Here is a 57,671-nt window from a genome sequence, read left to right as displayed (position 1 = left end):
CCCCGAGGTGCACGCGGAGCGCCTGGCCGCAAACGCCGCGCTTCGCGACGAGATCCGCGCGTTCGCCGGCCGTGGGGGCCCGATCTACGCCGAGTGCGGCGGGCTCATGTACCTGGCCGAGGCGATCCGCACGCTGGACGGGCGCGCGCACCCCATGGTCGGGCTCGTGCCCGCGGAGGCCGCGATGTGCGAGAAGCTGCAGGCGCTCGGGTACGTGGAGGTCGAGACGCAGGCGCGCACGATCCTGGGCGGCGCGGGGCTCCGCTTCCGCGGGCACCAGTTCCGCTACTCCGAGCTCCGCCCGTCGCAGCGCGCTGTGCCGGCGCCGGCCGAGCCGGCCGCGGCGCCAGCCGAGCCGCCGCCCGCGCAGGCGCCGCCGCCTGCCGAGCACGCGCCCTTGCCGATCGAGCACGCCTACTCCGTTCGGCGCCGGCGCGGCGGCCAGGTCGCGCGCGAGGGGTACCGGGCGGGGAGCGTCCTCGCCTCGTACGTGCACGCGCACTGGGCCTCGAACCCGCTCGTCCCCGAGGGGCTCGTCGCGAGCGCCGCCGCGCACCGGAAGGAGCGCGCGCGATGAGCGGCCCGGGCACGGCGCCGCGCCGGGTCGCCCTCATCGGCGGCGGCGTGCGCTCCGGCAAGAGCGCGTTCGCGCTCTCCCTCGCGCGCTCGCTCGGCGAGCGCCGCGCCTTCATCGCGACCGCCGAGCCGTTCGACGACGAGATGCGGACGCGCATCGACGCGCACGTCCGCGAGCGAGGCAGCGCGTTCCTCACCGTGGAAGAGCCGATCGCGCTCCCCGAGCGCATCACCTCGCTCTCCGGCGTCGACGTCGTCGTCGTCGACTGCCTCACGCTCTGGCTGTCGAACCTGCTGCTCCGCGACGAGACCGAGGGCCGCGCGCTCGGGCCCATCGAGGAGCGCATCGAGGCGCTCGCTGCGGCGGTCGAGTCGGCGGCGCCGCACGTCGTCCTCGTCTCGAACGAGGTCGGCATGGGCGTGGTCCCGGAGAGCCGGCTCGGCCGGGCGTTCCGCGACCTCGCGGGGCGCGCGCACCAGCGGCTCGGCCGCTCGGCCAGCGAGCTCTACGTGGCCGTGATGGGCGCGATCCTGCGCCTGCGCCCCGGCCCGGTCGCGCTCGTCGTCGGCGGCGAGGACGCGCGATGACGGCCGCCGCCGCGCTGCTCGTCGCTGTCGCGTTCGACCTCGCCTGCGGCGAGCCCCCCGCCGCCTTCCACCCCGTCGTGTGGATGGGCTCCGCGATCCAGGCCCTGAAGCGCGCCGCGCCCACGGGCGGCCGCGCCGCGGAGCTCCTCTGGGGCGCGCTCATGGCCCTCGCCGTCCCCTGCCTCTTCGCCGCGCTCGGCGCCGGCGTCGCGGCGCTGCTCGCCCCGCACCCCGTCATCGCGCTCGCTTTGTCAGGTCTCTTTCTGAAGCCCACCTTCGCGCTCCGCGCGCTCCGCGACGCGGCCTTCGGCGTGCGCGACGCCCTCGCGGCGGGCGATCTCCCCGCGGCCCGCGGCGCGCTGCGGAGCCTCTGCAGCCGCGACCCGTCGGAGCTCGACGAGCCCGCGCTGGTCGCCGCGTCGGTCGAGTCGGTCGCGGAGAACGCGTCGGACAGCTTCGTCGCGCCGCTCTTCTACTTCGCCCTCTTCGGGCTCCCGGGCGCGCTCTTCTACCGCGCGGTGAACACGCTCGACGCGATGGTCGGCTACCACGGCCGCTACGAGTACCTCGGCAAGGCCTCGGCGCGGCTCGACGACGCGCTGAACTTCGTGCCGGCGCGGCTCACCGCGCTCCTCCTGCTCGCCGCCGGGTGGCTCCGCGGCGCCGACGCGCGCCGCGGCCTCGCCGTGCTCCTGCGCGACGGCGGCCTCACCGAGAGCCCGAACGCCGGCCGGCCCATGGCGGCGATGGCCGGGCTGCTCCGGGTCGAGCTCGAGAAGCGCGGCCACTACCGCCTCGGCGACCCCGTGGAGCCGCTCCGGCGGGGGCTCATCGACGAGGCCTGCCGGATCGTGCTGCTCGCGGCGCTGCTCTTCGCCGGGCTCGCGGCGGCCCTCCTGGCGGCGGCGTCCTTTGGACAGGAGCTCTTCCGATGACGGCGCTCACGGTGATGGTCCAGGGCACGGCGTCCTCGGTCGGCAAGAGCCTCCTCTGCACGGCGCTCTGCCGCATCTTCCAGCGGCGGGGCCTCCGGGTCGCGCCGTTCAAGTCGCAGAACATGGCGCTGAACTCGTTCGCGACCCTGGACGGCGGCGAGATCGGAAGGGCGCAGGCGGTGCAGGCCGAGGCGGCGCGCGTCGCGCCGACGGTCGACATGAACCCGGTGCTGCTCAAGCCCGAGGGCGACTCCCGCTCCCAGGTGATCGTGCTCGGCAAGCCGATCGGCAGCCTGCACGCGCGCGACTATTTCGCGTACCGGGGAGAGCTGAAGGACATCATCGCCCGCTCGCTCGGGCGGCTGCGCGAGGCGCACGACGTCGTGGTGATCGAGGGGGCGGGCAGCCCCGCGGAGATCAACCTGAAGGACCGCGACATCGTGAACATGCACGTCGCGCGCGTCGCCGACGCGCCGGTGCTGCTCGCCGGCGACATCGACCGAGGCGGCGTGTTCGCCGCGCTGGTCGGCACGATGGCGCTGCTCGAGCCCGACGAGCGCGCGCGCGTGGCCGCGTTCGTGATCAACAAGTTCCGCGGCGACCTCAAGCTGCTGGAGCCGGGGCTCGACATGCTGACGGCGCGGACGGGCGTCCCTGTGCTCGGCGTGGTGCCTTACCTGAAGCAGCTGCGCATCGCGGACGAGGACTCGGTGTCGCTGGAGGGCCGGCGGCGCCGGGCGCCGGCGGGCCCGGGGCAGCTCGACATCGCGGTGGTCCGGCTGCCGCGGATATCGAATTACGACGACGTGGAGCCGCTGGAGCACGAGCCCGGCGTGGTGGTGCGGTTCATCGAGCGGCCGGACGAGATCGGGAATGCGGACCTCGTGCTGCTCCCCGGGACGAAGAGCACGATGGCCGATCTCGCGTGGCTGCGCGCGAGCGGCCTCGCGGAGGCGGTCGCGGCGCGCGCCCGGCAGGGCGGCTGGACGCTCGGGATCTGCGGCGGCTGCCAGATGCTCGGCGGGGCGATCGAGGATCCGGAAGGCGTCGAGTCGGCCGAGCCGGCGGCGCGGGGCCTCGGGTTGCTCGATGTGTGGACGCGGTTCGAGCGGACCAAGACGGTGGCGCAGGTGCGGGCGCGGCTCGCGGGCTGCTCGTTCCTGGGCGCGGCGGGCGCGGCGAGCATTGGAGAGGCCGAGAGCGAGGGCGCGGGAGAGCTGACCGGCTACGAGATCCACATGGGCCGCGTGGAGCGGGTGGGCGGCGCGGCCGCGGCGTTCGCGATCGGGTCGAGGGGCGGCAAGGCCGAGCCGGCGCTCGACGGGGCCGTGTCGGCGGACGGCGCCGTGGTGGGCACGATGATCCACGGGATCCTCGACAACGACGGGCTCCGGCGGTCACTCCTCGCGGCGCTGCGCGAGCGGAGAGGGCTCCCCAGGGCCGCGGGCGAGCCGGCGATACCGAGCCGGCACGAGGAGTACGACCGGCTCGCCACGGCGGTCGAGGCGAGCCTCGACCGGGCGCTGCTCGACCGCATCGTGGGGCTCGACCGGCGCTGAGCGGCGCCCCGACGACCGGGCTCGCCGCGGCTCACTCCTTCGTGAACCTCATGTAGTGCTTGATGGGCCCCGAGGCGTCCGCTCCCGCCGATACCGGGAAGCCTCTCGTGAACGAGGATCCCTGCGCGCAGAACGGGTTCTCCTCGGGCTCCTCGCCCTCGGACTCGACGGCCAAGAGGGAGCCGGAGACCGACCAGGTGCCCATCGACGTCGTCGTGATCCGCCCCAAGACAAACGTACACGCGCAGTCGGCGCCCGCATGAGCACACTCCGCCGAGGTGAAGGGCGACTCCTTCCCAGCCGCGGCCCGCTGCATTTTCACGCTGAGCTGCGCGCACGTGATCGGGATGTCCTCGGCCGCGAGGCACGCCGCAGGGTACACCACCTTGATCGGCCCTTGCTGCGTGACGGTCGTGACATGGGTGTTATCGGCCCGGAATTCGGCGCGTCCGCTCACCACCATGCCGCTGATGTCGATCTCCGCGTCACACCCCTCGTCGAGGTCCTCGAACATCGAGGGATCCAGGCACGCCTCATCCATCGTCCACGTCCCTGTCGGGTCGCCGCCGCACGCCGCGACCAGCCCGCAGGAGGGGCCCTCTTCCTTGCTGTTTCCCTCGTCGTCGACGCTGCCGCCGCACGCGGACAGCGCCAGCAGGGTCGTCACGATCACGGCCGAGAACACGCCAGAAACGGATTTCATCCCATCCTCTATTCGCAGGGATTCTCTATTGGAAGTAAATTCCACGCCAGCAGAGCCACACATCCGTTCATTCCGCGCCTGCGCTGGAACGCATGAGCTGTATCAAAATTCTTCCTTCTCGCCGCCGTCGTTTCGCCCCATCGTGCTCCGCGAGCATGAACACGACACGGGCGATCCACGGTCGCCGGGCGCGGCGCTTTTCCCTCGCGATCGCGGCGCTGGTCGCCGTCCTCGCGGGCTGCGGGGACCGGCCGCGACAGCCGGGCGGACCTACCAGCGACGGCGGGCCCGCCGCCCCGCAGCCGCCGCCCGACGCGGCGGCGTCCTCGTCGGCGCCCGTGCCGGCACAGGCCGCCTCCTCGTTCGCCGCCGCCTCCGCGCACCCGGCCGTGCCGACCGCCGTCCCGAGCGCGTCGAGCGACGTGGTCGCGGGCGCGTCGCAGCGGTATGAGTCAGGGCCCTCGGTGATCGCGTCGGACAGCATCGACGGCGCCGCCCTCAGGAAGCGGCACGTCGAGCGCATCAAGGCCGACGACTCGCCCGTCACCGTGCTCCGCGGCCAGGGTCCCCTCGAGCTCGGCAAGCGCATCTGCGAGGCGGTGGTGCCGAGGCGCCCCGCGGCGACTCCCGTGCTCCTCAAACCCAACATCTGCGGGTTCGACAGCGTGAAGGACCCTGCAAAGTCGAAGGGCGACGACGGCGTGACCGGCCGGATCACCCAGCCGGAGTTCGTTCGAGGCGTCGTCCAGTGCCTCAAGGCGCGCGGACACACGAAGATCACGATCGCCGAGGGCTGCGGCCACTCGCACAAGTTCTGGAAGGACATCGCGCAGCGCACCGGCTATGAGGCGATGGCCGCGGAGGAGGGCGCCGCGCTCGTCGCGATGGACGACGACGGGGTCTACGACGTCGCCGGGGACAGGCCCGGAAAGCCCCTCGCCGTCCGTGGCATCCAGACGACCCACGTCCCGACGCTGCTCGTGCCGAAGGTGCTGGCAGAGCACCTCGACCACGGGCTCTTCCTGTCGCTCCCCCGGCTCAAGATGCACCGGTACTCGGTCATCTCCGTCGGCATCAAGGGCATGCAGGGCACGGTCATGCTGTCGGACAGCGCGCCTGCCTACAAGCAGAAGTGGAGGATGCACAGGGAGCTCAAGGCGTACCTGGACACGAAGTCCGCTGGCCAGGAGGATAGAGCTCTTTACTTATCGTCGCTCCGCGTCTTCGCCGAGCGCATGGTCGACGTGCTCGAGATATCCGCGCCGGACGCGGTGCTCGGCGACGGCGCGCCGGCGATGGGCGGAGACGGCTTCCAGGTCCTCCACCCCACGGCGGAGATGGTGGCCATCGGCGGCACGAACCCGGTGCGGGTCGACCGCGTGGCGGCGGAGCTCCTCGGCGTCTGGAACAGCCCCGCGCTCGCGCGCGAGCTCGGCGGCCACCGGACCTCGCCACTCATCGACGCCGCGGCGAAGCGCTTCGGGCTGGATCTCAAGGCGACGGCGATCACGGGAGACGGGGCAGATCTCCTGAAGAGCCCGAGGCCCGTGCATTACAAGGCGATGGCGCCCTTCCGGCTCGACTGGGAGCCCGGACAGGCGCCCTTGCCCGGCGGGCCCGCGAAGGGGCTCGATCCCGCGCCGCCGGCCTCGAAGGCGCCCGAGGGGAAGCAGGGCGAAGGGCCGGGCGGAGTCCCCGCGAAGCCGGAGGCGCACGCGTCGCCTCTTCCGCCGGGAGAGCAGGTCGTGCTCGACGGGAAGGCCGACGACGCGGCCTGGAGCCACGCGAAGGCCGTGCAGTGGGACACCGACTATGCCGGCAAGCCCACCGGGCTCCCCACGCGGGCGCGCTTCCTCTGGTCGAAACAGGGGCTCCACGCGCTCTTCGAGCTCTCGAGCGCGGGGCTCAACACGGATCGCTCGAAGCCCGTCGGCACGGAGCGAAAGGGGCTTTATAAAGAGGATTGCATCGAGCTCTTCCTGACGCCGGCCCCTGGCTCGCCAAGGCAGTATTTCGAGGTGGAGATCGGGCCGTTCGGCCATTTCTTCGATATCGCCATCGACCGCGACGCGCGCCTGGAAGACACGGCGTGGTCGAGCGGCGCGACGATCGCGACGAGCCAGGACGCGCAGGCGCGCACGGCCGTCATCGAGGCGCTGCTGGCGGCGCCGGGGATCGTGGGCGCGCTCGCCCCGAACGCGCGGCTGCCCATGAACCTGTACCGGATGGAGGGCAAGGACCCACGGCATTACCTCGCGTGGAGCCCGCCCCGCACGAGCAAGCCGAACTTCCATGTCCCCGAGGCGTTTGGCGTGCTCGTGCTCGATCCGTGAGACAAGGCAGCGGGCGCCCCGCCGCGGCCGGGAGCAGGCGGGGTGAGCTGGCGCTTGCGGTCCGCGCGGGGTGCGCCATCGTCCCTCGTGCATGCCGATCATCACGGGAATCGCCCCCTCGCCTGACAAGCCTGGCCACGTCGTCATCCTGGTGGATGGGGTCCCCTTCGCCACGGTGCCCGAGCAGGCCGCCGCCGGCCTGACCCCCGGCCAGGAGAGCCCCGGGGCCGCGGCAGAGCCGCCGCGAAAGGCCGGCGAGGCCGCGCAGAAGACCTACGAGCGGGCGCTGCGGCTCCTGTCGTTCCGTGCGCGATCGGCCAGGGAGCTGGAGAAGCGCCTGATCGAGAAGGGCGAGCCCAGGGAGCACGTGACGACCGCGATCGAGCGCCTCACCTCGAGCGGGCTGCTCGACGACGCGCGCTTCGCGGAGGCCAAGGCGCGCTCCGGCATCGTGGGCAAGCCCCGGTCGCGCCGCAGGATCGAGCAGGACCTCGCCCGCAAAGGCGTCTCGCGCGACGTGGCGGACGCGGCCATACGGCAGGTCATGGCCGAGGAGGGAACGGACGAGTCCGCCGTGGCCGAGCGGGCGGCGCGCAAGAAGCTCCGCTCGCTCTCGGGGCTCGCTCCGGCGGAGCAACGGCAGAAGCTCTATGCTTTCCTCGCGCGCCAGGGCTATTCGCCCGACGTGGCGCGCCGGGCGCTGCGCGCGGTGCTCGACGCGCCGCCGTGAGCGGCGCCGGCGCGCCGGCCCCTCCGCGGTGTACGGGCTCCCCTGAGCAGCCGAAACGCCCTGTTTTCTGCCCTTCTCCCGCCACCCACCGCACGCTACAAAGGGCCCATGTCGCTCGAGCTGGATGGCCTGCCGCCGGATCGCGCGGACGCTCGCGCGGTCCTCGCCGGCGGAGGCGAGATGGGCGCGCGCATGCGCGCGATCGACTGGTCGAAGACGCCGCTCGGGCCGGTCTCGTCGTGGCCGCAGAGCCTCAAGACGTGCGTGCGCATCGTCCTGACGTCGCGCCAGCCGATGTTCGTCTGGTGGGGCGACTCGCTCATCAATCTGTACAACGACGCCTACAAGTCGATCGTCGGCGGCAAGCACCCCGAGGCGCTCGGGCAGCCCGCGTCCGTCGTGTGGCGCGAGATCTGGGGCCAGGTCGGGCCGCGCGCCGCGTCCGCGATGCGCCGCGACGAGAGCACCTACGACGAGGCGCTCCTCCTCATCATGGAGCGGAACGGCTACCAGGAGGAGACGTATTACACGTTCTCCTACAGCCCTGTGCCGAACGATCAGGGCGGCACGGGCGGCATCCTCTGCGCCAATACCGACGACACGCGGCGAATCCTCGGAGAGCGGCAGCTCTCGCTCCTCCGCGACCTCGCGGCGCGGACCGCGCACGGGCGCTCGTGGGAAGAAGTGTGCGCGCGCAGCGCGAGCTCGCTCGCGACCAACGCGAAGGATCTCCCGTTCGCGCTCCTCTACGTCGTCGACCCGGACCGGCGGCGCGTGCAGCTCGCGGGCAGCACCGGGTTCGAGCGGGAGCACGCCGCGGCCCCCGAGACGATCGCGCTCACGGACGAGTCGCCGTGGCCGCTCGCCGCGGTGCTGCGAGAGCACGAGTCCTGCCGCGTCGTCGAGATACCGACTCACCTCCGGGGTCTCCCCACCGGCGCATGGCAAAGGCCGCCGACGCGGGCGGCCGCGCTCGCGATCTCCCCTTCGGGCGAGACGGGGCGCGCCGGGGTCCTGATCGTCGGGCTGAATCCATTCCGCCTCTTCGACGACGATTACCGCGGCTTCCTCCACCTCGTCGCCGGCCAGATCTCGGCCAGCATCGCGAACGCGCAGGCGTACGAGGAGGAGAAGCGGCGGGCGGAGGCCCTCGCCGAGCTCGATCGCGCGAAGACCACGTTCTTCAGCAACGTGAGCCACGAGTTCCGCACGCCCCTCACGCTGATGCTCGGGCCGCTCGAGGACGCCCTCGCGTCGGCGGAGCGGAGCCTGTCGGGCGCGGATCTCGAGACCGCGCACCGCAACGCGGTCCGGCTCCTCAAGCTGGTCAACGCGCTGCTCGACTTCTCGCGCATCGAGGCGGGCCGGATCCAGGCGTCGTATGAGCCGACCGATCTCTCCGCGCTCACCGCGGATCTCGCGAGCGCCTTCCGCTCGGCGATGGAGCGCGCGGGGCTCGCCTTCGAGGTCGATTGCCCGCCGCTGCCCGAGCCCATCTACGTCGATCACGACATGTGGGAGAAGATCGTTCTCAATCTCCTCTCGAATGCGCTCAAGTTCACGTTCGAGGGGACGGTCTCGATCGCGCTCCGCGCGCACGGCGATCGCGCCGACCTCACCGTGCGGGACACCGGGACGGGCATCCCGGATCGCGAGCTCTCGCACCTGTTCAAGCGGTTCCATCGGGTCCAGGGCGCGCGATCCCGCACGCACGAGGGGTCCGGGATCGGGCTCGCGCTCGTCCACGAGCTCGTCCGCCTCCACGGCGGGACCATCCACGTCACGAGCGAGCTCTCCGTGGGGACGTCGTTCACTGTCTCCCTGCCTCGCGGGGCCGGGCACCTGCCGAAGGACCGCGTGAACGCCGCGCGGACGCTGGCGTCGACGACGACGGGCGCAGCGCCTTATGTGCAGGAGGCGCTCCGCTGGCTGCCCCGCGCAGAGGGCGACTCGCCCCCCGGCGCAGAGGGTGACTCGCCCCCCGGCGCAGAGGGTGACTCGCCCCCCGGCGCAAAGGGTGACTCGCCCCCCGGCGCAAAGGGTGACTCGCCCCCCGGCGCAGAGGGTGACTCGCCCCCCGGCGCAGAGGGTGATAACGCCGTCGAGCACCTCGCCCCGGCGGCGTGGACATCGTCCGACGGCGCCGCGATCGCGGCCGGGCCGTCGGGGCGCGTCCTGCTCGCGGACGACAACGCCGATATGCGCGAGTACGTCGGGCGGGTGCTGCGCGAGCGCTGGACGGTCGAGGCCGTCGCCGACGGCGCCGAGGCGCTCGCGTCGGCGCGCCGCAGCCCGCCGGATCTCGTGCTCACCGACGTGATGATGCCGAACCTCGATGGCTTCGGCCTGCTCCGCGCGCTGCGCGCGGACGAGCGCACGAGGGGTGTCCCGGTCGTCATGCTCTCCGCGCGCGCCGGGGAGGAGTCGCGCGTCGAGGGGCTCGAGGCGGGCGCGGACGACTACCTCCCCAAGCCGTTCTCCGCGCGCGAGCTCGTCGCCCGCGTCGCCACGCACCTCCAGCTCGCCCGATTGCGGGCAGCGGCCGAGCGCGAGCGCGAGCGGCTGTACGACCTCTTCATGCAGGCGCCGGTCCCCATCGCGGTGTTCGCCGGCCCCGAGCACCGCTACGAGGTCGCGAACCCGCCGTACTGCGAGATGGTCGGCCGGCGGGACCTCGTCGGGAAGAGCGTGCGCGAGGCGTTCCCGGAGCTCGGCGAGCACGAGGCGATCGCGATGCTGGACCGCGCGCTCAAGGCCGGCCAGCCGCTGCGCATGACCGAGCTGACCATCCCCGTCCGGCGCGGCGGCGCGGTGGACGAGGCCGTCTTCAACTACGTCGCTCAGCCCATCCGCGACCCCTCCGGCGCCGTCTCGGGCGTCATGGTGGTCGCCTTCGAGATCACCGATCAGGTGCTCGCGCGGCGCCGCATCGAGCAGCTGAGCCAGCACCGAGAGGAGCTCATCGCAGCGCTCGCGAAGACGAACCAGGAGCTCGACCAGTTCGCTTACGTCGCCTCGCACGACCTCAAGGCGCCCCTCCGGGGGATCGCGAACCTGTCCGAGTGGATCGAGGAGTCGCTTGCGGGGAAGCTGGACGGCGAGACGCAGGAGTACATCCACCTCCTGCGCGGGCGCGTGCGCCGCCTCGAGGCGCTCATCGACGGGATCCTCCATTACTCGCGGGCAGGGCGCCTGCGCGGCGACGTGGTCAGCGTCGACACCGGCCATCTGCTCGCGGAGGTCGTCGAGCTGCTCTCGCCGCCCGAGGGGGCCCGGGTCGACATCGCGCCCGGGATGCCGACGATCGCCGCGGAGCGCGTCCCGATGCAGCAGGTGTTCCAGAACCTCATCAGCAACGCCCTGAAGCACGCGCGCCGCAGCGACGCGCGCGTCGAGGTGACGTGGGAGGACGCCGGTGCCTACGTCGAGTTCGCCGTGAGCGACAACGGGCCCGGCATCGCGCCCGAGTACCACGAGCGCATCTGGGATCTCTTTCATACGCTCGAGTCGCGCGACAAGGTGGAAGGCACCGGGATAGGGCTCTCCGTCGTGAAGAAGATCGTGCAGAGCCGCGGAGGGAGCGTGTCCGTCTCGTCGCGCCCCGGCGCAGGAGCCACCTTCATCGTGCGCTGGCCCAAGCGGGTGAAGGACGAGGCCTGACGAATCCGGCGCGTCCCGCGAGCTGCCCCGGGTTGACGCAGGCCCCGCGACGGCCGAAGGTGCGAGCATGCATGCGCGCCGAGAGTCGTTGGAGCCGTGGCTTCGGAGCTTCGTCGCCGACAACGGGGGTATCGCTGGCACGGTGCACCTCGTCGAGGGCGATGCGCTCGCGCTGGCCGCCGCCGTGAACATCCCCGAGAAGGTGCAGGAGATCACGCGCCGCGTCCCGCGGGGCAAGGGGATGGCCGGGCTCGCCTGGGAGCGCGACCAGCCCGTGCAGACGTGCAACCTGCAGACGGACACGTCCGGCGACGTGCGGCCCGGGGCCAGGGCGGTCGCGGCGCAGGCGGCGGTGGCGCTGCCCGTGCGCGACGCCTCCGCGAGCGTGCGCGCCGTCGTGGGGATCGCGTTCGCCGGCGAGCGCGAGCTCGGTCAGGACGAGCTCGATCGGCTCGCGCAGGGCGCTGGCGCGCTGCCGGCCTGACAAGAGCGCTCCTGCGCCGGCCCACCTCGCTGCCCGCCGCAGCGCCGCTGCTCGCCACAGCGCCGCTGTCCTACCGCGCCGCTGCCCGCCGCAGCGCCGCTGCCCAGCTGTACCGCCACGCCACCGCACCACAAGGCCCTTGTTTTTCGCGGCTGCGATGCTAGCGATGCCCGCTCTCCCATGGAGACGAACGGACGCAGCGCCCCGAAAGCCGCGATCGACGCTCCGCTCGACGCGCGCGATCTGGACGCCCGCCCGCACGTCCGCGTGGAGGACCTCGTGCGCGGCGCCGCGAACGAGCCCGCGTGCGAGCGCGCCGCGGCCGGGCCTGGCGAGGGCGGCGCCATGGGCGAGCCCCTCACGGCGAAGCTCGCCCGCCGCACCGTGCCGGGCGCGCTCTACGAGCCCGGTCCCGAGGAGGGGTATCTCCGGTGCACCGCGTGCGCGCACCGCTGCGTCCTCGCGCCGGGGCGCGCGGGCGCGTGCGGGATCCGCTTCGAGAAGGACGGCGAGCTGCGCGTCCCGTTCGGCTACGTCGCGCGCCATTACGTGCGCTCGGTCGAGACGAACACGATCTTCCATGTGCGCCCCGGCGCGAGGTCCCTCACCTTCGGGATGTTCGGGTGCGACCTGCGCTGTCCTTATTGCCAGAACTGGAAGGTCTCCCAGGCCCTCCGCGAGCCGGAGGGCGACGGCGAGCCCATCGACATCAGCGCCGCGGATCTCGTCGAGGTGGCCGTCGCGGCGGGCTGCGGGGTGCTCGCGAGCGCCTACAACGAGCCGATGATCACCGCCGAGTGGGCGCGCGCCGTCTTCGCCGAGGCGCAGCGGCGGGGGCTCGTCACGGCGCTCATCTCGGATGGCAACACGACGCCCGAGGCGCTCGCGTACATGCGCCCGGTCGCCGACGTGTTCCGCGTCGACCTGAAGGGGTGGAGCGCGGATCAATACCGGACGCTCGGCGGCCGCGTCGAGCCGGTGCTCGCGGCGATCGGCGAGGCCCGGCGCCTCGGCTACTGGGTCGAGGTCGTGACGCTCGTCGTCCCCGGCTTCAACGACAAGGCGGCCGGCCTCCGCGCCCTCGGCGCCGAGATCGCCGGGGTCGACCCCGACATCCCCTGGCACCTCAACGCCTTCTACCCGCGTTACAAGATGCGCGATCGCATGACGACCGACCCGGCGTTCCTCGTGGACGTGGCGGGCGTCGCCTACGCGCGGGGGATGAAGTACGTCTACGTCAGCAACGTGGCCGACCGCGTCCGTGAGCTCTCGCATACACGCTGCCCCGCCTGCCACGAGGTCGTTGTGCGGCGGTTCAACTACGAGACGCAGGAGGTCCTCCTCTCCGGCGGCGCGTGCCCTTCCTGCGGGACGCGCGTGCCCGGGCTGTGGGGACCGGCAGCGCCGTAGCGCCGCACAGGCGGACGCCCGGCTCCTGCCGAGCCCGCGAGCGCATCGCCGCCCGGGAGCCGACTGGGCCTGTTGCTGAGAGGTTTCTGCCTCATTTCACCAGACGCCCTGTCCGGTGCTCCGCGCATCCCGGTAGAGCCATATTGCGTCCCTACCGAACTCCCCCGATCGCAGGAGCATAGCTGACCCTCTGGCCGCACAGGCCGGCTGGAACAGGCTCCGCCCGCTGATCGGACTGGCCTGCTGGCCGGCCAGTCGATTGGCCGGCCAGCAGGCCACTTCAGCCGGCCAATCCGATCACAGAGCTCCCACATGGAGGCTTGCCGCGGCGACGCATGTGGTAAATTTCCAGCATGTCGTCGCCGTCCGAACGTCTCGCGCAGATCCTTGCGGAAGGCCGAGTCATCGCGACGCGCGAGCTCGGTGAAGCGTGTGCGGCGGAGCTCCACACGCACGCCAAGCAGCGGTATCTCGCGCTGGAGGCGACGATGCCGCAGTTCCGGAGCAGCACGAATCGCAAGCTCTTCGAGCTCGGCCCGCCGGTGCTCGCGATCTACGAGGCGCTCCTGCACGACCTCGGCGTGGATCGGGAGCCGGCCCTGCGCATCGCCGAGGACATGCTGCTGGCCTTCTACCGCAAGCAGCTGAACCGGAGCCCGCTCCTCGGCGCCGCCATGGATGTGATGTTCCGGCTGAAACCAGCGCGGAGCCTGCTCATGATGAGCCTGCGCGCGGACGAGCCGGAGGGCATCCGCTTCGACGAGGCCAGCGGCACCGGCGCGCTCCTGGCCTTCGACGTGCGCGCGTGCCCGATCGTGGCGTTCGCGCGGCGGCACGGCGCGCCGGAGATCGTCCCCATGATCTGCCGCCTCGACGACCTCAAGGTGAAAGAGCTCCACGGCATCGAGCTCCGCCGCACGGGCACACTCGGCACGGGCGCCGAGCGGTGCGACTTCCGGTACGTGACGGCGAAGAAGTAGCGTCGCGCTCCGCGGCCGGCGCAGAACGCACATGGGCTCACCACCCGTCGCTCGGGTGCGCCGGTGGGCTGCGCGCGTCGCCATTCAATGCTTGCCTCATGACGCGCTGCACCCCTGAAAAGGGTCATGATCGTGAGGCGGTGTACGACGTGCGCCGCGCGCATTTCAACATTGAAACATAAATGCTCTTTCCTGGATCCCCAAAGAGCGTGTCCGTGTTAGTTGTTGAATGATCACTCGATCCCCGATCGCCTGAAGTCGCTTTCTCGAGGAGGTCATATGAAGTCATCGTTCGCCCTGCGAAGGGTCGCTGGCGGCCTTTTGTCCGCCGCGGCGTCGTCTCTTGTCCTCGCGGCCAGCGCCCCCGCCCTGGCCGAGCCGTCAACCACGCTCTTCGAGAGCGGGCAGGTGCGCCCGCTCGCGCTCTCTCCCAGCGGAAACCTGCTCTTTGCGCTCAACACGCCGGATGGCCGCCTCGAGGTCTTCCGCGTCCATCACGGCACGCTGGTCCACCGGAGCTCGATACCGGTCGGGCTGGATCCGGTCGCCGTGGCGGCGCGGAGCGACACCGAGGTGTGGGTCGTGAACCACCTGTCCGACAGCGTCAGCGTCGTCGAGCTGTCCCCTGGCGGATACGGCGGCCGCGTCGAGCGCACGCTGCTCGTGGGCGATGAGCCGAGAGACATCGTATTTGCGGGCCCCGGGCGGCGCCGCGCGTTCATCACGGCGGCGCACCGCGGCCAGAACAACCCGAACGATCCCGAGCTCACCACGCCGGGCGTGGGCCGGGCCGACGTCTGGGTGTTCGACGCGAACCACCTGGGCTCGTCGCTCGGCGGCGAGCCGCTCGTGATCCTCACCCTCTTCACCGACACGCCGCGCGCGCTCGCCGCCACGCCCGACGGCGCGCGCGTCTACGCCGCCGGCTTCCACTCGGGCAACCGGAGCACCGTCGTCACCGAGCTGCTCGTGCCCGACGGCGGCGCGGCGAACGGCGGCTCGCCGGGCCCGATGACCAACGCGTTCGGCGACCCGGCGCCCGAGGTCAGCCTCATCGTGAAGTTCGACGGCGCGCACTGGGTCGACGAGCTCGGCCGCACCTGGGACGACACGGTGCGGCTCTCGCTGCCCGACAAGGACGTGTTCGCCATCAACGCCATGGCGAACCCCCCGCGGCCGATCGCCGGGCCCTCGGGCCATTTCACCGGCGTCGGGACGATCCTCTTCAACATGGTCGTCAACCCGGTGAACGGGAAGGTCTACGTCTCCAACACCGACGCGCGGAACGAGCAGCGGTTCGAGGGCCCCGGCGTCTTCGCGGGGCAGAGCCTGCGGGGCCACCTCCACGAGAGCCGGATCACGGTGCTCCGCCCCGGCAACGCCCCCCCGCGCGTCGCGCCGCGGCACCTCAACAAACACATCGATTACTCGGCCTGCTGCGCCCCCACGCCGAACGCCGAGAGCGAGGCGAGCCTGGCCCAGCCGGTCGACATGGCCGTCACCAGCGACGGCGCGACGCTCTACGTGGCCGCGCTCGGGTCGAGCAAGGTCGGCGTTCTCGGCACGGCCGCGCTCGAGAGCGACACGTTCGTGCCCGACGCTTCCGACCACATCGAGGTGAGCGGCGGCGGCCCGTCGGGGCTCGCGCTCGACGAGGCGCGAGGCCAGCTGTTCGTGCTGACCCGCTTCGACAACTCCATCTCGATCGTCGACACCGCGACCCGGGCCGAGACAGCGCACGTCGCGATGTACAGCCCCGAGCCGCCGAGCGTCGCGCTCGGGCGGAGCTTCCTCTACGACGCGCGCACGAGCTCGGCGCACGGCGACTCCTCGTGCGCGAGCTGCCATATCTTCGGCGACTTCGACAGCCTCGGGTGGGATCTCGGCAATCCGGACGAGCCGGTCACGACCAACCCGGGCCCCTTCGTCGGCCCGCTGCTCAACCTCTTCACGCAGCAGCCGATGCCCCGGGAGTTCCACCCGATGAAGGGCCCGACCACGACCCAGAGCCTGCGCGGCATGGCCAACCACGGCCCCATGCACTGGCGCGGCGATCGCACCGGCGGCAACGACGCGCCCACCGCGCAGCCGGACAGCGGCTCGTTCGACGAGCGCGCCGCGTTCATGAAGTTCCAGGCCGGCTTCACCGACCTCCTCGGCCGGAGCGGCCCGATCCCGGCCGCCTCCATGGAGGCGTTCGCGGACTTCATCCTGCAGGTGACCTATCCGCCCAACCCGATCCGCCGCCTGGACAACTCGCTCACGCCGGATCAGCAGGCCGGGCGCGACACCTTCGTGAGCGGCAACCTGGACGGCACCGCCATCTGCAATGGCTGTCACGTCCTCGATCCGGAGGGCAATCCCGGCGTCGACAAGCCGGGATTCTTCGGAGCGAACGGCAACATGACGTTCGACTTCCAGCCGCAGCTCATCAAGACGCCGCACCTGCGCAACATGTACCAGAAGGTCGGGATGTTCGGGATGGCCGCCCCGCTGTTCGGCATCCTGCCCGGCGACAACGATCCCAAGGGCGACCAGGTGCGGGGGTTCGGCTTCCTGCACGACGGCAGCTTCGACACGCTGTTCCGGTTCTTCCGCGGGATGGGCTTCTCGCCGTTCACCGGCTTCACCAACCAGTTCGGCACGTTCCCGGACAACCCGAACGGCCTGCCGGACTCGCCGGCGGGCGACGCGGTCCGCCGGCAGCTCGAGTCGTTCCTGCTCGCCTTCGACTCGAACGTCGCCCCGATCGTCGGCCAGCAGGTCACGCTCACGCCCGGCAACCAGGCCGCCGCCGATCCGCGCGTCGATCTCCTGATCGCCAGGGCGGACGCCGGCGAGTGTGATCTCGTGGCGAAGAGCCACCTGACCTTGCAGGAGATCGGCTTCCTTCACACCGGAGCAGGGCAGTTCGTCGCCGACCGGATGGCGCTGCCGCCGATCCCGGACGCGGTGCTCCGCCAGATCGCCCTCGCGACGGGGCGACCCCTGACCTACACGTGCACGCCGCCGGGCTCCGGCTACCGCATCGGCCTCGATCGCGACGAGGACGGCTTCCTCGACGGCGACGAGCGGAGCGCCGGCAGCGACCCGGCGGACCCGGCCGACACGCCCTGAGCTCCGCCTCGCGGCGCGGCGCGCGGCCGGCGCTCGCTGGCCCTCACCTGTCCCGTCATCGCACCTGCACGCCGGCGCGGAGCGCGCAGTCCGGGTCGGCCGGGAACGCGCAGGCGAGGGCGCACACCCCATCTTGGCCGCAGTGGAGATCGGCGCAATCGGGGTCGACGATCTCGGGCCCGACGTCACACGCCGCCTCGCAGAGGCCGTCCGCGCGGCACGGGTTGTCCGCCTCGAACTCGTCGATCGTCGGCTGGATGAACTGATATATCTGGTCGAGATCGGTGCGCGCCTGCACCCCGTCCAGCGTGCAGGGGTCGTCGCCGAACGAGGTCACGCCGGCGTGGCGCTCGACGCCCCCGCGCACGAGGAACGCCGGACCTCCGGAGTCGCCGGCGCACGTGTTCATGTCGGGGACCTGGTAATAGAACTGGGTCGCGTCGATCGTCCCCGGCGTCCCGCCGACCTGGGCGGGGCCGACGGCCACGATAGGGAACGTCACGGCGCGGCGCATGCCGAACCCCGTCCCCGCGACGCCGTCGGAGACACCGTAACCGACAAAGGTGTAGTCCGGCCCGACGTACCAGGTGGTATTCTCCATCGATTCGCGCAGGAGGGGCGCGGGCTGCACGGGCGCGTCGCTCTCCAGCTCGAGGAGGGTGAGGTCGTTCTGGAGGCTTGCGGGATCGAAGGCGGGGTGCCTCCGCGACGTCTCGATCCGCACGCTCTCCGACCGCCGCCCGAGGGTCGGGCCGAAGAAGACGCGCGTGAGCGCGCCGTGGCAGTGTCCCGCGGTGATCACGGTGCGCCGCGAGATGACGGTCCCGCTGCAGTACGCCCGGTTCCGATTGCCCACGCCCACGACATAGGCGTGCGTCGTGTCCACAGCGCCTCCAACGATGCGCTGCCGGGACGTGAGCAATGGCTGCTCGCCGTCGCCCGCGGGAGGTGCGTCCGCGCAGCCGAGCCCTCCGAGGCACAGGATCGCGATCGGGATGGCATTCTTCATACTGCAACCTTTCCGTCCAGAAATGGTGTCCAGAGCGGCGGATTGCGGAGGCGCCCGCGGTTCGGCGCCGCTCGGACCCGCGGGCGCGCGGGGGGCATAACAAGCGCAGTGCCAGCGCCATGCTCGGCGAGCGCGCGAGTCGGCCGCGGGGCGCGGCGGGGAGTCCTGGAATGGCGCGCGAGCGGGGGGATCTCGTCGGGGCGAGCACGGCAGGAGGGACGGCGCGGACGTTCGCTCCGCTCCGGAGAGGGCATGGCGCCGCGGTCGCGGCCCTCGCGCGCTCTCCGATGCCACGATAGCGGAGGGCCGGGGGCGGGGCAGCGGCCGCCACCAAGCTCCCCCGCTCGTCGATCCGCGGCCGGCGTGCCGCCTTCGTCACGCGCCCGCTCGCCCAGGGGCGCCTCGCCGCCGTGCTCGCGATGCCGGCGCGTGACGAAGGCGGCGCGCCGGCGAGCGCCCACGCACACGCCAGGACGAGCTACGTTACACCTCGACCGCGGCGGCGCCGGCGCTGACCGCTTTCGCTCTCTGAGAGGAGACCATGGAGACCGCCAGAGCAGAAGTCGCCCCTTCAGCGGGCATGCGCGATCTATCGACGCTCCCGGGACCCCGGAGGCTGCCGCTGCTCGGCAACCTCCTCGAGATCCGGCCGACCCAGTTCCACCTCACGCTCGAGGGCTGGAACCGCAGGTATGGCGATCTCTACACCTTCTGGCTCGGCCGCGCGCCGGTCGTCGTCGTCGGCAGCGCCGAGCTCGTCCAGCGCATCCTGCGCGAGAGGCCGAAGGAGTTCCGCCGCTGGAGCCCGCTGCAGGAGCTCATCGACGAGATGGGCTTCGGCGGCGTCTTCTCGGCCGAGGGCGACCAGTGGACGCGGCAGCGGCGGCTCGTGATGAGCGCGTTCACCGCCGGACAGCTGCGCGAGAGCCACGGCACGCTCTCCACGATCACCCGCCGGCTCCGGGAGCGATGGCGCGCCTCGGCCGCGCGGGGGGCGCCGGTCGACGCGCGGCGAGACCTCGCCCGTTACACGGTGGATGTCACCACCGCGGTGGCGTTCGGCCTCGACATGAACCTCATCGAGCGCGGCACCGACCCCCTGTCGCACCAGCTCGAGACGGTCTTCGCGGCGCTCAACCGCCGCGTCTTCGCGCCATTCCCGTACTGGCGGCACGTCAAGCTGCCCGCCGATCGGGCCCTCGATCAGGCGCTCTCGGAGGTGCGCACGCGGATGCTGGGCATCCTCCGGACGACGCGCGCGGAGCTCGACAGGGATCCGGCGCGGGCTGCGGCGCCTCGCTCGCTGCTGGAGGCATTGCTCGTGGCGCGCGACGCCGACGACCCGAAGGCGCGGCTGTCGGAGCAGGAGGTGCTCGGCAACGTGCTCACGCTGCTGCTCGCCGGGGAGGACACGACGGCCGACACGATGGCCTGGATGCTCCACTTCATGGCCCTGCGCCCGGACGTGCAAGCACGGATGCGGGCCGAGGTCGACGCCGAGCTCGGCGACGCGGACCTGCCCGAGAGCCCGGAGCACGCGCAGCGGCTGCGCTATCTCGGCGCGGTGGCGCAGGAGACGCTGCGCCTGAAGTCCGCGGCGCCGATCCTGTTCATGGAGGCGTGCGCGGACACGGTGGTCGGCTCGCTGCGGCTCGCGGCGGGGGCGCGGATGATCCTGCTGACGCGGCAGATCGCCCTGAAGGAGGAGCACTTCCACGACGCGGCCTCGTTCATGCCCGAGCGCTGGCTGACGCCGCGGCCGGCGGGCGCCGGCAAGCACGACCCGCGCGCCGCCCTCGCCTTCGGCAGCGGCCCGCGGGTCTGCCCCGGGCGCGCGCTCTCGATGGTCGAGAGCGCCATGGTGGGCGCCATGGTCGCGCGCGACTTCGATGTATCGCTGGTCGACCCGGCGCGGCCCGTGAAGGAGCTCCTCGGGTTCACGATGAAGCCTGAAGGGCTGTTCGTCCGGTTCACCCCCCGCCGCCGCTGACGTCCCATCGAGCCTCGTTCCGGGGCCATGCTGGGGTTGATCCCACCGAGACAGACGCCCTGAGCCCATCGGGACACGACGTGCATATCTCCTTCCAATCCGCAAAGCTGCGCTACCTCCTGGTCCTCGGTGTCGCCGTCGTTTTCTTTGCGCTCGGATGGTTTCTCAGGCCATCCGTCCGCGTCGCTGGCTTCCCGGAGATAGGGGAGCTGCAGCCGTTCACGAAGCGGGGCTGCACCAAGGTGGGAGTGCCGTTAACGGAGCTCGGGGCGTTCTCGGAGGCCTCGCTCCGCTACTCGCCCGGCGACAGCGCGCGGCTCCAGGTGGTGGTCTTCCGCCGCGCGGGCCCGGACGCGGAGCTGCTGCAGCTCGACGCGGGCGAATACGATGACGAGTTCGACGCCAGCGGGGAGGTGTTCAAGCTCCGCTGGGATGCCGCCAAGGGGTGGCAGGTCGACGACTGTCACGTGGTCGTCAGGTATTGGCCTGGAAGGCCCTGAGCCGGGCGTCGTGCTCATCCCGCCCAGCCGAGCGGGAGTCTCACGCGACCGACAACGATTTGCACACGACTGGCTGTCCCTACCGGTAAGTGCATGTTCTTTCCTGCCGCATTACGTGCACAGCTCTACTTTCGCAGCGTAAGTCGCGGCCCTCCGGTTCGTGCCGAACAAGGCTGGACATGCCGCGCTGATGAATTAGAGTCGCGCGCAAATGCACAACCGCTCCGACCAGTTCACCAAGAGCTTGTTGCGGGACGGGCTGAGCCTCGTCTCAGCGGCCGAGACCGAGGTCGAGGTGCTGGCGGCGACACAGAAGATCGATGTCTACAGCGTGCCTGATCCCGCGCGGGAGTCCGAACGCGCCGCCATGGGACTGCTCGGCGAGCTCTCGGCGGAGCCGAGCCTGTTCGAACCGTTCCACGGCACGCCGAGCCTGCGTCAGGTCCGGCACTGCCTGCGCAAGCAGCTCACATGGCATCACGAGCTCGAGCGCCGCGCCCGCTCTGCAGCGCGCTCCGTCGCGCCGGACGAGGACACGGACACGCCACCGCAACCGACGGTCGCCTTCCCTGCGCTGGTCGTCATCAGCCCGGGGCGTCCTGAAACGGTGCTCGACGCCTACCGGTGCGATCCGGTGCAAGCCGGCGTCTACCACGCCGTACCGGGCCTGGTGATGCGCGTGGTGGTGCTCGCGGAGCTGCCCCGGACGCGTACAACGCTGCGGCTGCTCGGCTCGGGCCGCCGCTTGCGCGAGGCGCTGACGGATCTGGCGGCACTGCCAGACGATACCTGGGAGAAGAGCGTCGCCACGCCGCTGCTGGTACACTTCCGGCACGGAATCCAGGAGCCGACGACCGACGAGGAGGACGATGTGAGCGCAGAGATCCGGGCGTGGTTCAAGGAGTACGAGCAGAAGCTCCGCGCCGAGGAGCGGAAGGAAGGTCGTGACGAGGGGCGCGCTGAGGAGGCAGCGCGTGCCGTGCTGACCGCGCTCCGGGTCCGCGGCATCGCCGTGCCGGACGCCGCGCGTGAGCGCATCCTGGCCGAGAAGGATCCTGAGATCCTGGAACGGTGGCATGAACGGGCCATCGTCGCGGCATCGATCGCCGATGTGCTCCCGGAGCTGAGCTGAGCGATGGCAGCCGGCCGCAGACTGCCCAGCTGCTAGTCCCCCTTACCCCTTTCGGGGCCGTCCACCGAATCTCCATCGGCCTCCGCCGCCTCCCGAGCCACCCCGTGTCCCACGCCGTCATCACCTCCCCCAGCGCCGCCGCTCGCCTCGATCGGGCCGTGGGCTGGCTGCGCCGCCGGCGCCCCGCCGAGCGCGTGCTCCTCGTCGGCGCCTCGGTCGAGGCCGTGAGCGAGCTCGCCCGCGCATCGATCCGCGGCCGCCGCGCCACCTTCGGCTGGCACCGGCTGACCCTGGGGCGCCTCGCCGCCGCGCTCGCGATGCCGGCGCTCGCCGAGCGCGGCCTCGTCCCGGCCAGCCCGCTCGCCATCGAGGCCCTCTGCGCGCGCACCCTCGACGGGCTCGCGCAGGACGGGCTGCTCGGCCGCTTCGCCCGCGTCGCGGATCGACCCGGGTTGCCGCGCGCCGTCGCGCGGACGCTCGACGAGGCGCGGCTCTCCGGCGTCGCGCCGGACGCGCTCGCGCCGGCCGATCTCGACCGCATCGCCCACGCGTTCGACGCCACCCTGGACGACGCGGGGCTCGCCGATCGCGCGATCGTCCTGCGCCTCGCGGCCGAGCGCGCCCGGGCCGCGGACGACGGCGACCCCCGCTCGCGCCACCCGCTGCTCGGGCTGCCGATGCTCCTTCTCGACCTGCCCGTGCGGTTCGCGCTGGAGCGCGAGCTCCTCGAGGCCGTCGCCGCGCGCTCGCCGGACGCGCTCGCCACCGTTCCGGCCGGCGACGCCGCGTCGCTGCGCCACCTGCAGGCGGCGCTCCGATCGCCGCCGCGGCGGGTCTCGCTGACCGCGGTCTCCGCCGCGCACGACGGCGCCGGCGCGGGCAATGGCGTGGACGACGGCGCCGACGACGGCGCGGGCGACGAGCCGCCGCCGGTCGCGCCCAGCACCTCGCTCGCCCGCCTGCAGGAGCACCTGTTCGACCCGCTGACCGACGAGGCCCCCGGGCTCGGCGACGAGGTCGAGATCCTCTCCGCGCCCGGCGAGAGCCGGGAGTGCGTGGAGCTCGCGCGCATCGCGCTGCGCGAGGCCGCCCGCGGCGTGCCGTTCGAGCGGATGGCGATCCTCCTGCGCGCGCCCGAGCAGTACCGCGCGCACCTCGTCGAGGCGCTGCGCCGGGCCGGGATCCCTGCGCACTTCGCGCAGGGCTCGGTGCAGCCCGACCCGGCGGGCCGCGCGCTGCTCGCGCTGCTCGCGTGCGCCGCCGAGCACCTGTCGGCGTCGCGCTTCGCGGAGTACCTCTCGCTCGGGCAGGTCCCCGACGCGACGCCCGCGGGCGAGCCGCCGCCGGCCCCGCCCGAGGCCGACCGCTGGGTGCCGCCGGACGACGACCTCTTCCCCGAGCTCCTGCGCGGCGGCTTCGACGAGGCGCCTCCGGACGACGACATGGCGGGGGAAGATCTCGGGTTCGATCCGCCAGGGAAAAGCTTCAGTCCGGCCGCCCAGAACCCCAATCGGACAGCCCCCAACCCCGATCGGACAACCCCAAACCCCGATCGGACAGCCCCGAGCCCCGATCGGACAAACCCAAACCCCGGTCGGACAGCCCCGAGCCCCGATCGGACAAACCCAAACCCCGGTCGGACAGTCCAGAGCCCCGATCCGACAGCCCCAAACACCGATCCGACAACCCCGAACGCCGATCGGACAAACCCAAATCCCGATCCGACAGCCCAAACCCCGGATCCGACAGTCGAGAGCCCCGATCCGACAGCCCAGGGCCCCGACGCGCCCGTGCACGACGGCACCCTGCGCGCCCCGCGGCGCTGGGAGCGCATCCTCGTCGACGCGGCGGTGATCGGCGGGCTCGATCGGTGGGAGGCGCGGCTCTCGGGCTTCGAGCGGGAGCTCCGGCTTTCGCTCTCCCGCGCCCCCGAGGACCGCGACGCCGCGCGCATCGCGCGGACGCTCGCCGACCTCTCGGCCCTCCGCGCCTTCGCGCTGCCGCTGCTCGCGGCGCTGCCCGGCCCGGGCGAGCGCGCGACCTTCGGCGAGTGGCAGCGCCGCCTCTCGGCCCTCGCGACGCGCGCGCTCCGGCGGCCCGAGCGCGTGCTCGCCGTGCTCGCCGAGCTCGCGCCGATGGCCCACGTCGGCCCGGTGGACCTCGGCGAGATCCGCCTCTGCCTCGCGCGCCGCCTCACCGACCTCGTGCTGCCCCCGGCCGCCCGCCGCGACGGGCGCCTCTTCGTCTCGCCCATCGAGGGCGCCCGCGGGCGCTCGTTCGACGTGGTCTTCGTCCCCGGGCTCGCCGAGCGGATCTTCCCGCAGAAGGTCACCGAGGACCCGATCCTCCGCGACGCCCTCCGCCGGACGATCGCCGGGGGCGACTCGGGCCTCGACACGAGCGACGACCGCGTGGCGCGCGAGCGCCTCGCGCTCCGGCTCGCGGTCGGCGCGGCCCGCCAGCGGCTCGTCGTGTCGTACCCGCGCGTGGACATGGATCAGTCCCGGCCTCGGGTGCCTTCGTTCTACGGCCTCGAGCTCCTGCGTGCGGCCGAGGGCAGGCTGCCCGGCTTCGGGGAGCTCGAGCGCCGCGCCGAGCAGGGCGGCGCCGCGCGCATCGGCTGGCCCGCGCCCGCGCGGCCCGAGGACGCCATCGACGCGGCCGAGCACGACCTCGCGCTCCTCGAGACGCTCTTCAGCCTGCCGGAGGCGCAGACGGTCGGCACCGCGCGCTACCTGCTCAACGCCAACCCCCACCTCGCGCGGGCGCTCCGGTTCCGCGCGCGGCGCTGGATCCCGGGCTGGACGAGCGCCGACGGGCTGTTCAAGCCGATCGCGGAGGCGCGCGAGGCGCTCGCGAAGCACGCGTTCGGGCGCAGGTCGTTCTCGCCGACCGCCCTCCAGCACTTCGCCGCGTGCCCTTACCGCTTCTTCCTCTACGCGGTGCACAGGCTCGCCCCGCGCCCGGCGCCCGAGGCGATCGAGGAGCTCGACCCGCTCCAGCGCGGTCGGCTCGTGCACGACGTGCTCTACGAGGTGCTGGTCGCCCTGCGCGACGCGGGCAAGCTGCCGCTCGGCCTGCCAGGGCTCGACGAGGCCCGGGCCGAGCTCGATCGGGCGCTCGACCGCGTCGCCGCGCGCTACGCGGACGAGCTCGCGCCGGCGATCCGGCGCGTCTGGGACGACGGCATCGCGTCGGTGCGGGCCGACCTCCGGGAGTGGCTGCGGCGCGCCGCGGAGGACCGCGACTGGGAGCCGATCCATTTCGAGCTGTCGTTCGGGCTGCCGCGCCGCCTCGCCACCCGCGATCCGGGGAGCTCGGACGCGCCCGTGGAGCTCGACTGCGGCGTCCGGCTCCGGGGCTCGATCGACCTTGTCGAGCGGAGCGTGTGGGGCGCGATGCGGGCGACCGACTACAAGACGGGCAAGGCGCGGGCGCCGCGCGACGCGGTCGTGAGCGGCGGCGGCACGCTCCAGCCGGTCCTCTACGCGCTCGCGCTGGAGAAGCTCATGCCTCCGGGCACGCAGGTCGAGTCCGGGCGGCTCTATTACTGCACCTCCGCCGGCGGGTTCACGGAGGTGCCGATCTACCTGGACGCGCGGGCGCGCGACGCGGCCGCCCAGGTGGCGGGGATCATCGGAGACGCGATCGACAAGGCGGCCCTCCTGCCGATGCCGGCGGAGGGGGCGTGCGCGCAGTGCGATTACCGGCCGGTGTGCGGGCCCTACGAGGAGCTCAGGACCGGGAAGATCAAGCGGCGCGACATCGAGCCGCGGCGGCGGCTGGAGCAGCTCCGCCGGCTCGCGTGAGCGCGGGTGTCGCACGGAAGCGTCGCCCCTGGACAGTGGCCCGCGATCGCCGGGGGCGTGGCCGGGGATGTATACACTCCATCATGCACAGCAAGATCGCTTTGCCCTGCGCCCTCCTCGCGCTCGCGGCGACGGGCACCGGTTGCAATCTCATTTTCGGCATCGAGCCTGGCACGGAGGGGCCTTCCTCCGCTTCCTCGACGACGACGAGCACCGGACCTGGTGACGGAGGCTCTGCCCAGACGACGTCGGGCGGCGGCGACGGCGGCGACGGCGGCGATGGCACCGGCGGCAACGGTGGCGATGGCGCCGGCGGCACGCCCTCGTGCCCCCCGTCGAACTGCGCCGCGGGGGAGTGCCCCGTCACGCAGATGCCAGGGGAGCTCGGGTCCAACGCGAAGGGCATGGCGGTCACCCGGGATCTCGTGCTCATGGCCAACAACCAGGCCATCGTCGCCATCCCGAAGGACGGCGGGGCCGCACGTACGCTCCCGGGCACCCTCGGCTTCGGGGATACCGCCTGGATCACCTACTCGGGCGGGCAGCTCTCGTGGACCAACTGGAGCAACGGCGACGTGCTGGGGATCTCCATCGAGCCGCCGAGCTCCAGCCCGATCCAGATCGCGCAGGTCCCCCTGCAGGAGAACGGCGATCCGGCGGTCACGGCCTTCAGCCGGATCACCTCCTTCGGCGACAGCGTCTACTGGGCGACGCAGACGCCCCCGGCGGTCTGGCGGGCCAAGGCCGACGGCAGCCAGCCCGTCGCCGAGCTGGTCGCCTCCGACGACCACCCGATCGGCGTCGCCGTCGACGCGACCCACGTCTACTGGTCCAACTACTGGTCGCGCCAGATCCTGCGCAAGACGAGGGATCCGCTCGGCGAGACAGCCGAGGTCTTCGCGGAGACGAACGGCAACCCGACCGTGCTCGTCCTCGCCAACGGCGTCGTGCACTGGGTGACCGACACCAACGGCGCGGTCCAGTCCAAGGCGACGAGCGCGGCGCCTAGCGCCCCGCCCTTCACCACCACGGTCGACGCTCAGGCCGTCGCCAAGTCGCTCGCGGTGGACGACGAGTTCGTCTACTGGACCGTTTACATGAACAGCGAGGGGAAAGGCGAGGTGCGGAGGGCGCACCTCGGCATGGGGGACACGGTCACCCTCGCGACCGGGCAGCCGTACTTCTTCGAGATCGCCGTCGACTGCGGGTCCATCTACTGGAACATCAACAACGTGGAAGCCGAAGAGGAAGCCGTGGTGTTCCAGATGCCGAAGCCCTCGAACTGAGCACCTCGTCCCCCGACGCCGTCGCTGGAAGCGCGCTCCCGGGCAGCTCGGCGGGCGCGACCGCTACGCGGCGCCCTCCGCCTCTTCCCTCCTGGGCCACGTGAACCGGAACGTCGCGCCGCTCTTGCCGTCCGACTCGACCCACGCCCGCCCGCCGCGGCTCTCCACGATCTTTCGCACGATGGCGAGGCCGATCCCCGTGCTCTCCACCTTGTCCCTCGCCTGCAGCGTCTGGAACATCCCCCACACCTTCTCCTGGAACGCAGGCGCGATCCCAGGCCCGTTGTCGGACACGGAGACCTCGACCCTGTCGCCCTGCTCCCGGGCGGACACGGAGACCGCCGCGTCCTCGCGGCCCGCGTGCTTGAGGCCGTTCGTGATGAGGTTCATGAGCACCTGTTGCAAGGGCACCCTGTAGGTCCGCAGGGTCGCCGGCGGCACGTCGAGCGTCACCCGCGCGGGCGGCCTCGGGGCGATGAGCTCGACCACCTCCCTCGCCAGCCTCTCGAGGTCGACGCTCTCCGGCTTCTGGCGGAACCTCGTCGCGCGGGAGTAGGCCAGGATCCCCTCGATCAAGGCCTCCATGCGGCGCACGCGCCCGCGCAGGAGCTCCATCTGATGGCGCGTGTCCGCGGTGAGCTTGTCCGAGAGGTCCTCCTCGATCCACTGGGCGAGGCTCGCGATGCCCCGGAGGGGCGCCTTCAGATCGTGGCTTGTCACGTAAGCGAACTGGTCGAGCTCGGCGTTGGTCCGCTCCAGCGCGCGGATGAGCGATTGCGCCTCCTGGAACCGCCTCGCGTTGTCGATCAGCAGGGCGACGCGGCTCCCGAGCTCCTCGGCGAGCGCGACGTCCGCCTGGCTGAAGCGGCGGCCCGACTCCGCGTGGACCAGCGTCAGCGCGCCGATGGTCCGGTCGCGCCCCCGGAGCGGGACGACGACATACGATCTCAGCCCGAGCGACCGGATCAGGCGCAGGTGCTCGGGGCTCAGCGCGGCGGACTCGATGGCGGCGTCCGGGATGTCGGCCATCCACTCGGAGCGACCGGCGCGGAGCACGGCGGACACGCCCGCCGGGGCGTCGGGCCGGGGCGGGGACATCGCCCGGAGGCGCTCGGCGAGCTCGATCTTCGCGGGGTCGCAGTGGTGGACGGCCACGCGCTCGATGGAATCGCCGTTCAGCATGTCGACAGCGCACCAGTCGGCCAGGGTGGGGACCGCCAGGTGGGTCAGGTGCGTGAGCCGCGACGCGACGTCGAGCGAGCCGGAGAGCGCGGCGCCCGCCTCGCTCAGGAGGCGGAGCGTCGCCTGCTGCCGCTCGAGCTCCGCCGCGAGCATCTCCGCGCGCGCCCGGGCCTCGCGCTCCCGCTCGAGGAGGCGCGCCCTGTCCAGCGCCGACGCGCACTGCGCCGCCACGCTGAGCAGGAACTCGCGCTCTTCGGGGCTCCACGCCCGATCGTTCGCGAAGGAGAACGCGAGGCCGCCGAGCAGCGCCGCGTGGGCGACGATCGGCAGGACGGCGAGCGCCTTCACGTCGTCGCGGACAGGCCGCAGGGCCGCGAGCTCGGGGTACGCGGCGTGCAGGCTTTGCCTCGTGTCCACCCAGATGGGGCGGCGCTCCCGGAGCGCGTCCGAGAGCGGCAGTCGGGCGTCGAGGGGCACCCTCGCATAAGGGCTCGTGCGCTGCTCCTCGAGCCCCGAGTGGCCGACGAGCGCCGCGACGCCGGCCGCCTCGTCCGCCGTGTACATCATCGTCGTCGAGGCGCCGAGCACCCGGTGGATGTCGCTCACGACGGCGGCGGACACCTGCTCGACCGTCACGGCGCCGCTCAGCGCGGTGCTGACCGCGAGCAGCGCCTGGGTGAGCCGGGCGCGGCGATCGAGCTCCTCGACCCGCTTCGTGAGCTGCGCGGCGAGCTCGCCGCGCTCGGCCTCGACCTGCTTGAGGCGCGAGATGTCGGCGAACACCGAGATCCCGCCCTCGAGCTCGCCGCCAGGTCCGATGATGGGCGCGGCGCTCCCGAGGACCATGCCATACGTCCCGTCGAAGCGCTGAATCCGGGTCTCCTCGCTCTCGATGACCTGCCGTTCGGACATCGCGCGGGCCATGGCCCAGTCCTTCGCCTCGTACGGGCGGCCGTCCTCGTGGAAGGCGCGATACAGCGTCCAGTCGTTGATCGATTCGGTCGAGGCGCTGCCGGCCCAGATGCGCTCCGCCGCCCGGTTGTGCAGGACGAGCTTCCCGGACGCGTCGCAGAGGATGACGCCGTGCGGGCTGTGCTCGAGCACGGCGTCGAGCCACCCGCGATCCCGGGACCCGACGGCGCGGAGCCGCTCGAGCTCACGCTTCAGGGCCTCGATGTCCGTCGTATCGACGCGGGCGGCGGGCCCGGGAGACGGGCCGTTGTGCGCGGAGGTTCTCATAGGATGACGGCGACCGGCGCCTCGGCAGAGGGCCGAGGCGGCGCTCGGTCGGACGTCGCCGGAGCTTACGCGCATCGATGACGCGGCGGAAGGCGGCGCGACCCGGCCGAGCGGGTTCCTCGGCGCGCGGCGCGCGCATGCCCGGCTGCCTGGCGGCGATCCGGCCGCCTGGCAGCTTGTCCGGCGCCGCGCAGGCGCGGGCGGACGGCGCCGGCGGCGGCGCGCCGTCGCGCCGTCGCGCGGGCGAGTGCCCGAGCGGGTCCTTGGGATCAAGGTCGAGCGCCGGGCCGGCCGCTGCGCACCGGCTGGGTCTGGGTCAACGCCGAGCGGGACTGCGACTCTCGGCGTGATCGCGCAGGGGGCGCAGGGGCGCTCGGGGAAATGACGATGCAGGCTTAGGGCTCCACCTCGCTCACCATCCTCGCTTCCCGAACCCAGATGTTCGGGGCCGATAACCGGCAGGTGAGCGCGACAGCGCGCCGGTGTCGGCCAAGGAGCAAGCAATGATGGGCAATCGTTCAGGTCGCCTCATGGCGATCATGTTCGCTGGGAGCTTTGTCCTCGCGGGGGCCGGCGGCTGCATGGGCAGCGACGATGACGCCGAGGCGAATCGCGATGGAACGGATGGGCAAGAGCGGACCGGCACGGGCCCCGACGGCAGGAGCCACGGACAGACGGGCCGAGACGGCGCGCGAGGCGCCGGGAGGGGCGGTGGAGCGCAGGCCGGCGGCAGGCAGGGAGGCCGCGAGCAGCCCGGTCATCAAGGCGGCAGACAGGGCGGCGAACGGGCCGGCGGCCAGCGCGCGGGCGACAGGCAGATGTGCGGCGAGCAGGCCGGCCATCAAGGCGGCAGGCAAGGGGGCCGCGGGCAGATCGGCAGTCAGGGCGACAGGCAGGGAGGCCGCGGAGAGCGCAGCGCGACGCAGCAGCCGTCGGACGCTGAGCTCACGATGCTGATCTCGTTCATCCACCAGAAGGAGGTGGATCTGTCGCAGATCGCCTTGGACAAGGCCGAGTCCCCGGACGTGAAGCGCTACGCCGAGCAGATCGTCGAGGAGCACTCCCAGTCCGAGCAGCTCGGCGCGGGCTCGAGGGGTTCAGGTATCAGGATGGAGTCGTGCTCGCGCTGCCGGGAGCTCGACGAGAGCTCGACCGAGGTGAGCGGAGCGCTGGAAGAGGAGGAAGGCGCCGAGTTCGACACGGCCTTCATCTGGGCTCAGATCTCCTTCCATCGCCGCGCCCTCGAGCTCCTCGACGTGCCGGGCGTCGCGAACGCGGAGAACGCCAGGATACGAACCAGCGTGAAGGCGATGCGAGCGGACGTCGAGCAGCACCTGACGGAGGCCGAGCAGCTGTTCTGCTTGCTGCTCCACGAGCAGCAGGCAGGCGGCCAGCAGCAACGCGGACAGCAGGAAGGCACCCAGTCTGGCCAGCAGCAACGCGGACAGTTCGGCTGGGCGCAAACCGGCCAGCAGCAGGGCATCCAGGTCGGACAGCAGCAGGGCATCCAGGTCGGCCAGCAGCAGCAGGGCATCCAGGTCGGCCAGCAGCAACGCGGACAGGTCAGCCAGATGCAGCCCGGCCAGCGGCAGGGCGCCCAGCTCGGACAGCAGCAACGCGGACAGCAGCAACGCGGACAGGTCAGCCAGATGCAGCCCGGCCAGCGGCAGGGCGCCCAGCTCGGACAGCAGCAACGCGGACAGCAGCAACGCGGACAGGTCAGCCAGATGCAGCCCGGCCAGCGGCAGGGCGCCCAGCTCGGCCAGCAGCAACGCGGACAGCAGCAACGCAGCCAGCAGCAAGGCCCCCAGGCCTACGCGCAGCGGCAAGGGGAATCGCAGAAGTCCCAGTAACAGGGCTTCATGTCCCGCAGGGCGGCGGCGACGGCGCCTGCTCGCGGCCTTCGCGAGCGCCGAGCTCCCCGAGCGCCACCCCGCCTATCCGATCCAATGACGGCGCCCATGGTCTCGTGACCGCGATCGCGGGCGAGTAGGCGCGTGCGCGCGGTCGCTCAGGCGAGCCGCGCGCGTCATGAGTCGATCCACGTCCACGGGAAATCGACCTCCACAAGCGTCTCGGCGCCGTCGAGCACGTCCACGCTCTCGACGCGCACGATGTCGCTCATCGCGTCTCCGTCGAAATCCACGAGCCAGACATCGACGTCATAGTACCCCTCGGAGAGGCCGTCGATGGTGAGGCCGAGATCATCGCAGTCCCCCACCGCGTCGAGGACGAGGAAGCCATCCTCGTCCTCGACGCTGACCGCGACCCCGCTCACGTCGTGATCGAAGCACGCCCACGGGTCGTCGCTGCCGTCGATGGTCAGGGCGACGGTGAGCGAGCCGCGCGTGAGGTGATCGTGGTCATCGTCATGATCGACGACGATGCACCCCGTGAGCGAGGCAGTGGCGAGGACGCAGCCAGCGAGACCGGTGAGCACCTTCGAAAGTTTCATGGGGATCGTCTTCCTTTATCCAAGTCTGGCGCTGTCGCGCCGATGCGCGGCACGGCAGCAAGCGCTATACCAGCGAGCGGCGCCCTGCGGTGCCACGCGGCGGCGCTCCGCCTTCGCCGGGTGGCACCGCAGTTGCTCCTGTGAACCCCCATGGAGATGAACGTGCCAGTCCTCGATGTTTCCTCCCCCAGAGCTGCGGCGCGCGCTCAGCAGCGCAGCAGCAGGCTCGCCGTGCTGGCCGCGCTCGTTGCGCTCGCGCTCCTCGGCGCGACCGGGTGCGCGGCAGAAGTCCACACCAGGGCCGCTGCGCCGGCGCATGCGACCGTCACGTACCAGGAGTTCGCGGTGTACGAGGAGCCGGTCGTTCACATCGCAGCGGCGCCGGTCCACGTCGAGACCTACCCGCGCGTGTACTACCGCGGGACCTACGTCTACTATGTGGACGGCCGCTGGTACTACCCGTCGCACCACGGCTGGGTCTACTACCGCGACGAGCCGCGCGCCCTGGTCCGCTACCGCGTCGGCTTCGAGCGACACGGCCACCATCACCATCACCATCACCACGTGCACCGCACAACCACGGTCAGGCCGGCAGCGACGGTCCGGGCGGGGGCCTCGGTCCGGGCGGGGGCCTCGGTCCGGGCGGGGGCCTCGGTCAGGCCGGCAACCTCGGTCAGGCCGTCAACCTCGGTGAGGGCAGGGGCTACGGTGAAGGCGGGGGCCTCGGTCAGGCCGGCGACTCCGGCGAAGCCGGCGAAGAAGCATCGCGTGGAGCGTCGACGGCACCACGTCGAGGAGAGGCGCCCCGAGCGCTGACTGCCGCCTCGGCATTGGCACAAACGTTGCGCTTGCACCTGCGACGAGGCGGCGACGCGGGTCGCGGCATGACCGCGCTCCCTTCGGGGCCGCCTCGGCCCGCGCGCGGGCCCAGCCTCCCCCGATCCCCTGGCCCGCCCTCCCGCTACCCGCCCTTCGCGGCATCGGCGAAGGCCTTCCAGGTCGCCTCGGCCGCGCCCACGCAGGCGCGCGTCCCGTCGCGCACGATGGGCGTGCGGAGCAGGAGCGGATCGTCGACGAGGAGCTCCGCGATCCGCGCATCGCTCGGGCCGAGGTGCTGGAGGCCACGCTCCTTCACCCGCGCGCTCTCCGCGTCGTAAAGCACGCGCACGCCGCCCACCGCGCGCGCTACGCTCGCGAGCTCCCCCTTGGAGAGGCCCTTCTCGCGCAGATCGACGAGCTGCACCTTGATGCCCCGGTCAGCGAAGAACCGCTGCGCCGCCCGCGTCGCCTTGCACTTGGCCGTGCCGAAGATCTGGATCATGCGCGTCGCTCCTCGGTGGAATGGCTACTGCGCGCTCCGGAGGGCAGCGCGGGCGTGGAGCATAGCAACCGCTGCCCGGACGGCGCAGGGCCAGCGGCGCGCAGGACGCTCCGCGTCGTGCCCGATGCGCATCGCCCCGAAGCGCGGCTCAGCAGCAGCGCCGCCGCGCGCAAGGGTCGATTCTTCCGACCTACGATTCTCCCGACCTACGTTGCCGTCCGCTTTGCCGTCCGCTGCCGTCTCGGATCGATCCCGCCCCGTCGCGGCCGCTCCACCAGACAGATGGCGACCTCGCTCCGCCCCCCTCCGAGGCCGCCCGCTCTGGTCTCGACCGGCCCCGCTGCCCCGCCGTACGGTCCCGGCAACTCGCGACCTCGCTCCGCCCCCTCCGAGGCCGCCCGTGCGGTTCGAGCGCGCCCCCTCACGAGGTCCTCCGCCAGCGCCCTCACGTCGCGCCCTCCAACGCCCGCTTCTCCGCCCCGCAGCGCGATCGAAAGGGACGCGTCCGCTCGTCCGGCGACGTACACTCGTCCGGCAACGCACACGCGCGCGCCGCCATCCGAGGACAACGAGAAAGCGCCGCGCCGAGCGGGGCAGCAACACCGAAAAACGCCGTGGAAATGCGCCATGTCGGCGGTCGATTCGTTTTCCTATTTACGTCCTCAGCGGTTAGGATATCGAGGCGCATTGATGATCGTGCCCCCTCACACCCTTCGCGGTCGGGTACGACGCAGCGGCAACACTGGAGCGCATTGAATGAGGTTCCGTCCCTCGCTCTCGACGAGCGAGTCCGAATCGAGTCATCCCGTTTCCATCGCTTCCGCGGGCGGACGCGCGGGCGAGCGCGCGCCAGCTCGGCGCGCGAAGGCCACCGGCGCGCAAGCCACGCTCGGCGCGACCGAGCTCTACTTCCGGTCGCTCGCCGGCAGCCAGCCGCTGACGCGCGAGGGCGAGGTCGCGATCGGCCGTCGTATCGAGGCGGGCGCGCTCGCCTGCTTCGAGGCGTGGGTCCGGTCGCCCGTCGCGCTGCGCGAACTCGCCTCGACGGCAGAGGACGTCCAGGTCGGGGCGCTGAGCCTCCGGGATCTGCTGTGCGAGGCCGACGCGGGTGATCCCGAGGCGGACGCCTCCGCGAAGCGGCTCGCGGAGCTGCTCGCGCTCGCCCGCTCGCTCCTCGGCCGGCAGATCACCGAGGACGGCGTGGAGACCGCCCTCGCGGGCCTCGCCGCGGGCCTCGCCGAGCTGCGCCTCGATCCGACCTTCGAGGAGCGCATCGAGCGGAGCCTTCGCGCAGCAGCGGCCGAGGCGGACAAGGCGGAGCGCTCCGCGATCGAGGCCACGATCGCGGCGATCGCCCGGGGGCGCCGCGCCGTCGCGCAGGCGAAGTCCGAGCTCGTCCAGGCGAACCTCCGGCTCGCGGTCGCCATCGCGCGGGAGCACCAGCGCTTCGGCGTCCCGCTGCTGGACCTCGTGCAGGAGGGGAATCTCGGCCTGATCCGCGCCGCCGACAAGTTCGAGTACCGCCGCGGCCACCGCTTCGGCACCTACGCCGCGTGGTGGATCAAGCAGGCGATCAAGCGGACGATCCTCAACCAGGGAAAGCCCGTTCGGATGCCGGTCCACCTCACCGCGATCCGGAGCCAGGTGGTGCGCGCCCGGCGAGATCTGGTGCAGGAGCGGGGGCGCGAGCCTTCCGTCGAGGAGATCGCGGAGCGCAGCGGCCTCACCGTGGAGAAGGTGCGGGTGATCAGCGAGCTCGCGCTCGAGCCGCTCAGCCTCGACGCCCCCGTCGGCGAGGAGGGCGATACCCGGTACGGCGATCTGCTGGCCAACGACGAGCCCACACCCGCGGACATGCTGGCCCGGCGCCGGCTGATCGAGCAGACGCGCGAGCTGCTCGACTCGCTGCAGCCGCGTGAGCGCGAGCTCCTGCGGCGCCGCTTCGGCCTCGACGGCAACGAGGACGAGACGCTCGAGGAGATCGGGCAGTCGTTCTCGCTGACGCGGGAGCGCATCCGTCAGATCGAGGCGAAGCTGCTCGAGAAGCTCCGGACGCGCTCGCGGCAGCGAGAGCTCGGCTCCTATCTCGAGGGGTGAGGGCGCGGGAAGCGCCGGCGCGCTTCAGAAGCTGTACCCCACCGCCCCGCCCAGCCGGTGAGACGAGCCGGCCGCGTTCTCGTACGCGAGCTCGACGTGGTTGGGGACGAGGAAGAGCAGGGCGTCGACGAGCAGGCAGTCGTCCTTGCCGTCGCACAGCCGCTCGTCCCGGCTCCCGAAGATCATGCGCCACTTCACGGGCAGGCCGAGGCCGAGGGCCGCGCGCGCGCCGAGCGCGCCACCGGCCTCGGGGAGCCTGTCGCTCAGCGTCCCGGCGAAGAGGTAGACCGGCGCGACGGCCAGATAAACGTAGTGGTTCATCGTGCCGCTCTCGCCGGCAAAGCCGGCGCGGAGCTCGGGACCGAGCGCGTAGCGCGCGACGTGCACCTGGCCGTCGAAGCCACGGCGATCGTCAACGTCGGTCGAGCCTGCGCTCGCCGAGAGCCCCCCGGAGAAGTACGGGACCCACGACGCGCGGTCGGGGCCCGTAGACCCGCACCAGCCGAGAAACAGCCTGCCCTCGAAGACCCGTACGCCGCTGCCCGCGCGCGCGCCGAAGGCGAGATCCATCTGAAAGGGCCGCACCGGATCGGCGAGAGCAGCGCCAGGGGCGAGGGCGCCGGCCATCCCTGCCACGGCCGCGAGCAACCGCGCGGCGCGCGTCACTGTCGCCCGGTCCCGATCTGGCCTTGGCCGTCGCTGCCCCAGCAGAACACCCCGCCCTCCTCGTCGAGCGCGCAGGTGTGCTCTCGCCCGGCGGCGAGGGCGACCGCGCGCACGTCGAGCGCCGCCTGCACCGGCGCGGAGACCAGGTTGGCCTCCTCGGAGCCGAGCTGGCCGCTCTGGTTGGAGCCCCAGCACACGACGCCGCCGTCGTCGAGCAGCGCGCAGCTGTGGCGCCCGCCGGCGACGACGGCCTTCGCACCGGCAACGCCCTCGATGAGGGTGACGCCGACAACCTCGTCGGCGCTGTCGACGATGGGCCCGCCGCCGCTCTGGCCGTTGAGGTTCCAACCCCAGCACGCCACCTGTCCCGTGCCGAGGGCAGCGCAGCTGTGGCGCCCGCCCACAGCAACGTCGGTCGCGCCGCGCACGCCCTCCTTGCGGGCAGCTCCGGCGGCACCGTCTCCCCAGCACCACACGTCGCCCTGCGCGTCGAGGGCGCACGCCTGCGCTTCGCCGGCGGCGACGCGCGCCACGCCGCGCAGCGGGAACCCACCCAGGTCGAGGACGAGCGCGGGCTCGCTCCTCACGACGGTCTCGGGATCGGAGCCGAGCTGGTGGCTCCGGTTGTCACCCCAGCAGACCACGGTGTCGGCGCCGCGCACGGCGCACGTGAACCCGAGCGATGGGTCGTCCGCCTCCACGAGCCCGCCGGCCGCGAGCTCAACCACGCCCTCCAGGTCGGGCACGTCGCGCGGTGGCACCGGGCAACGCCCACCAGCCACGACGTCCGCGCCCCCGGAAGTGTCGGCGCAGCCCGCCGGCACGACGCCGAGGGAGCCGCCCACGTCATCCCCCCAGCACCTGACCCTCCCCTCGTCGAACAGCGCGCACGTGTGCCGCGGACCAGCGGCGAGACACACGGGGTCCGCGGCGAGCGAGACCCACCTCGGGGAGGTACTCAGCGAGCCGATGGAAACGTCGCCAAGCTGGCCCGCTTCGTTGTCGCCCCAGCACGCGGTATTACCGTTCCTGAGAATCGCGCAGGTATGGTAGGCACCGGCGACGATCTGCGCCGCGGGTTCGAGCGCCTTCACGCGCACGGGGGTGAAGTGGTAGTCCTCCGAGCAGCCACCGGCGAGGGGCGCCGTGATGAGCAGCGAGGCGGCCGCCCACCGTCGGGAGATGAGACCTCTTCGTCCGATCATCATTCGCCTCGTGCGCGTGCCTGCATGAACGGCCAAACGACCCTACCCAGGTTGCGCCGCACCCCGCACGCGAAAACGACCGACCTACGTTGCGATGCGGCCAGGTTGCGTTGCGGCCGGGGGGCTGCGGCACCCCACCCCGGAATGACTATCCCATGGGTCCACCTTTCGAGAGGAATCATTCCGCTCGGCCAACCATCGCGTACAGCCCTCTGCCCCTGACGCCGCTTCCTCTGCGTTCGGCACCGCCTGCAGAGGTACGAAGGCACGGGTACACCGCCGCACGAGATTCGTCCGTCCACACCGCCGGTCCCAGACGCACGCGCCCCCACGACAAGGCACTGATGCCCTCGCCCGTCCCGCCAACCTCCCTGCAGCGCCCCACCGCTGTGGCTCTACACCGTGAGCACGACGTCGGCCACGCTGGCGCCGTGAAACGTGCGCATCCACCACGTCCCCGCGGGGAATACAGCGCTGCGTACGCCGGCACGCCATCGCTCCAGCGCCGCACGGTACGACGCTCGAAACGCACGCACAGCGGCACCTGCGACTCGCCACGCATCTCCCTGCTCGCGACCCACCGCAAACGTCGGATTGCCGTCGCGCAGCGGCTCGAAGCTCGTCACGCGCTCGTGAGGGGACACCTTGCAGGCTCTCTCGGCGCCCAAGAAGCGAAGTCCTCGCCGCTGCACCTCCACGCGGGCCCGCGCTTCGTGTCGCTCGAGCTCGGCAGAGACGTCCTGGCGAAAGCCCTCCGCGCTGTCCTGCTCGATGGCCGGCGGCAGCGCGAGCGAGACCGTCGCTTCCTCGGGCCACTGGGGGTTTTCCGGGTCGAGATACGCCGAAGGCCGTGCTGCGCGCAGCACGCCGCGACCGAGCTCGTCCACATCCACCTTGGCGCCCGGCCACTCGCGAGCATGCTGCACCAGGCCAGCGGCGACAGGATTCGCCATGACGTAAGCAATCTTCTCCACCACCGCAGCGCGCGTCAGCAGCCGCACCACGCTCGTGGCCTCGTGGTCCCATACCGGGCCTTCCCACCCGCGAAGCACCTTCGTGCCGAGCGCGACGATGCGATGGAAGAATTGCAAGAACCGCGGCAGGACGCCCCTCGAGTCGGTCACGACCAGGTGCAGATGCGTCGACATGGCGCAGATCGCATGGACCTCGATGCTGTAACGGCGGGTCGACACCGCGAGGACGTAGACCAGGAGCTGGGTGATTGCCGCATCCGGGCGGAAGAGCAGGTGCCGGCGCAAGACGCGACGGGTGATGAGGTAGGTGGCTCCGGCAGCGATCTCGCGGGGCTGGCTCATGACAGGCGCAATAAGACAAGCGCCGTGCCAGGGATTTCCATCAATCATTTCGCGGCTCGACCAAGCTTCTTGGGTGGCGGCCGCCTGGCGGGCCGCCACCCGAGCTGGAGCCGACTAGCCCAACCTCGACTAGCCCAACCTGGGTTGCGGTTAGTCCGCCAACCGGCATCGGATCCGCTGCACCTGGTCGGTCCACAGGATCCGCCCCGCCAACCTGGGTCGGGTCCGCGCGCGGGTCCGCGCCACCAACCTGGGTCGGGTCCGCCCAACGCTCACACTCGCACTGTAATTCACGTTTTCTCTTGCGCATCTATGTCGCCCAGCCGTATGGCATCGACGGGTCGCCAAGACCCTTCTGAGTGGGGGAGGATGACAACCACCTGAACCTCGCCGCGCAAACGCCGGGGGTCTTCCTGCATGGCGTGAATCATGGGTTGCGCCTCTGCACCCCCGCGTGGAAGCGCCGCTCTCGGCTCGATGGTTCACCGGAATGCTTCTGTCCCGGTGTGATTGGCCATCACGAAGCCAGAGCCCGCGCGCCTGTGCGGCGCAACCGAGGTAGGCCACCTCCGCACGCCCGGGTGCGCGCGACGGCGTTCGACCCCTACAGCGACGATGAGACGTTGCCGTCAGTATGCAAATCGCCCACGCACTTCGAGAGGTGCGGGGGCGCTTGGCCTTCGCCACGACGAGGCGACGCCGCCCAGTAGCCGCCTCCCAGCGCGCTGGCCGCCGCGCATTTCCTCCCCGGCGTCCTCCTCAGCCAGCGCGTGCGCGGCAGAGCCGCCGCCGGCCTGCACCGGCCCGGGCCCTGGACGGCCGCGTGAACCAGGTTGCGGCGCGAAGGCTCGTGATAGTCTCGCTTCGCGCCCACCAGGATCCGGGTAGAAGGCGCGAGGGGCGGATTGAACAGCGACGACAGAGGGCGCGGAGCCGAACGGGGTGGACCGTCCAGGGAGCGACACCGCGGGGATCCGCCGGCGTCGGGCGACACGCTCGCCCGCGCCGTGGCCGACGCGTCGATGGCCCTCTCGCGCGCCGGCGATGACAGTCCGCAGCAAGCGATCGTGGCGGCGGCGGCGCGCCTCCTCCACGTCGACATCGCCTGCCTCTACGATGTCGCGCAGGTGCCGCACACGCTCGGGCTCGTCGCCTGCGCGGGCGGCAGCGCGGGCTCGCTGGACGCCCTCCGGCGCCTGCCGCTCGACGCCCCGAGCCTCGCCGGCGCCGCCGCCCGCCTGAACATCGCGCAGGTCGCGCCCGAGGACGAGAGCGCCGACGCGCTCCTCGACGCCGGCCATCTGCGCCGACGCTGCGGCTGCACCCGCGCGTTCGCGATCCCCATCGCCTTCGCCGGCACCCTGCGCGCGGTGCTGCTCTGCGCCACGGCGCAGCCCGCCCTCCCGCAGACCGAGCTGGTCGAGATCGCGGGCGCCCTGTCGAGCCTCTTCGGGATGGCGCTCACCGCCCCCGAGCTGCACGCCCAGCGCGCACGGATCGAGGAGCTCGAGCGGGAGAACCACGAGCTCGAGCGCTCGCGCGAGCAGCTCCACGCGACGATCGCGGAAGCCAGGCAGACGGAGGCCGCGCTCCGGCTGAGCGAGGACAGCCTCGCCCGCGCGCAGAGGTTGGCGAAGCTGGGCAACTGGGACTGGCACATTCCGAGCAACGAGCTGCTCTGGTCCGACGAGTGTTATCGGATGCTGGGCCTGTCCCGCGACGCCGGCGCGCTCACGTACGAGCGGTTCCTCGCCTGCATCCACCCGGAGGACCGCGAGGGTGTGATACGCTCCGTCGACCTCGCGCTCCAGGGCACCCTGCCCTATTGCGTCGATTACCGGATCGTCCGCCCGAACGGCGAAGAGCGCTCCCTCCACACCGAGGCGGACGTGATCCGCGCCGAGGACGGCTCTCCGCTGCGGATGATCGGCACGGCCCTCGACGTCACCGAGCAGCGGCGCGCCGATCGCGCCTTGCGGCTCAGCGAGGAGCGCCTGCGGATGATCGCGGAGCACGCGAGCGACGTCATCTTCCATATACGGCTCGGCCCGGAGGGGGGCTACGAGTACATCAACCCCGCCGTCCTCGAGCACACCGGCTATCCGCCCGCGGCCTGGTACGAGGACCCCGAGCTGTTCGTCACCCTGATCCATCCCGAGGACGTCGGGCGCTATCATGCGTTCGTCGAGCACATGGCCGCGGCCGGCGGCCGGCTCACCTTCCGGATCATCGACAGGAGCGGCCGGACCCGCTGGCTCTCGACCCACATCACGATCCAGCACGACGAGCACGGAAACCCGATCGCCGGGATCGGCATCTCGCGCGACGTCACCACGGAGAAGCTCGCCGACGAGGAGCGCGAGCAGCTCCTCGGACAGCTCGCGGCCGAGCGGCGCTGGCTCCACGCGGTCATCGAGCGCTCGCCTGTCGGCATCCTCCTCCTCGACCGGGCCGGCGCGCAGATCGCCCGGAATCGCCGCGCCCAGGAGCTCGCCGGGACAGACTCGCCGCCCGGGCCCTTGGGCGCATGGGGTCTGTGCCTGCCCGACGGGGAGCCGCTCACGGACGAGGAGCAGCCGTCGGCGGGCGCGCTGCGAGGCGAGGTCACGAGCTCGAGGGAGCTGTCGCTCCGGCGCGCCGACGGCAGCATGCTGGCGGTGCTCGCGAGCGCTGGCCCCATCGTCGACGGGAACGGCAAGCTGCTCGGCGCGGTCGTCGTCTTCGACGACATCACCCGGCTCAAGGAGCTCGAGCGGCTGAAGGAAGAGTGGACATCGGTCGTCGCGCACGACCTGAAGCAGCCCGTGACGACGATCATCGGCTACGCGACCCAGCTCGAACGGAAGCCCCAGGTCACGACCGCGGTGAAGACGAGGGCGGGACACATCCTGGCGAGCGCCAAGCGGCTCGGGCGGATGGTCTCCGATCTCACGGACATCTCCCAGATCGAGTCGCGTCGCCTCGCGATCGAGCGCGCCCCCGTCGACCTGCGCGCGCTCGTGGAGGCGGTCGTCGAGCGGATGGAGAGCGAGACCGAGGGGCGCGTTGTCGACGTCGAGAGCCGCGGGGAGATCCCGATCGTGCACGCGGACGCCGGGCGCGTCGAGCAGGTGCTCAGCAATCTCATCTCCAACGCCGTGAAATACGGTGATCCCGAGACGCCGATACAGGTGGCGCTGGAGCGGCGCGACGACGCGGTGCAGATCTCCATCCGGAACAGCGGCCGCGGGATCCCGGCCCAGGACCTCCCGCTCCTGTTTGAACGCTTCTTCCGGGGAAAGGCGAAGGAGGAGCGCGTGGTCGGCCTCGGCCTCGGCCTGTACATCGCGAAGGGGCTGGTCGAGGCCCACGACGGCAAGATCTGGGTCGAGAGCCCCGAGGGGGGCCACACGACGTTCCATTTCACGCTTCCGGTGGGCGCGGCGCCGCGCCGGGATGCAACGTAGCCACGAGCCGCCCGGCCCTCGGAGGCGGCCTACCGAGAGGAGATGGCCTGCTGTGCGCGGTCAGCGCGCGCCCGCGACCGGAGCGGGGGTCCACAGCGGCGGCTCCGACACGTCCCTCCCCGCTCCGGCCGGCACAGCATGGCTTCGTCCGGTGATGCGCTCGAACTCCACGACGTCATGAGAGCACACGAGCCTTACCTCGTGGCCGCGCTCCTCGCGCAGCGCGCGCAGCCGCCGCTGGTTCTCGAGCCGCGCGCCGCGGTCCTTCTCCATCATGAACTGATAGAGACGCAGACCCGGCGTGCACGCCGGCCGAACCGGGTCCATCTCTCGGTGATAGAAGTAGGCGTCGCCGGCGAGGAGCAGCCAGCCGCCGTCGCTCCGGATAGCCACGCCAGCGTGGCCCAGCGTGTGACCGATGAGCGGGACGAAGAGCACCTCGTCCTTCAATCCACCCACCGGCCGCGCGCCCTCGAAGCCAAACCAGCGCTCGCCACCGCCCGAGGGGTAGGTAATCCAGCTCGGCTGCGTCGACCACTGAGCCGGCCGGTAGCGCATCCGGTCGAGGAGCGTCCGCCGCGCGACCGCGGCGTCACGCTCGTTGGCGAGCAGATGGACCTGCGCTCCAGGAAAGTCGTCGAGGCCTCCGGCATGGTCGAAATCGAGGTGGGTGAGCACGATATGGCGGACCTCCTCGGGTCGAAGGCCGAGGCGCTCGATCTGCCGGCGCGCGGTCATCTCGGCGCGAAACTCCGGTCGCACGAGGAAGAGGAAGAACCGGCTGAGCCGCTTCCTCGCCATCGAGACGTCCAGCAGCCCAAGCCCGGTGTCCACGAGGACCAGGCCGCTCTCCGTCTCGAGGAGCAAGCAATGGCACGTCAGCCGCCCGCGGAGCCCCAGCGTTCGCCCGTCCATCAGCGCGCCGCCGACCGGACAGGTCGAGATGCAGTTGAGATGATGGATTCGCACGGACGCATCCCCCTTCGCGGCTACCCTGCCCCCGCGACGACCGCTCGACGAGCTGGCCCCGACGCGAGCCCACGGCGCGGTGTGCGCTCGAACTGCTCATCGCGCCCCGCTCGCCGGAGATCACAAGACCAGAGCCAGGGCTCACCGGAGCGCATGAGGCGCTGTGATTGCACGGTGTATGCCGATCTCCGGGCCCCGGACGGCGTAAACGACGGAAAACCGGACGCCTGCCACGGGCGGAGGCGCCCCGCACGGGAGGCTCCCTGGATGGGCCGCCTCGACGTTCGTGCCGCGCCTGGACACTTCCTGACCCGGAGCGCCCCCATGTCCGCGCCAGCGCCACCGCGCGCCACCCGAGCTCCGCCGCGGCGCGCGCTTCCCCGCGCCCGAGCAGGAGCCCTACTTCCGGGGCGGCGTTGCGACGAGCTGGTAGGCGCGGGCGCGCAGGTTCTCCTGAGGCGCCAAGGCTGGTACGCTGGGCGATATGTCGGATGAGAGTGCCCGCCGTCCGTACCAGGCCACCAAGCCATCCGCTCGCGGAAGCGACTCGACCGGGGCCAGGAGCGTTGGCCCGGGGGATGTCGTCGGCCAGCACTTTCGGATCGACGAGCTCCTGAAGAAGGGAGGCATGGGCCGGGTCTACCGGGCAACCGATCTTCGCCTCGGCGAGCCGGTCGCGCTCAAGCTGATGGATCCGGCGATCGTCGGCACGGAGCGGGCGCGCGCCCGCTTCTTCCGCGAGGCGCAGACAGCGGCGAGGCTGCGGAGCAAGAACGTCGTGCAGCTCCTCGAGTTCAACGTCGATGCAGCCACGCAGGTGCCCTACATCGCCATGGAGCTCCTTCGCGGCGAGGACCTGGCCCAGCGGATCGCCCGCGGGCCGCTCTCCTATGAACAGACGAAGGCGATCCTCGGCGATGTCTGCAGCGCGATCGCCAAGGCCCACCGCATGGAGATCATCCATCGCGACATCAAGCCGGCCAACGTCTTCCTCGTCGAGGACGACGATGGCCCGCTCTGCAAGGTCCTCGACTTCGGGATCGTCAAGCTCGGTGACCTCGGGCTCGACCCCCATGGATCCCCGCAGACGGACGCCGGCGCCACCCTGGGCACGGTGAGCTACATGAGCCCGGAGCAGATCGCCGACGCCCGTGGGGTCGACCTCCGCGCGGACCTCTGGTCGATCGGCGTGATCGCCTACGAGTGCATGACCGGGCAACGGCCCTTCCGCGGCGAGTCGCTCTTCGAGCTCGTCCACAAGATCTGCTTCGATGTCCCGGCCCCGCCGTCGCGCCTGGCAGACGTCCCGAGCGGCTTTGACGCCTGGTTCGCCCGGGCGATCCACCGCGACCTCGACCGCCGGTTCACCTCCGCCCGCGAGCTCATCGAGGCGCTCCGGGCGCTCGCCGGGCGCCCGCCGGAGCCGCCCCTGCCCCTGCCCCGGCCCTCGCCGCCCGAACCCCCCACGAACCAGAGCTGGGCCTCGGACGCCAACCAGATCGATATCGGCGCCCTCAAGGACCTGACCTTCAAGAACGCCGTGGTCCGCGAGTTCCTCGACAGCGCCAACAAGCACTTTGTCTCGGGGAGCAAGGGGCTCGGCAAGACCCTCCTCCTCACGTACAAGCGCTCGGTCCTCAGCGAGATCTACCTGGCGGCGACCGGCCGCGAGCGCCGCCACGCCGCCGTGCAGTTCATCCCGGAGGGGCGGCCGTACCTCGATCTGATGGGCGATCTGCCCAGCGTCGATCAGACCCGCAGCGACCTCATGTCGGGCCTCCACGAGTGCAAGCGGCTCTGGAGCTTCAGCTTCCGCATGTCGATCGTCTCCTACCAGTCCGCCGCCGCCGGCGCCGGCGATCCCGCGGATCTGGCGCCGCTCCCCCGGAGCCTGCGCGGGCTCCTGGAGGGCCGGCCGGTCGAGCCGACGATGGTGCTGAAGGAGCTGCTCTCGCTGACCGTCCGCCAGATCAACCAGGTCGTCGACGCGATGGAGCGCCCGCTCGAGCGGCGGCTCCGCTCGCTCCACAGCGGCGTCTTCATCTTCATCGACAAGCTCGATCAGGCGCTCCGGCGGCTCCCGCGGGCCGCGTGGATCCACATGCAAGCGGGGATGATCGAGGCCGCGTGGGATCTGATGAACGCCAACCGGCACGTCAAGATCTTCGCCACCATCCGCGAAGAGGCGTTCTCCGCCTACGAGTCCGACATCAAGACCAACCTCTACGGCGCGACGTCGACGCTCCGCTACGCCAAGCACGAGCTCTTCGAGCTGCTCGAGAAGCTCACGTATTATTACGAGCGGCTGCCGCTCCGCGAGTTCATCCACCTCGACGTGGTGAGCGCGGGGCGCTCGGCCCGCGGCGAGTCGACCTTCGACTTCCTCCACCGCCACACCCTCGGGCGGCCGCGCGACCTCGTGATCCTCGCCTCGGAGATCTCGCGCAACCGAAAGGCGCTCGACGAGCGGACCTTCACGCAGATCGTGCAGCGCACCAGCGCCGGCCTCCTCGTGGCCAACATCTTCGACGAGATGCGGGTCTTCCTCGAGGTGCTCTGTCACCGCGACAAGCGGGCTCGCTTCCTCGGCCTCCTCCCCTGCGACGTCCTCACCCACGACGAGGTGGTCGAGGTCTGGTGCAGGTTTCATGAGGTCGATCGCGCGTTCTACGACGCCCACGGCAGGGAGGCCGACGACGTCTACCACCCTTTCCGCGAGCTCTTCGAGTGCGGCCTCCTCGGGGTGCTCGGCGCCGATCCGGGGGCCGAGCGCCAGGTCCAGCGCTTTCGCCAGCCGCACGACGCCGTCGTCGGCTCGCGCCACGAGCTGCCGCGCTCGCGGTATTACCTGCTCCACCCTTCCCTCCGCGCGTTGATCGAGCCGCTCCCCGGCGGCGGCCGGTTCCACGCGATCCGCCACGTGATCATCGGCCACGGGGAGCCCTGGCCCCGCCACTGGGACCTCGTGGTCGACGTCCAGCGCGAGCTCTTCCGGCGCCCGGACGCCGACGAGGAGATCGGCGGGGCGGTGTTCTCCCTCCTCGACCGCCTCGCGACAGAGATCGCCGACGGCGAGGGCCCCGACGCCGCGCGGCGGGCGATCGCCGCCTCCCCCACCTTCGCCCGCCTCAGCGCGCACCTCGAGCGAATCCACTGGGACGATCTCCACCTCACGCTCCTCGAGCTCTTCCCCGACGAGCGGCGAGAGGAAACGGAGCCGACCGACCGGGTGGAGGTGGCCATGCTGCTCATCGACATCGTCCGGTCGACCCACATGATCCGCAGCATCGGCGACACCGGCTTCGTCGACCACCTTCACCGGCTCCGCGGCTCCCTCCGAGGGGCGACGAACCCGCGCCTGCTGAAGGGGACCGGCGATGGGTACCTCGCGGTCTATCCCACCGTGGCCCGCGCCGTCGACGCGGCCCGCGTGCTCCGCCGCACCGTCGACGACCCCGCCCAGCTGCGCCTCGTCGTCCACTGGGGCTGGGTGCGCATGAGCGATCACGACGTCATCGGCACGGAGGTCCATCGGCTCTTCCGCATCGAGGCGGTCACCGAGGAGGATCGCGCGGACGAGCCGAGCTCCGGGATCGGCCTGCCGCGCCCCGGCCGCGTGACGCTCTCGCGCTCCGCGGCCGCCGCGCTCCCCGACCCGTCGCGCGCCGACTTCCGCCGAGCGGGCGCGTTCCGGCTCAAGGGGTTCGACGATCCCGAGTCGATCTGGGTGGAGATCGACGAGAACGACGAGAACGACGCCTGCCCGTGAGATCGCTCGCGGTGAGCCCGAGGGCCCACCGACGGGCCGCGCCCTCGGCCCGCGAGCGATCGGCCGGAGGCGCGCGGCGGTGTGTGGTAGCCTGCCGGCGCCATGACCGAGCTACTTGGCCTCGTTTTCTCGCCGTGGACGGAGAAGGCTCGCTGGGCGCTCGACGTCCGGCGCGTCCCCTACACCTTCCGGCACTACCAGCCGCTCGTCGGTGAGCCGGCGCTCCGGGTGAAGCTCCGCCGGCTCACGGGCCGTGTCTCGGTGCCGGCGCTCACCACCGACGACGGGCGCGTGCTCGGGGACTCGGCCGACATCGCACGCTGGGCAGACGGGCGCGGCGCGGGACCGACCCTGTTCCCTGTCGAGCACGAGGCCGACATCGCGCGGCTCATCGATCTTTCGGAGCGCGGCCTCGCCGCCGGGCGCGCCCGCGCGCTGACGCGCATGCTGGCCGACGACGAGGCGCTCGCCGAGATGGCGCCGAGGCCGATCCGCCGCGCGCTCGGCCCCCTCGCCTCGCGGCTGGGAGCGCTGGGGGTCGCCCGCACCCTCCGCAAGTACGACGGCGACAAGACCGACGGCGAGGCGCACCGGCAAACGCAGGTCGCCGTGCTGGAGGAGATCCGCGAGACGCTCGCGCGGGCGGCGCCGTCCGGAGACGCGCCGCGGACGCTCCTCGGCCGCTTCACGTTCGCGGATATCGCGATGAGCCAGGTCCTCGTGAACGTCGCGCCGCCCGCCCAGCTGAAGCTCGGCGCCGCCAGCCGCCGGTGCTTCTCCGACCCCGACCTGCGCGATCGCTACGACGACCTCGTCGCGTGGCGCGACGAGCTCTACCGCGCCTTCCGGACGAGCTGACCTGCCCGGCCGGGCGAGCGCGGCATCTCGAGCGCGGTGAAGCCCGGGGAAACCAGCATGGCACTGTGCTTCATCGGGGAGCTCTCTCCTTCAGGCGTTGAGGGCGACTGACCAGGAGCGCGGTCGTCCAGCGCGCACCCCCCGACCGTTGGCAGGCGCGTCCGCAACGCCAGGCCTCGCGTGGCGCCAAAGCCTCGATCATGGACGCCGGATCTGGTAGCGGTGGAATTTACCATGAAACAAGCGTGGCAAACGGACGAGGTGGGCCGCTTCTTCGAGATGTCCGTGGATCTGATCGGCACCGCCGGTTTTGACGGGCGCTTCAGGCGGATTGGCCAGGCGTGGGAGCGCACGCTCGGGTTCTCGCGCGAAGAGCTCTTGTCGACGCCGTTCATCGACTTCGTGCACCCCGACGATCGAGCGCGCACGCTGGCCGAGTCGGCGCAGGTGTTCGGCGGCAGCGGCAGCGTGACGTTCACGAACCGCTACCGGTGTCGCGACGGCTCTTACCGGTGGATCGAGTGGAACTCGTCGGTTCACCCGGAGGAGGAGCTCGTCTATTTCGTCGCTCGCGACGTCACGGATCGCAAGCGCGCGGAGGAGTCGCTGCTCGCGGCCGAGTCCCGGTTCCGGGCGGCGGTCGAGGGAAGCCTGGACGCCTTCTTCGTGCTCCGGAGCGCGCTCGACGAGGCCGGGACGCTCGTGGATTTCGTGGTCACCGACGCCAACCAGAGGGCCGTCGAGGGGATGTCGATGCCCCGCGAGGAGATCGTCGGCAAGCGGCTCAGCGAGCTCTCGCCCGCCGCGCGCCACCTCGGCCAGCTGGACAAGTACGCGCGCGTCTTTCGGACCGGCGAAAGGCTCCTCGAGGAGCAGCAGATCGAGAGTCCAGGGCACGAGGACCGGTGGCTCCAGCATCAGGTCATCCCGCTGAGCGACGGTGTCGCGATCGCGATGAGGGACATCACGCCCTTCAAGCGGCTGGAGGCCGAGCTCAGGGAGACGCTCCAGCGCCGGGCGATCCACGCGGAGGAGCTCGAGGAGAAGAACCGCCTGCTCGCGGCGGAGAACGCCGAGCGCGAGCGCGCCGAGGCGCTGATGCGGCAGCAGCAGGAGACGATGCGCGCCATGTCCACGCCCATCATCCAGGCGTGGGAGGGGGTCCTCGTGCTGCCGATCATCGGGACCGTGGAGACCGGGCGGGCGAATCACATCATGGAGCGGCTGCTCACCGAGATCGTGCGGACGAGCGCGCGCTTCGCCGTCCTCGACCTGACCGGCGTGAACGCGGTGGACGCCGCGACCGTGGCGCACCTCCTCGCCGTGGTGCGCGCGGCGAACCTCCTCGGCAGCAGCTGCCTCGTCTCCGGGATCTCGCCCGAGATCGCGCGGACGATGACGGAGCTCGGCGCGGCGGATGGCGGGTTCAAGACCTTCGGCGTGCTCCAGAGCGCCTTGCGTTACGCGCTCTCCCGCTGCAGCGCCGAAAGCCCGCGGTGAGCCGCCGGGCGCGCGCATCGACGCGCGCTTCGGCTGACGTGAGGTGGCGGGGAGCGCCTCTGCGTCGCTCGACGGCTGTCGGGCCGCTCACCCGCGGCTGCGCGCCCGCTTGCCCTCCGCGGGGGCGAGCCATCGATCGAGCTCGTCCGAGACGAGGTGAAAGTCGAACGCTTCGGCGTTGATCCCGAGCTGGGTCATGGCGCCGATGATGAAGGACGTGACCACGCGGGCCGCGGCGCGAGGATCCAGATCGGAGCGCAGCTGTCCGCCGCGCACGCCTAGCCGCACGAGGTGCTCGACAGCGAGGTTCCACTCCTTGTGGACGGCGCAGAGCGCGGTCCGCGCCGCCGGGTCGCGCTGCGCGCGCACGGAGAGCTCTTGCAGCACGGCCGCGAGGTGCGGATTGTCCTGGAAGGTGCGCCATGCGCTCTCGAGGTGCGCTCTCAGGATCGCGCGCGCGTGAGCCGGGCCTGCGGCGCCCTGGCCTGCCGGGCGGCGCTGCGCCTCCACGAATTTGTCCGTCACATGCGTGACGATGGCCGCGAGGAGCTCGTCCTTCGTCCCGAAATAGTAGTGCAGCGTCGAGATATTGACCCCTGCGCGCGCCGCGATGTCGCGCGTCCGCAGCCCCTCGAGGCCCTTCTCGGCGATGAGCGTATACGCCGCCTCGAGCAGGTCGCGCCGCCGCGCTGCACCGAGCTCCGTGGACGAGGTCTTGCCGCCCGCGACGGCGCTTCTCATCTTCGCCAAGCCCACGCAAAGCTACAGGTTTTCTCCGGTCCCAGCAAGCGCCCGCGGCGCGCGCCTTGACCGTCCGGCCGCCGTCGCGTATTGTCAATCAACTGATTGATTGACTCCCATCGCATGGAGGAAATGCATGATGTCCTTGGAGCTCGCCACCGCGCCGCTCGCCGCCCGGGTCCAGCGAAAGGCGATCGGCGTGGGGATGCGTCTATTCTTCGCCTGGTCGCACCTTGCGTATCGCCTGCTTCCGCCGTGGGGCGGCAAGCTGCGCGCCGTCGATCACCTCACCGTGCCGTGCTCGGATCTCCGGGTGGCGGAGCGGTTCTATGTCGGACTGCTCGGCGCGCGCGTGGTGATGCGGGTCGACGTCCCGTTCCTCGAGCGGATGGGGCGCCCTGCGGACGAGATCGCGCGGGGGGTCCACCTCTCGGTCGTGTTCGCCGGGGGCCCGCGGTTCGACCTCTTCGAGTCGCCGATCGGGCAGCCGCCCCGCGAGGCGGATCATCCGCACTGCGCGCTCTGGGTCGCGCCTGGGAAGCTGCTCGCGTGGAAGGAGCGCTTGAATGCCGCTTCGGTGCCGACGTACGGCCCGACGCGGCTCGGTCCACCGGGCCAGGCGTCGCTCTATTTCAACGATCCATTCGGCAACCGCCTCGAGCTCGTCACGCTCGGCTTCACCGGGGAGATACCGGTCGGGGCGCCCGACGTCTCCGCGCTGAGCTACACCTGGGCTGGCCCGTGAGGTGCCAGCTCACTGCAAGCTGACTGCAAGCTGAATGCAAGCAGATGACAGGCTGATGACGCCGCGCGGTCGATGCCGGGCGTGATTTCCGGGTGGCGTCTCCTCCCGCGGTTGCCCGGGAGGAGCGCGGGCACTATGGGAGCATCCCCGAACGGCGCTGCCCGGTCGGGCCGTGCCCGGCGGGGACGAGCTGCCCGTGACCGGGCTCATCGCCACGAAAGGAACGCTCCAATGCCTGTTGACGTGAAGTACACGACGCAAGCCACGGCCAATGGCGGCCGCGATGGCCACGCTGCCACTGCCGACGGTGCTCTCAAGGTCAAGCTCTCGACACCGAAGGAGCTCGGCGGCGCTGGCGGCGAGGGGAACAACCCGGAGCAGCTGTTCGCGGCGGGTTACGCGGCCTGCTTCCTGGGCGCCCTCAAGTTCGTGGCCGCGCAGGAGAAGGCCCGCATTCCGGCCGAGGCCACCGTGACGGCGACCGTCGGCATCGGCCCGCGCTCCGAGGGCGGGTTTGGCCTCGACATCGGCCTGCGGATCGCGCTGCCGGGCCTGGAGCGGTCGCAAGCCGAGCAGCTGGTCGAGAAGGCGCACCAGGTTTGCCCCTACTCGAACGCCACCCGCAACAACGTCCCCGTCCGCCTAGAGGTCGCCTGATCTTCTGACACCGCGCGCTCCCTCCACGGGGGGCGGCCCATCATTCATGAGCTCCCGGTGGAGCGCCGCGAACGCTCCCCCCCCGCGCGAGCAGCTCCGCGTGCGTCCCCTGCTCGACGACCCGCCCGTGGTCGAGCACGACGACGCGATCGGCGTGCCGGATCGTGCTCAGCCGGTGGGCGACAACGAAGCTCGTCCGCCCTCGCAAGAGCCTCCCGAGCGCCGCCTGCAGCCGGGCCTCGGTGAGGGCGTCCACGGCGCTCGTCGCCTCGTCGAGCAGCACGATGCGCGGATCGGCGACCATGGCGCGCAGGAAGCACACGATCTGCCGCTGCCCGAGCGACAGCGCCGTCCCGCGCTCGCCGACCTCGGTGCCGAGGCCGTCCGGCAGCGCGTCGAGCATGTCGAGCACGTCGAGGCCCCGCGCCGCGTCGCGGATCTCTGCGTCGGTCGCGGCGGGGTTGCCCAGGCGCACGTTGTCGAGCACCGTCCCGCTGAAGAGGAAGTTGCTCTGCAGCACCAGCCCGAGCTGCGCGCGCAGCGAGGCGGACGACGTCGCCGCGAGATCGTGCCCGTCGACGGTGATCGACCCCGCCGTCGGCAGGTAGAGCTTCGCGAGCAGGTTCAGGATCGACGTCTTGCCGCTGCCCGTGTGCCCGACCAGCGCGATCATCTGCCCCGGCTCGGCGACGAGATCGACGCCGTGGAGCACCGGCTTGCCCGGATCGTAGGCGAAGTGGACCCGCTCGAACACGACCCGGCCGCGCGCGGGCGGCAGCGCCGGGAGGCCGCGCTCGTCGGGCCAGTCGGGCGCCGTGTCGAGCACGCGGAAGAGCCGTTCGGCGCCCGCCATCGCCGCGAGGGCCTGGTTGTACTGGTTGCCCAGCACGGGGATCGGGTTGAACAGGAGGTTCGCGAGGAAGAAGAACTCCACGAGCACGCGCAGCTCGATCGCGCCGTGAAGCGCCTGATAGCCGCCGACGACCACGAGGACGGCCAGGAACAGCTGCCCGTTGAACTCGAGGAGCGGGAGGAAGGTCGCCGAGTGGCGCGCCGCATCCATGTTGTAACGGGAGTGGTCGAAGATCAGCGCGCGGAACAGCCCGCCGTTGATGTCCTGCCGCACGAAGCCCTGCGTCACGCGCACCCCCGTGACCGACTCGGCGAGCGTCGCGGTCACGCGGGTGAAGCTCTCCTGCGCGCGCTGGTGGGCGGCCCCGAGGCGCTTGTGGAAATAGACGATCAGCCCCCAGAAGACGGGGACCATCGCGACCACCACGAGGAAGAGCTGCCAGTGCGCGTGGGCCATCAGCGCCATCGCGACCGCCATGGTGCCGAGGTTCACCGTGCTCACGAACACGACGTCCTGCACCGCCACCCGGATCGCGTCGATGTCGGACGTCATGCGGCCGATGAGGCGCCCCACCTTCGTCTTCACGAAGAAGCGCATCGGCATGCGCAGGAGGTGGCTCTCCAGCCGATCGCGCATGTCGAACACCACCGCCTCGCCGAGCTCGAGCGCGAGCCGCGCGCGGTAGTGGAAGACGATCTCGGTGAAGAGCACGAGCGCCGCGAAGCCGAGGACGGCGAGCAGCGTGGCGCGCGCGTCGCGCCGGGCCACCGGGCCGCTGATGATGGCGCCGACCGCCCAGGTCAGGATCGGGAGCTGGATCGACCTGACCACCACGAGGGCGAAGAGCGCGTTCCGCTTGCGCGCGTACGGGCGGGTGAAGGCGAACACCCGCCGCGCGAGCCCGAGATCGAGCGTGCGGTGGTGCTGGTCCGCCTCGTCCTCGAGCGCCACGCGCGCGAGGCCGAGGCGCGCGTCGATCGGCGCCGCCTCGGCCGCGGAGCGGGCCGCCCCCGACGCCGTCGCGGGGCGGCTCGGCGCGTCGGCCCCGCGGCTCACGCCGGGTCCTCGGCAGGGCGCGCGCCCGCGGCGGCGCGGCGCGAGGGGGTGTCGTCCGCCCGCGCCCCGAAGGCGTGGGCGTCGTGCAGCGCGAGGGCGCTCGCGTAGTGGCCGCGCCGCCGGAGCAGCTCCTCGTGGGTCCCCCGCTCGACGACGCGGCCCCGGTCGAGCACGATCACCTGGTGCGCGCGGCGGAGCAGGTGCGCCCTGTGCGTCGCCATGATCGTCGTCCGCCCCCGCGTCGCGCTGAGGATCGCGTCGAGGATCTCGCGCTCGGTGCTCGCGTCCACCGCCGCGGTCGGGTCGTCGAGCAGGAGCAGCGGCGGGTCGAGCAGCACCGCGCGCGCGATGGCGAGCCGCTGCCGCTGGCCGCCCGAGAGGTTGGCCGCCGCCTCGCCGAGCTCGGTGTCGTAGCCCTCGGGCAGCTCCCGGATGAACTCGTGGGCGCAGGCGATGACCGCGGCGCGCTCGATCTGCTCGCGCGTCGCGCTCGGGGCGCCGAACGCGATGTTCGCCGCCACCGTGTTGCTGAAGAGGAAGTTGTCCTGAAAGACGACCCCCATGCGCCGGCGGATCTGGTCGAGGTCGTGGCGCCGGAGGTCGATCCCGTCGAGGAGGACGCGCCCCGACGTCGGATCGTAGAAGCGCGGGATCAGGCTGAGCAGCGTGCTCTTGCCCGCGCCGGTCGGGCCGATCACGGCGACGAACTGCCCGGGCGTGACGTCGAGGTGGACGTCGTGGAGGACGGGCCTCTCGGGATCGTACCCGAACGTGACGCGCTCGAACACGAGGCGCCCCTCGACCCGCGCGGGGCGCGCCGGCGCCTCGGGGCTCGTGATCTCGACGGGGGTGTCGAGCACCTCGAAGACGCGCTTCGCCCCGATGAAGCTCTGCTGCGCGGTGTTGACGATCGTCGCCATGCTCGCGATCTGCCCCGAGAATTGCTGCAGGATGCCGGCGAACACCACGAGCTGCCCGAGCGTCAGCCGGTCGCGCGTGACGAGCAGCCCGCCCATGCCGAGCAGGATCACGAGGTTGATCTGCCCGAGCAGATCGATGGTCGGGCTGAGCACGCTGACGGTCCGGAACGTCTCCTGCTGCTGCTCGCGCACCTCGCGGCTGCGCTCGTCGAAGCGGCGATGGGCCTCGCGCTCTCGCCCGAGCCCCTTGATGACCTGGATGCCCTGCAGCCCCTCCGTGAAGCTCAGGACCATGCGGTCCACGAGCTCCCGGTTGCGCAGGTAGGCGGGCTGCGCCCACCGGGCGAAGAGCGTGCTCGCGATCCAGAGGAGCGGCGTCGGGGCGAGGCACGCGAGCGTCAGCAGGACGTGCGCGCGGAGCATGTACGCGACGTACACGCCGAGCGACAGGACCATGATGACGCTCGGGAGCAGCACCCCGTCCACGAAGGAGCGCACGAGCTGGACGTCGCCTGTGACGCGGTTGATGAGCGAGCCGCTCTTGTTGGCGTCGAAGAACCGGAAGCTCAGCCGCTGGAGCTTGTCGTACACCCGCGCCCGGAGATCCGGGACGATCTCCATGTGGACGAGGTAGCCCACCGAGAGCGCGTAACCGTAGTTGATCACCGCGCGCGCGGCGGCCATCGCGAGGATGGCGGCGCCGATCGAGAGGACCGCGCGCATGGGCTCACGCTCGGCGTCGACCAGCCGGCCGAGGCCGACCGGCAGCTCGGGGAGGCGGTTCGATGGATCGAGCCGATGGCGGAGGATGTCGATGGCGAGCCCGGTCAGGCCGAGCCCAGCGAGCCCCAGCGAGAGCAGGATGATCTGGTAGCCGAGGACACGGAGGACGCGCCCCCGGTACGCCCAGCTCAGCCCGAGGAGCCGCAGCAGGAGTGAGCCCCCCTCGCGGGAGCGCCCAGTTTCCGACGAAGCGAGGGAACCGACATCAGGACGTGAACCGGACAACATCAGCGCAGGGCACCTGGCATACCGGCCATGCCGGGGCCCGTAAGCTACCGATTTGTGCGGCGTTCGCCAGCGGCGGGGACACGATGCCCGGGGCGCGGCGCTGCTGTCGTCCGGACCGCCGGGCCAGCGCCCTGACAGGGCTCCTGGCGCTCCGCTAGTACATCAGGTTGCCCTTGCCGAGCTGGAAGGTGATGTTCGATCCAAACTGATCGCGCGCGTTCTGGACGCGCGAGATCGCGTTCGAGATCCGGCCCTGGCGCTGCGACCAGGTCGTCGCCGAGAGGCCCGCCGCGATCTCGGTCTTCGCCAGCTGGAGGCGATCCGTGGAGACGGGGTGCAGCGGCGTGCCGCCGACGGCGAGGACCTGCAGCGCGTCGTCGATCTCGGCCTCGGCCAGCTCCATCAGGCGCCGCTGGACGTCGGCCCGCGTGTCGTGGAACTGCTGGACGAGCACCTGGGCGGCGGTCAGGCGCTGCCTTGCGAGGTCGACGTTGAACGCGGCGTTCAGCACGCGAAGGAACCGCCCGATCTTGATGATGTCGGTGTCGGGGAACTGGACGGGGCTGCCGAACCGCGCCTCGAGTTCCAGGCCGGCCGGCGAATTCTTGAAGAAGTCCGACAGATAGAACGCCACCGCGCCCTCGATGTCGTTGCCGAAGGCGTTCGTGTGGAAGAACGGCGGCGTGTCCACGGCCTCGATGAGGGGCGGGGTGCTGAACGTGCCGTCGCCGAACCCGTTGAGAAAGCCGATGTCCAGGACATCGATGTTGGGCGAGGCCAGCCCGGAGCCGCCGAAGCCGCCGTCGAACGCGCCGATGGTGCCGGTCGCGGGGGCCTTCCGGGTGCCCGTGTCCAGGTTGCGGTTGCGCCCCGTGTCCAGGTGGTTCGCGCCCGCGTTTGAGTGGCACACGTTGCAGCGGCCCCGCGCCGGGTCGAGGAACGCCTGCCGCCCCTCGTTCGCCTCGGCATCGGCGAGGTTCACCTGCGTGAGGTTGAGCTCGTTCGTCCGGCCCAGGCTCATCTGGTAGGCGAGCGTCAGATCGAGCTCCTGCTCCGTCGGGAGCCGGAAGGCCACCCCCGGCTCGCGGCCGAGATCCGTCGGGTAGTGCTGCGTGATCGCCCCGGTGAGGAACTCGCGCAGCGAGCCGGTGCCCGGGGCGCCGTCGCCCGACCAGCCCGTGCGATGGACCGGCGGGCTCGTTATCCCGTCCACCGGATCCGGCGTGATGCTCGTCGCCAGCGAGAGCGTGTGGGGGACCGCGCGCATCGAGAACTTGTTGTCGAGATCGTCGAAGCCGTCGATGTTCTCGCGGATCAGGCCGAGCGTCTTCAGCTCGGGCGTCTCGAGATCGGTCAGCTCCGGGTCCTGCTCGAAGACGAACAGCGGGTCGAGGGGGTTATCGTCGAGCAGAGCGTCGATGAAGGGGATGTCAATCGTGAAGTTGTTTCCGACAGGATGGCACGTCCCGCAAGACCGGCCGTTGCCCTCGAAGGTCTCGCGAAAGAAGATATCGGCGCCCGCGCAGATCTCCCTCGTGACGAGCCCGGCGATCACGCGAGGATCCTGGTCGCAAGCCGCGAGCCGCTGCTGAGCCGTGAGCGCGCTCGACGCCGCGCCAAGGATCTCTGCCTCGCCCTCGCCCTCCGGCGCGGCGGGGGCGCACGAGGCGAGGAGAGAAACAGAGACGATGGGGGCGAGGAACAAGGAACTCAATCTCGGACTTGGCATGACGCTCTCTCTTCCTGTTACGGTTGTTCGACACCGATTTCGAATCACGGCGTTCATGGATGCGGCGCGCCGTTCGGCGGCAGCGCCGGGGAAACACAGGTGAAACCGACCTGGCGCTACGATGGCGGCCGGCGGCCGACCCGGCGCCGGAGCTGCGAGCGAGATGGCCGATCCAGGCCATCCGCGCGGCTTTGGAGGCACGCCGGAGGCTCGAGGCCCGGTCCTCGCGCGCTCCATGCGACGAGCGCGCTCGGGCCGCTCCGCCTCGATACGACCCCCTACGGGGATCGCGCCACAGGCGATCTCAGGCGGCGACTACTTAGCGGACCGGACCAGACATGGCAACGTTCACAAACGTTCGCAGCACAAATCTGACTTCTTAACGAACCTTTACAAGCAGGATCACGAGACGACATTCCCCGGCGGATCGGCCTGCGGCATCGCCGCGTATCGCCATGACGGCGGGCGAAGCGGGCGCGAGGAGGAGCCGTGAGCCCGGCTCCGCGGGCGTGCTCGGGAGATCGAAGCGGGACATGGGTGCGAAGACCGGCGGCATCCCCTCACCTCTCTCGGTGAGGTCAGTGACCGTGCCGGTTCAATGGCCAACGTTTAGGTCGGCCGATGGCGCGCTTCCAACTCATTAGTAGCATGGGCCCCATGCATCCCGTGCATCTTGCTTCCATCGACCTGAACCTGCTCGTCGTCCTCGACGCCCTGCTGGCGGAGGGGAGCGTCACGCGCGCGGCGGCGCGCGTCGGGCTGAGCCAGTCGGCGATGAGCCACGCCCTCGGGCGCCTCCGCGTGTTGATCGACGATCCCGTCCTGGTGCGCACGCCGCGGGGGATGATCCCGACGCCGCGCGCGCAGGAGCTCATCGGCCCCATCCGCGAGGCCCTCGCCAAGATCGAGGCGACGGTCGCGCACAGCCCTCGCTTCGAGCCCGCGACGGCGCGCCGCTCGTTCACCGTCGCCACGGTCGATTACGTGGAGCTCATCCTGCTGCCGCGGCTCGTGCAGAAGCTCGTCTCCGAGGCGCCCTTCATCGACCTCGTCGCGCGCCCCTACGACAGCGAGATGTGGAGCGCCATGGAGACCGGCAAGGTCGATCTCGCGATCGGCCTGCTCCCCACCTTGC

40 protein-coding genes (2 of these 40 running past the window's edge) are annotated in these 57,671 nt (G+C 71.6%); 26 read left to right on the top strand and 14 right to left on the bottom strand.

Annotated features, from left to right (window positions below; translation table 11 throughout):
• The 4 genes in view from WMF39_RS01135 to WMF39_RS01120 are tightly spaced (each overlapping or abutting the next) and all read left to right on the top strand, a layout consistent with a single transcriptional unit that may run on beyond the window.
• Positions 1–577 carry the end of a cobyrinate a,c-diamide synthase gene (locus WMF39_RS01135; protein WP_437743708.1) on the top strand. It extends 917 nt beyond the left edge of the window, so only the last 577 of its 1,494 coding nucleotides appear in the window; the start codon falls outside the window, past its left edge; its stop codon occupies positions 575–577.
• A complete protein-coding gene (gene cobU, locus WMF39_RS01130) occupies positions 574–1,164 on the top strand; it encodes a bifunctional adenosylcobinamide kinase/adenosylcobinamide-phosphate guanylyltransferase (RefSeq protein ID WP_437743707.1) in 591 nt (196 codons plus the stop codon). Before WMF39_RS01135 ends, cobU begins: the two co-directional genes overlap by 4 nt.
• Complete coding sequence (cbiB, locus tag WMF39_RS01125) at positions 1,161–2,099, top strand: adenosylcobinamide-phosphate synthase CbiB (protein ID WP_437743706.1); 939 nt, start codon at positions 1,161–1,163, stop codon at positions 2,097–2,099. Before cobU ends, cbiB begins: the two co-directional genes overlap by 4 nt.
• Complete coding sequence (locus WMF39_RS01120) at positions 2,096–3,658, top strand: cobyric acid synthase (RefSeq protein ID WP_437743705.1); 1,563 nt, start codon at positions 2,096–2,098, stop codon at positions 3,656–3,658. Before cbiB ends, WMF39_RS01120 begins: the two co-directional genes overlap by 4 nt.
• A gap of 31 nt (positions 3,659–3,689) precedes the next feature.
• On the opposite strand, the gene WMF39_RS01115 is transcribed toward WMF39_RS01120, so the two are convergent.
• Positions 3,690–4,361, bottom strand: coding sequence for a hypothetical protein (locus WMF39_RS01115; RefSeq protein WP_437743704.1), 672 nt, complete (start codon positions 4,359–4,361; stop codon positions 3,690–3,692).
• Between the two features lie 155 nt (positions 4,362–4,516).
• Here WMF39_RS01115 and WMF39_RS01110 point away from each other — a divergent pair, with 155 nt between their 5' ends.
• From WMF39_RS01110 to WMF39_RS01080, 7 genes are all read left to right on the top strand, one after another.
• Complete coding sequence (locus tag WMF39_RS01110; protein WP_437743703.1) at positions 4,517–6,694, top strand: DUF362 domain-containing protein; 2,178 nt, start codon at positions 4,517–4,519, stop codon at positions 6,692–6,694.
• 91 nt (positions 6,695–6,785) lie between these two features.
• The gene (locus WMF39_RS01105) at positions 6,786–7,424 is read left to right on the top strand and encodes a regulatory protein RecX (protein WP_437743702.1); all 639 of its coding nucleotides are present in this window, start codon (positions 6,786–6,788) and stop codon (positions 7,422–7,424) included.
• A gap of 108 nt (positions 7,425–7,532) precedes the next feature.
• Positions 7,533–11,084 (top strand): ATP-binding protein, encoded by a 3,552-nt coding sequence (locus WMF39_RS01100; protein WP_437743701.1) that lies wholly within the window; start codon positions 7,533–7,535, stop codon positions 11,082–11,084.
• A 67-nt stretch (positions 11,085–11,151) separates the two neighbouring features.
• Positions 11,152–11,568: a GAF domain-containing protein gene (locus WMF39_RS01095; protein WP_272097267.1), complete on the top strand. Its 417-nt coding sequence runs from the start codon at positions 11,152–11,154 to the stop codon at positions 11,566–11,568.
• A 180-nt stretch (positions 11,569–11,748) separates the two neighbouring features.
• A complete protein-coding gene (locus WMF39_RS01090; RefSeq protein ID WP_437743700.1) occupies positions 11,749–12,978 on the top strand; it encodes a radical SAM protein in 1,230 nt (409 codons plus the stop codon).
• A gap of 353 nt (positions 12,979–13,331) precedes the next feature.
• Positions 13,332–13,958, top strand: a complete 627-nt coding sequence (locus tag WMF39_RS01085; RefSeq protein WP_437743699.1) for an L-2-amino-thiazoline-4-carboxylic acid hydrolase — start codon at positions 13,332–13,334, stop codon at positions 13,956–13,958.
• 279 nt (positions 13,959–14,237) lie between these two features.
• Positions 14,238–17,075 carry a hypothetical protein gene (locus tag WMF39_RS01080; RefSeq protein WP_437743698.1) on the top strand — a complete coding sequence of 946 codons (2,838 nt, stop codon included), beginning with the start codon at positions 14,238–14,240 and terminating at the stop codon, positions 17,073–17,075.
• Positions 17,076–17,130: 55 nt separating this feature from the next.
• Here WMF39_RS01080 and WMF39_RS01075 read toward each other — a convergent pair whose 3' ends face one another.
• Positions 17,131–18,084 carry a S1 family peptidase gene (locus WMF39_RS01075; protein WP_437743697.1) on the bottom strand — a complete coding sequence of 318 codons (954 nt, stop codon included), beginning with the start codon at positions 18,082–18,084 and terminating at the stop codon, positions 17,131–17,133.
• A gap of 541 nt (positions 18,085–18,625) precedes the next feature.
• Between WMF39_RS01075 and WMF39_RS01070 the strand changes: the two genes are divergently transcribed.
• The 5 genes from WMF39_RS01070 to WMF39_RS01050 all read left to right on the top strand — a co-directional run bounded on the left by WMF39_RS01070 (position 18,626) and on the right by WMF39_RS01050 (position 26,801).
• On the top strand, positions 18,626–20,074 hold the full coding sequence (locus WMF39_RS01070; RefSeq protein ID WP_437743696.1) for a cytochrome P450: 1,449 nt from the start codon (positions 18,626–18,628) through the stop codon (positions 20,072–20,074).
• 80 nt (positions 20,075–20,154) lie between these two features.
• Positions 20,155–20,574 (top strand): hypothetical protein, encoded by a 420-nt coding sequence (locus WMF39_RS01065; RefSeq protein WP_437743695.1) that lies wholly within the window; start codon positions 20,155–20,157, stop codon positions 20,572–20,574.
• A gap of 211 nt (positions 20,575–20,785) precedes the next feature.
• Complete coding sequence (locus tag WMF39_RS01060; protein ID WP_437743694.1) at positions 20,786–21,706, top strand: hypothetical protein; 921 nt, start codon at positions 20,786–20,788, stop codon at positions 21,704–21,706.
• Positions 21,707–21,810: 104 nt separating this feature from the next.
• Positions 21,811–25,515 carry a PD-(D/E)XK nuclease family protein gene (locus WMF39_RS01055; RefSeq protein WP_437743693.1) on the top strand — a complete coding sequence of 1,235 codons (3,705 nt, stop codon included), beginning with the start codon at positions 21,811–21,813 and terminating at the stop codon, positions 25,513–25,515.
• A gap of 83 nt (positions 25,516–25,598) precedes the next feature.
• A complete protein-coding gene (locus WMF39_RS01050; RefSeq protein ID WP_437743692.1) occupies positions 25,599–26,801 on the top strand; it encodes an ABC transporter permease in 1,203 nt (400 codons plus the stop codon).
• A gap of 63 nt (positions 26,802–26,864) precedes the next feature.
• Here WMF39_RS01050 and WMF39_RS01045 read toward each other — a convergent pair whose 3' ends face one another.
• Positions 26,865–29,222 carry an ATP-binding protein gene (locus WMF39_RS01045; RefSeq protein WP_437743691.1) on the bottom strand — a complete coding sequence of 786 codons (2,358 nt, stop codon included), beginning with the start codon at positions 29,220–29,222 and terminating at the stop codon, positions 26,865–26,867.
• A gap of 518 nt (positions 29,223–29,740) precedes the next feature.
• Entirely contained in the window at positions 29,741–30,283 is a 543-nt protein-coding gene (locus tag WMF39_RS01040; RefSeq protein ID WP_437748159.1) for a hypothetical protein, read from the bottom strand.
• Here WMF39_RS01040 and WMF39_RS01035 point away from each other — a divergent pair.
• A complete protein-coding gene (locus WMF39_RS01035; protein WP_437743690.1) occupies positions 30,173–31,075 on the top strand; it encodes a DUF4142 domain-containing protein in 903 nt (300 codons plus the stop codon). The two genes, WMF39_RS01040 and WMF39_RS01035, sit on opposite strands and share 111 nt — an antisense overlap.
• A 176-nt stretch (positions 31,076–31,251) precedes the next feature.
• Here WMF39_RS01035 and WMF39_RS01030 read toward each other — a convergent pair whose 3' ends face one another.
• Entirely contained in the window at positions 31,252–31,677 is a 426-nt protein-coding gene (locus WMF39_RS01030; RefSeq protein WP_437743689.1) for a hypothetical protein, read from the bottom strand.
• Between the two features lie 150 nt (positions 31,678–31,827).
• Between WMF39_RS01030 and WMF39_RS01025 the strand changes: the two genes are divergently transcribed.
• Positions 31,828–32,493 carry a hypothetical protein gene (locus WMF39_RS01025; RefSeq protein WP_437743688.1) on the top strand — a complete coding sequence of 222 codons (666 nt, stop codon included), beginning with the start codon at positions 31,828–31,830 and terminating at the stop codon, positions 32,491–32,493.
• Between the two features lie 145 nt (positions 32,494–32,638).
• Here the strand turns inward: WMF39_RS01025 and WMF39_RS01020 are convergent, their stop codons facing one another.
• A complete protein-coding gene (locus tag WMF39_RS01020) occupies positions 32,639–32,998 on the bottom strand; it encodes an arsenate reductase family protein (protein WP_437743687.1) in 360 nt (119 codons plus the stop codon).
• Between the two features lie 756 nt (positions 32,999–33,754).
• Here WMF39_RS01020 and WMF39_RS01015 point away from each other — a divergent pair.
• Positions 33,755–35,095 carry a sigma-70 family RNA polymerase sigma factor gene (locus WMF39_RS01015; protein WP_437743686.1) on the top strand — a complete coding sequence of 447 codons (1,341 nt, stop codon included), beginning with the start codon at positions 33,755–33,757 and terminating at the stop codon, positions 35,093–35,095.
• A 24-nt stretch (positions 35,096–35,119) separates the two neighbouring features.
• Here WMF39_RS01015 and WMF39_RS01010 read toward each other — a convergent pair whose 3' ends face one another.
• The 3 genes from WMF39_RS01010 to WMF39_RS01000 form a co-directional block, all read right to left on the bottom strand.
• Positions 35,120–35,761: a hypothetical protein gene (locus WMF39_RS01010; protein ID WP_437743685.1), complete on the bottom strand. Its 642-nt coding sequence runs from the start codon at positions 35,759–35,761 to the stop codon at positions 35,120–35,122.
• Positions 35,758–36,966, bottom strand: coding sequence for an RCC1 domain-containing protein (locus WMF39_RS01005; protein WP_437743684.1), 1,209 nt, complete (start codon positions 36,964–36,966; stop codon positions 35,758–35,760). The genes WMF39_RS01010 and WMF39_RS01005 overlap by 4 nt, the downstream gene beginning before the upstream one ends.
• Positions 36,967–37,361: 395 nt before the next feature.
• On the bottom strand, positions 37,362–38,282 hold the full coding sequence (locus tag WMF39_RS01000; protein WP_437748146.1) for a transposase: 921 nt from the start codon (positions 38,280–38,282) through the stop codon (positions 37,362–37,364).
• 1,007 nt (positions 38,283–39,289) lie between these two features.
• On the opposite strand from WMF39_RS01000, the gene WMF39_RS00995 reads away from it, so the two are divergent.
• Positions 39,290–41,728, top strand: a complete 2,439-nt coding sequence (locus WMF39_RS00995) for a PAS domain-containing protein (RefSeq protein ID WP_437743683.1) — start codon at positions 39,290–39,292, stop codon at positions 41,726–41,728.
• Positions 41,729–41,788: 60 nt separating this feature from the next.
• Here WMF39_RS00995 and WMF39_RS00990 read toward each other — a convergent pair whose 3' ends face one another.
• Positions 41,789–42,697, bottom strand: a complete 909-nt coding sequence (locus tag WMF39_RS00990) for an MBL fold metallo-hydrolase (RefSeq protein ID WP_437743682.1) — start codon at positions 42,695–42,697, stop codon at positions 41,789–41,791.
• A gap of 484 nt (positions 42,698–43,181) precedes the next feature.
• Here WMF39_RS00990 and WMF39_RS00985 point away from each other — a divergent pair, with 484 nt between their 5' ends.
• From WMF39_RS00985 to WMF39_RS00975, 3 genes are all read left to right on the top strand, one after another.
• On the top strand, positions 43,182–46,466 hold the full coding sequence (locus WMF39_RS00985; RefSeq protein WP_437743681.1) for a protein kinase domain-containing protein: 3,285 nt from the start codon (positions 43,182–43,184) through the stop codon (positions 46,464–46,466).
• Positions 46,467–46,568: 102 nt separating this feature from the next.
• Positions 46,569–47,324, top strand: a complete 756-nt coding sequence (locus WMF39_RS00980) for a glutathione S-transferase (protein ID WP_437743680.1) — start codon at positions 46,569–46,571, stop codon at positions 47,322–47,324.
• Between the two features lie 234 nt (positions 47,325–47,558).
• On the top strand, positions 47,559–48,824 hold the full coding sequence (locus WMF39_RS00975) for a PAS domain S-box protein (RefSeq protein ID WP_437743679.1): 1,266 nt from the start codon (positions 47,559–47,561) through the stop codon (positions 48,822–48,824).
• Positions 48,825–48,911: 87 nt separating this feature from the next.
• Here WMF39_RS00975 and WMF39_RS00970 read toward each other — a convergent pair whose 3' ends face one another.
• Positions 48,912–49,565, bottom strand: a complete 654-nt coding sequence (locus WMF39_RS00970) for a TetR/AcrR family transcriptional regulator (protein ID WP_437748145.1) — start codon at positions 49,563–49,565, stop codon at positions 48,912–48,914.
• A 136-nt stretch (positions 49,566–49,701) separates the two neighbouring features.
• On the opposite strand from WMF39_RS00970, the gene WMF39_RS00965 reads away from it, so the two are divergent.
• Both WMF39_RS00965 and WMF39_RS00960 read left to right on the top strand, forming a co-directional pair.
• Positions 49,702–50,310 (top strand): VOC family protein, encoded by a 609-nt coding sequence (locus WMF39_RS00965; protein WP_437743678.1) that lies wholly within the window; start codon positions 49,702–49,704, stop codon positions 50,308–50,310.
• Between the two features lie 231 nt (positions 50,311–50,541).
• Positions 50,542–50,967, top strand: a complete 426-nt coding sequence (locus WMF39_RS00960) for an organic hydroperoxide resistance protein (RefSeq protein WP_437548723.1) — start codon at positions 50,542–50,544, stop codon at positions 50,965–50,967.
• A gap of 40 nt (positions 50,968–51,007) precedes the next feature.
• Here WMF39_RS00960 and WMF39_RS00955 read toward each other — a convergent pair whose 3' ends face one another.
• The 3 genes from WMF39_RS00955 to WMF39_RS00945 form a co-directional block, all read right to left on the bottom strand.
• Positions 51,008–52,876: an ABC transporter ATP-binding protein gene (locus tag WMF39_RS00955; protein ID WP_437743677.1), complete on the bottom strand. Its 1,869-nt coding sequence runs from the start codon at positions 52,874–52,876 to the stop codon at positions 51,008–51,010.
• Positions 52,873–54,807, bottom strand: coding sequence for an ABC transporter ATP-binding protein (locus WMF39_RS00950; RefSeq protein ID WP_437743676.1), 1,935 nt, complete (start codon positions 54,805–54,807; stop codon positions 52,873–52,875). Before WMF39_RS00950 ends, WMF39_RS00955 begins: the two co-directional genes overlap by 4 nt.
• A gap of 154 nt (positions 54,808–54,961) precedes the next feature.
• Positions 54,962–56,536 (bottom strand): hypothetical protein, encoded by a 1,575-nt coding sequence (locus WMF39_RS00945; RefSeq protein WP_437743675.1) that lies wholly within the window; start codon positions 56,534–56,536, stop codon positions 54,962–54,964.
• 657 nt (positions 56,537–57,193) lie between these two features.
• On the opposite strand from WMF39_RS00945, the gene WMF39_RS00940 reads away from it, so the two are divergent.
• Positions 57,194–57,671, top strand: partial view of a LysR family transcriptional regulator gene (locus tag WMF39_RS00940; protein ID WP_437743674.1) — the 5' portion only. Its footprint extends 434 nt past the window's final position; the window shows 478 of its 912 coding nt (coding positions 1–478); it begins with the start codon at positions 57,194–57,196; its stop codon lies off the right edge, out of view.

Source organism: Sorangium sp. So ce1504 (assembly GCF_051521635.1).
Taxonomy (GTDB): Bacteria; Myxococcota_A; Polyangia; order Polyangiales; family Polyangiaceae; genus Sorangium; species Sorangium cellulosum_B.
This window is presented reverse-complemented; position numbering and strand designations above follow the sequence as displayed.

What these genes read in the sequence shown, in the direction of transcription:
- WMF39_RS01115 (WP_437743704.1), bottom strand. Translation starts at nt 4,361, where the DNA reads ATGAAATCCGTTTCTGGCGTGTTCTCGGCCGTGATCGTGACGACCCTG.
- WMF39_RS01075 (WP_437743697.1), bottom strand. Translation starts at nt 18,084, where the DNA reads ATGAAGAATGCCATCCCGATCGCGATCCTGTGCCTCGGAGGGCTCGGC.
- WMF39_RS00970 (WP_437748145.1), bottom strand. Translation starts at nt 49,565, where the DNA reads ATGAGAAGCGCCGTCGCGGGCGGCAAGACCTCGTCCACGGAGCTCGGT.
- WMF39_RS01025 (WP_437743688.1), top strand. Translation starts at nt 31,828, where the DNA reads ATGGAGATGAACGTGCCAGTCCTCGATGTTTCCTCCCCCAGAGCTGCG.
- WMF39_RS01000 (WP_437748146.1), bottom strand. Translation starts at nt 38,282, where the DNA reads ATGAGCCAGCCCCGCGAGATCGCTGCCGGAGCCACCTACCTCATCACC.
- WMF39_RS01095 (WP_272097267.1), top strand. Translation starts at nt 11,152, where the DNA reads ATGCATGCGCGCCGAGAGTCGTTGGAGCCGTGGCTTCGGAGCTTCGTC.
- WMF39_RS01070 (WP_437743696.1), top strand. Translation starts at nt 18,626, where the DNA reads ATGGAGACCGCCAGAGCAGAAGTCGCCCCTTCAGCGGGCATGCGCGAT.
- WMF39_RS01035 (WP_437743690.1), top strand. Translation starts at nt 30,173, where the DNA reads ATGCTGATCTCGTTCATCCACCAGAAGGAGGTGGATCTGTCGCAGATC.
- WMF39_RS00975 (WP_437743679.1), top strand. Translation starts at nt 47,559, where the DNA reads ATGAAACAAGCGTGGCAAACGGACGAGGTGGGCCGCTTCTTCGAGATG.
- WMF39_RS00945 (WP_437743675.1), bottom strand. Translation starts at nt 56,536, where the DNA reads ATGCCAAGTCCGAGATTGAGTTCCTTGTTCCTCGCCCCCATCGTCTCT.
- WMF39_RS00965 (WP_437743678.1), top strand. Translation starts at nt 49,702, where the DNA reads ATGATGTCCTTGGAGCTCGCCACCGCGCCGCTCGCCGCCCGGGTCCAG.
- WMF39_RS01120 (WP_437743705.1), top strand. Translation starts at nt 2,096, where the DNA reads ATGACGGCGCTCACGGTGATGGTCCAGGGCACGGCGTCCTCGGTCGGC.
- cobU (WP_437743707.1), top strand. Translation starts at nt 574, where the DNA reads ATGAGCGGCCCGGGCACGGCGCCGCGCCGGGTCGCCCTCATCGGCGGC.
- WMF39_RS00960 (WP_437548723.1), top strand. Translation starts at nt 50,542, where the DNA reads ATGCCTGTTGACGTGAAGTACACGACGCAAGCCACGGCCAATGGCGGC.
- WMF39_RS00985 (WP_437743681.1), top strand. Translation starts at nt 43,182, where the DNA reads ATGTCGGATGAGAGTGCCCGCCGTCCGTACCAGGCCACCAAGCCATCC.
- WMF39_RS01045 (WP_437743691.1), bottom strand. Translation starts at nt 29,222, where the DNA reads ATGAGAACCTCCGCGCACAACGGCCCGTCTCCCGGGCCCGCCGCCCGC.
- WMF39_RS01050 (WP_437743692.1), top strand. Translation starts at nt 25,599, where the DNA reads ATGCACAGCAAGATCGCTTTGCCCTGCGCCCTCCTCGCGCTCGCGGCG.
- WMF39_RS01020 (WP_437743687.1), bottom strand. Translation starts at nt 32,998, where the DNA reads ATGATCCAGATCTTCGGCACGGCCAAGTGCAAGGCGACGCGGGCGGCG.
- WMF39_RS01085 (WP_437743699.1), top strand. Translation starts at nt 13,332, where the DNA reads ATGTCGTCGCCGTCCGAACGTCTCGCGCAGATCCTTGCGGAAGGCCGA.
- WMF39_RS01030 (WP_437743689.1), bottom strand. Translation starts at nt 31,677, where the DNA reads ATGAAACTTTCGAAGGTGCTCACCGGTCTCGCTGGCTGCGTCCTCGCC.
- WMF39_RS00950 (WP_437743676.1), bottom strand. Translation starts at nt 54,807, where the DNA reads ATGTTGTCCGGTTCACGTCCTGATGTCGGTTCCCTCGCTTCGTCGGAA.
- WMF39_RS01105 (WP_437743702.1), top strand. Translation starts at nt 6,786, where the DNA reads ATGCCGATCATCACGGGAATCGCCCCCTCGCCTGACAAGCCTGGCCAC.
- WMF39_RS01110 (WP_437743703.1), top strand. Translation starts at nt 4,517, where the DNA reads ATGAACACGACACGGGCGATCCACGGTCGCCGGGCGCGGCGCTTTTCC.
- WMF39_RS01015 (WP_437743686.1), top strand. Translation starts at nt 33,755, where the DNA reads ATGAGGTTCCGTCCCTCGCTCTCGACGAGCGAGTCCGAATCGAGTCAT.
- WMF39_RS01080 (WP_437743698.1), top strand. Translation starts at nt 14,238, where the DNA reads ATGAAGTCATCGTTCGCCCTGCGAAGGGTCGCTGGCGGCCTTTTGTCC.
- cbiB (WP_437743706.1), top strand. Translation starts at nt 1,161, where the DNA reads ATGACGGCCGCCGCCGCGCTGCTCGTCGCTGTCGCGTTCGACCTCGCC.
- WMF39_RS00980 (WP_437743680.1), top strand. Translation starts at nt 46,569, where the DNA reads ATGACCGAGCTACTTGGCCTCGTTTTCTCGCCGTGGACGGAGAAGGCT.
- WMF39_RS01060 (WP_437743694.1), top strand. Translation starts at nt 20,786, where the DNA reads ATGCACAACCGCTCCGACCAGTTCACCAAGAGCTTGTTGCGGGACGGG.
- WMF39_RS01090 (WP_437743700.1), top strand. Translation starts at nt 11,749, where the DNA reads ATGGAGACGAACGGACGCAGCGCCCCGAAAGCCGCGATCGACGCTCCG.
- WMF39_RS01100 (WP_437743701.1), top strand. Translation starts at nt 7,533, where the DNA reads ATGTCGCTCGAGCTGGATGGCCTGCCGCCGGATCGCGCGGACGCTCGC.
- WMF39_RS01005 (WP_437743684.1), bottom strand. Translation starts at nt 36,966, where the DNA reads ATGATCGGACGAAGAGGTCTCATCTCCCGACGGTGGGCGGCCGCCTCG.